Source organism: Streptomyces sp. NPDC001406, assembly GCF_042895285.1.
In the GTDB taxonomy this organism is placed as follows: Bacteria; Actinomycetota; Actinomycetes; order Streptomycetales; family Streptomycetaceae; genus Streptomyces.
On record NZ_JBIAWG010000012.1, the window covers coordinates 56,274 to 112,395 of the forward strand.

At 70.2% G+C, this 56,122-nt stretch carries 52 protein-coding genes, 1 tRNA gene and 1 pseudogene (2 of these 54 only partly in view); 22 read left to right on the forward strand and 32 right to left on the reverse strand.

What is annotated here, in order from left to right; genetic code table 11:
* Window positions 1-549: the 5' end (the start) of an NADH-quinone oxidoreductase subunit D gene (locus ACFY1J_RS28020; RefSeq protein WP_390732189.1), read on the reverse strand. Its footprint begins 603 nt before the window's first position; only the first 549 of its 1,152 coding nucleotides appear in the window; its start codon is at window positions 547-549; the stop codon falls past the left edge of the window.
* 31 nt (window positions 550-580) lie between these two features.
* Between ACFY1J_RS28020 and ACFY1J_RS28025 the strand changes: the two genes are divergently transcribed.
* Window positions 581-1,084 carry a PH domain-containing protein gene (locus ACFY1J_RS28025; RefSeq protein ID WP_390732190.1) on the forward strand — a complete coding sequence of 168 codons (504 nt, stop codon included), beginning with the start codon at window positions 581-583 and terminating at the stop codon, window positions 1,082-1,084.
* Window positions 1,081-2,412: a PH domain-containing protein gene (locus ACFY1J_RS28030; RefSeq protein ID WP_390732191.1), complete on the forward strand. Its 1,332-nt coding sequence runs from the start codon at window positions 1,081-1,083 to the stop codon at window positions 2,410-2,412. Before ACFY1J_RS28025 ends, ACFY1J_RS28030 begins: the two co-directional genes overlap by 4 nt.
* Before the next feature lie 313 nt (window positions 2,413-2,725).
* Here the strand turns inward: ACFY1J_RS28030 and ACFY1J_RS28035 are convergent, their stop codons facing one another.
* On the reverse strand, window positions 2,726-3,976 hold the full coding sequence (locus tag ACFY1J_RS28035) for a hypothetical protein (protein WP_390732192.1): 1,251 nt from the start codon (window positions 3,974-3,976) through the stop codon (window positions 2,726-2,728).
* A gap of 132 nt (window positions 3,977-4,108) precedes the next feature.
* The gene (locus tag ACFY1J_RS28040; RefSeq protein WP_390711652.1) at window positions 4,109-5,236 is read right to left on the reverse strand and encodes an alpha/beta hydrolase; all 1,128 of its coding nucleotides are present in this window, start codon (window positions 5,234-5,236) and stop codon (window positions 4,109-4,111) included.
* Window positions 5,237-5,464: 228 nt separating this feature from the next.
* On the opposite strand from ACFY1J_RS28040, the gene ACFY1J_RS28045 reads away from it, so the two are divergent.
* From ACFY1J_RS28045 to ACFY1J_RS28070, 6 genes are all read left to right on the forward strand, one after another.
* Window positions 5,465-7,276 (forward strand): phosphatidylglycerol lysyltransferase domain-containing protein, encoded by a 1,812-nt coding sequence (locus ACFY1J_RS28045; protein WP_390711653.1) that lies wholly within the window; start codon window positions 5,465-5,467, stop codon window positions 7,274-7,276.
* 98 nt (window positions 7,277-7,374) lie between these two features.
* A complete protein-coding gene (folP, locus tag ACFY1J_RS28050; protein ID WP_390732193.1) occupies window positions 7,375-8,286 on the forward strand; it encodes a dihydropteroate synthase in 912 nt (303 codons plus the stop codon).
* Entirely contained in the window at window positions 8,283-8,786 is a 504-nt protein-coding gene (locus ACFY1J_RS28055; protein WP_390732194.1) for a nuclear transport factor 2 family protein, read from the forward strand. Before folP ends, ACFY1J_RS28055 begins: the two co-directional genes overlap by 4 nt.
* 247 nt (window positions 8,787-9,033) lie before the next feature.
* Window positions 9,034-9,393, forward strand: a complete 360-nt coding sequence (gene folB / locus ACFY1J_RS28060) for a dihydroneopterin aldolase (RefSeq protein ID WP_390711655.1) — start codon at window positions 9,034-9,036, stop codon at window positions 9,391-9,393.
* Complete coding sequence (gene folK, locus ACFY1J_RS28065; protein WP_390711656.1) at window positions 9,390-10,001, forward strand: 2-amino-4-hydroxy-6-hydroxymethyldihydropteridine diphosphokinase; 612 nt, start codon at window positions 9,390-9,392, stop codon at window positions 9,999-10,001. The genes folB and folK overlap by 4 nt, the downstream gene beginning before the upstream one ends.
* A 71-nt stretch (window positions 10,002-10,072) precedes the next feature.
* The gene (locus ACFY1J_RS28070; RefSeq protein WP_390732195.1) at window positions 10,073-10,558 is read left to right on the forward strand and encodes a DUF3180 domain-containing protein; all 486 of its coding nucleotides are present in this window, start codon (window positions 10,073-10,075) and stop codon (window positions 10,556-10,558) included.
* A 185-nt stretch (window positions 10,559-10,743) separates the two neighbouring features.
* On the opposite strand, the gene folE is transcribed toward ACFY1J_RS28070, so the two are convergent.
* The 6 genes from folE to dacB form a co-directional block, all read right to left on the reverse strand.
* Window positions 10,744-11,349 carry a GTP cyclohydrolase I FolE gene (gene folE, locus ACFY1J_RS28075; RefSeq protein WP_390711658.1) on the reverse strand — a complete coding sequence of 202 codons (606 nt, stop codon included), beginning with the start codon at window positions 11,347-11,349 and terminating at the stop codon, window positions 10,744-10,746.
* A 128-nt stretch (window positions 11,350-11,477) separates the two neighbouring features.
* Window positions 11,478-13,517 carry an ATP-dependent zinc metalloprotease FtsH gene (gene ftsH, locus ACFY1J_RS28080; RefSeq protein WP_390711659.1) on the reverse strand — a complete coding sequence of 680 codons (2,040 nt, stop codon included), beginning with the start codon at window positions 13,515-13,517 and terminating at the stop codon, window positions 11,478-11,480.
* Window positions 13,518-13,704: 187 nt separating this feature from the next.
* Window positions 13,705-14,265 (reverse strand): hypoxanthine phosphoribosyltransferase, encoded by a 561-nt coding sequence (gene hpt, locus ACFY1J_RS28085; RefSeq protein ID WP_390711756.1) that lies wholly within the window; start codon window positions 14,263-14,265, stop codon window positions 13,705-13,707.
* A gap of 77 nt (window positions 14,266-14,342) precedes the next feature.
* Window positions 14,343-15,383 carry a tRNA lysidine(34) synthetase TilS gene (tilS, locus tag ACFY1J_RS28090; protein ID WP_390711660.1) on the reverse strand — a complete coding sequence of 347 codons (1,041 nt, stop codon included), beginning with the start codon at window positions 15,381-15,383 and terminating at the stop codon, window positions 14,343-14,345.
* A gap of 193 nt (window positions 15,384-15,576) precedes the next feature.
* Window positions 15,577-16,701, reverse strand: a complete 1,125-nt coding sequence (locus ACFY1J_RS28095) for a zinc-dependent metalloprotease (RefSeq protein WP_390711661.1) — start codon at window positions 16,699-16,701, stop codon at window positions 15,577-15,579.
* A 549-nt stretch (window positions 16,702-17,250) separates the two neighbouring features.
* Window positions 17,251-18,732: a D-alanyl-D-alanine carboxypeptidase/D-alanyl-D-alanine-endopeptidase gene (gene dacB, locus ACFY1J_RS28100; protein ID WP_390732196.1), complete on the reverse strand. Its 1,482-nt coding sequence runs from the start codon at window positions 18,730-18,732 to the stop codon at window positions 17,251-17,253.
* A 187-nt stretch (window positions 18,733-18,919) separates the two neighbouring features.
* Here dacB and ACFY1J_RS28105 point away from each other — a divergent pair, with 187 nt between their 5' ends.
* Together ACFY1J_RS28105 and ACFY1J_RS28110 are read left to right on the forward strand one after the other, a co-directional pair.
* A complete protein-coding gene (locus tag ACFY1J_RS28105; protein ID WP_363296450.1) occupies window positions 18,920-19,411 on the forward strand; it encodes an inorganic diphosphatase in 492 nt (163 codons plus the stop codon).
* 103 nt (window positions 19,412-19,514) lie between these two features.
* Window positions 19,515-21,176, forward strand: coding sequence for a threonine/serine exporter ThrE family protein (locus ACFY1J_RS28110; RefSeq protein WP_390711663.1), 1,662 nt, complete (start codon window positions 19,515-19,517; stop codon window positions 21,174-21,176).
* 22 nt (window positions 21,177-21,198) lie between these two features.
* Here the strand turns inward: ACFY1J_RS28110 and ACFY1J_RS28115 are convergent, their stop codons facing one another.
* A complete protein-coding gene (locus ACFY1J_RS28115; protein WP_390711664.1) occupies window positions 21,199-22,134 on the reverse strand; it encodes a DedA family protein in 936 nt (311 codons plus the stop codon).
* A gap of 135 nt (window positions 22,135-22,269) precedes the next feature.
* On the opposite strand from ACFY1J_RS28115, the gene ACFY1J_RS28120 reads away from it, so the two are divergent.
* Window positions 22,270-22,635, forward strand: a complete 366-nt coding sequence (locus ACFY1J_RS28120; RefSeq protein ID WP_390711665.1) for a YbjQ family protein — start codon at window positions 22,270-22,272, stop codon at window positions 22,633-22,635.
* Window positions 22,636-22,663: 28 nt separating this feature from the next.
* Here ACFY1J_RS28120 and ACFY1J_RS28125 read toward each other — a convergent pair whose 3' ends face one another.
* On the reverse strand, window positions 22,664-23,425 hold the full coding sequence (locus ACFY1J_RS28125; protein WP_390711666.1) for a MerR family transcriptional regulator: 762 nt from the start codon (window positions 23,423-23,425) through the stop codon (window positions 22,664-22,666).
* Window positions 23,426-23,559: 134 nt separating this feature from the next.
* On the opposite strand from ACFY1J_RS28125, the gene ACFY1J_RS28130 reads away from it, so the two are divergent.
* The gene (locus ACFY1J_RS28130; protein ID WP_390711667.1) at window positions 23,560-24,846 is read left to right on the forward strand and encodes an ion channel protein; all 1,287 of its coding nucleotides are present in this window, start codon (window positions 23,560-23,562) and stop codon (window positions 24,844-24,846) included.
* Between the two features lie 72 nt (window positions 24,847-24,918).
* Window positions 24,919-26,331 (forward strand): glutamate decarboxylase, encoded by a 1,413-nt coding sequence (locus ACFY1J_RS28135; protein WP_390711668.1) that lies wholly within the window; start codon window positions 24,919-24,921, stop codon window positions 26,329-26,331.
* A 73-nt stretch (window positions 26,332-26,404) separates the two neighbouring features.
* On the opposite strand, the gene ACFY1J_RS28140 is transcribed toward ACFY1J_RS28135, so the two are convergent.
* The 4 genes from ACFY1J_RS28140 to ACFY1J_RS28155 form a co-directional block, all read right to left on the reverse strand.
* A complete protein-coding gene (locus ACFY1J_RS28140) occupies window positions 26,405-27,046 on the reverse strand; it encodes a PadR family transcriptional regulator (RefSeq protein WP_390711669.1) in 642 nt (213 codons plus the stop codon).
* A gap of 24 nt (window positions 27,047-27,070) precedes the next feature.
* Window positions 27,071-27,619: a DinB family protein gene (locus ACFY1J_RS28145; RefSeq protein WP_390711670.1), complete on the reverse strand. Its 549-nt coding sequence runs from the start codon at window positions 27,617-27,619 to the stop codon at window positions 27,071-27,073.
* 292 nt (window positions 27,620-27,911) lie between these two features.
* Window positions 27,912-29,372: an aldehyde dehydrogenase family protein gene (locus ACFY1J_RS28150; RefSeq protein ID WP_390711671.1), complete on the reverse strand. Its 1,461-nt coding sequence runs from the start codon at window positions 29,370-29,372 to the stop codon at window positions 27,912-27,914.
* Between the two features lie 165 nt (window positions 29,373-29,537).
* The gene (locus ACFY1J_RS28155) at window positions 29,538-30,362 is read right to left on the reverse strand and encodes a helix-turn-helix domain-containing protein (RefSeq protein ID WP_390711757.1); all 825 of its coding nucleotides are present in this window, start codon (window positions 30,360-30,362) and stop codon (window positions 29,538-29,540) included.
* Window positions 30,363-30,715: 353 nt separating this feature from the next.
* On the opposite strand from ACFY1J_RS28155, the gene ACFY1J_RS28160 reads away from it, so the two are divergent.
* Window positions 30,716-31,192: an ATP-binding protein gene (locus ACFY1J_RS28160; protein WP_390711672.1), complete on the forward strand. Its 477-nt coding sequence runs from the start codon at window positions 30,716-30,718 to the stop codon at window positions 31,190-31,192.
* A 95-nt stretch (window positions 31,193-31,287) separates the two neighbouring features.
* Here the strand turns inward: ACFY1J_RS28160 and ACFY1J_RS28165 are convergent, their stop codons facing one another.
* The 4 genes from ACFY1J_RS28165 to ACFY1J_RS28180 all read right to left on the reverse strand — a co-directional run bounded on the left by ACFY1J_RS28165 (window position 31,288) and on the right by ACFY1J_RS28180 (window position 32,896).
* Window positions 31,288-31,557 carry a DUF397 domain-containing protein gene (locus tag ACFY1J_RS28165; protein WP_390711673.1) on the reverse strand — a complete coding sequence of 90 codons (270 nt, stop codon included), beginning with the start codon at window positions 31,555-31,557 and terminating at the stop codon, window positions 31,288-31,290.
* Between the two features lie 145 nt (window positions 31,558-31,702).
* Entirely contained in the window at window positions 31,703-32,170 is a 468-nt protein-coding gene (locus tag ACFY1J_RS28170) for an SRPBCC domain-containing protein (RefSeq protein ID WP_390711674.1), read from the reverse strand.
* Window positions 32,167-32,511, reverse strand: a complete 345-nt coding sequence (locus ACFY1J_RS28175) for an ArsR/SmtB family transcription factor (RefSeq protein WP_390711675.1) — start codon at window positions 32,509-32,511, stop codon at window positions 32,167-32,169. The genes ACFY1J_RS28170 and ACFY1J_RS28175 overlap by 4 nt, the downstream gene beginning before the upstream one ends.
* A 13-nt stretch (window positions 32,512-32,524) precedes the next feature.
* Window positions 32,525-32,896 carry a VOC family protein gene (locus ACFY1J_RS28180; protein ID WP_390711676.1) on the reverse strand — a complete coding sequence of 124 codons (372 nt, stop codon included), beginning with the start codon at window positions 32,894-32,896 and terminating at the stop codon, window positions 32,525-32,527.
* 228 nt (window positions 32,897-33,124) lie between these two features.
* Between ACFY1J_RS28180 and ACFY1J_RS28185 the strand changes: the two genes are divergently transcribed.
* Both ACFY1J_RS28185 and ACFY1J_RS28190 read left to right on the forward strand, forming a co-directional pair.
* Window positions 33,125-33,577, forward strand: coding sequence for a hypothetical protein (locus tag ACFY1J_RS28185; protein WP_390711758.1), 453 nt, complete (start codon window positions 33,125-33,127; stop codon window positions 33,575-33,577).
* Between the two features lie 37 nt (window positions 33,578-33,614).
* Window positions 33,615-34,130: a DUF4232 domain-containing protein gene (locus tag ACFY1J_RS28190; RefSeq protein WP_390732197.1), complete on the forward strand. Its 516-nt coding sequence runs from the start codon at window positions 33,615-33,617 to the stop codon at window positions 34,128-34,130.
* 37 nt (window positions 34,131-34,167) lie between these two features.
* On the opposite strand, the gene ACFY1J_RS28195 is transcribed toward ACFY1J_RS28190, so the two are convergent.
* Window positions 34,168-35,283, reverse strand: a complete 1,116-nt coding sequence (locus tag ACFY1J_RS28195) for a DUF2786 domain-containing protein (RefSeq protein ID WP_390732198.1) — start codon at window positions 35,281-35,283, stop codon at window positions 34,168-34,170.
* Window positions 35,284-35,356: 73 nt separating this feature from the next.
* Entirely contained in the window at window positions 35,357-36,322 is a 966-nt protein-coding gene (locus tag ACFY1J_RS28200) for a S41 family peptidase (protein ID WP_390732199.1), read from the reverse strand.
* Window positions 36,323-36,379: 57 nt separating this feature from the next.
* Here ACFY1J_RS28200 and ACFY1J_RS28205 point away from each other — a divergent pair, with 57 nt between their 5' ends.
* From ACFY1J_RS28205 to ACFY1J_RS28220, 4 genes are all read left to right on the forward strand, one after another.
* Complete coding sequence (locus ACFY1J_RS28205) at window positions 36,380-36,907, forward strand: ArsR/SmtB family transcription factor (protein ID WP_390711680.1); 528 nt, start codon at window positions 36,380-36,382, stop codon at window positions 36,905-36,907.
* Between the two features lie 78 nt (window positions 36,908-36,985).
* Window positions 36,986-37,612 carry a LysE family translocator gene (locus ACFY1J_RS28210; protein WP_390732200.1) on the forward strand — a complete coding sequence of 209 codons (627 nt, stop codon included), beginning with the start codon at window positions 36,986-36,988 and terminating at the stop codon, window positions 37,610-37,612.
* A gap of 61 nt (window positions 37,613-37,673) precedes the next feature.
* Window positions 37,674-38,417 (forward strand): Clp protease N-terminal domain-containing protein, encoded by a 744-nt coding sequence (locus tag ACFY1J_RS28215; RefSeq protein WP_390732201.1) that lies wholly within the window; start codon window positions 37,674-37,676, stop codon window positions 38,415-38,417.
* A gap of 80 nt (window positions 38,418-38,497) precedes the next feature.
* Window positions 38,498-40,186, forward strand: a complete 1,689-nt coding sequence (locus tag ACFY1J_RS28220; protein ID WP_390732202.1) for a bifunctional 3'-5' exonuclease/DNA polymerase — start codon at window positions 38,498-38,500, stop codon at window positions 40,184-40,186.
* Window positions 40,187-40,246: 60 nt separating this feature from the next.
* On the opposite strand, the gene ACFY1J_RS28225 is transcribed toward ACFY1J_RS28220, so the two are convergent.
* The 8 genes from ACFY1J_RS28225 to ACFY1J_RS28260 all read right to left on the reverse strand — a co-directional run bounded on the left by ACFY1J_RS28225 (window position 40,247) and on the right by ACFY1J_RS28260 (window position 49,289).
* Window positions 40,247-43,663 (reverse strand): BTAD domain-containing putative transcriptional regulator, encoded by a 3,417-nt coding sequence (locus ACFY1J_RS28225; protein WP_390732203.1) that lies wholly within the window; start codon window positions 43,661-43,663, stop codon window positions 40,247-40,249.
* Window positions 43,664-44,087: 424 nt separating this feature from the next.
* Window positions 44,088-44,981 carry a glycosyltransferase family 2 protein gene (locus ACFY1J_RS28230; RefSeq protein WP_390711684.1) on the reverse strand — a complete coding sequence of 298 codons (894 nt, stop codon included), beginning with the start codon at window positions 44,979-44,981 and terminating at the stop codon, window positions 44,088-44,090.
* A 105-nt stretch (window positions 44,982-45,086) separates the two neighbouring features.
* Window positions 45,087-45,524: a DUF3052 domain-containing protein gene (locus tag ACFY1J_RS28235; RefSeq protein WP_390732204.1), complete on the reverse strand. Its 438-nt coding sequence runs from the start codon at window positions 45,522-45,524 to the stop codon at window positions 45,087-45,089.
* Between the two features lie 38 nt (window positions 45,525-45,562).
* Window positions 45,563-46,006: a hypothetical protein gene (locus tag ACFY1J_RS28240; protein ID WP_390711686.1), complete on the reverse strand. Its 444-nt coding sequence runs from the start codon at window positions 46,004-46,006 to the stop codon at window positions 45,563-45,565.
* 434 nt (window positions 46,007-46,440) lie between these two features.
* On the reverse strand, window positions 46,441-47,241 hold the full coding sequence (locus ACFY1J_RS28245; protein ID WP_390732205.1) for a serine hydrolase domain-containing protein: 801 nt from the start codon (window positions 47,239-47,241) through the stop codon (window positions 46,441-46,443).
* Between the two features lie 61 nt (window positions 47,242-47,302).
* Window positions 47,303-48,211 carry an HTTM domain-containing protein gene (locus ACFY1J_RS28250; protein WP_390711688.1) on the reverse strand — a complete coding sequence of 303 codons (909 nt, stop codon included), beginning with the start codon at window positions 48,209-48,211 and terminating at the stop codon, window positions 47,303-47,305.
* Between the two features lie 92 nt (window positions 48,212-48,303).
* The gene (locus ACFY1J_RS28255; protein ID WP_390711689.1) at window positions 48,304-48,963 is read right to left on the reverse strand and encodes a DUF5819 family protein; all 660 of its coding nucleotides are present in this window, start codon (window positions 48,961-48,963) and stop codon (window positions 48,304-48,306) included.
* Entirely contained in the window at window positions 48,960-49,289 is a 330-nt protein-coding gene (locus ACFY1J_RS28260; protein ID WP_390711690.1) for a hypothetical protein, read from the reverse strand. Before ACFY1J_RS28260 ends, ACFY1J_RS28255 begins: the two co-directional genes overlap by 4 nt.
* Window positions 49,290-49,727: 438 nt before the next feature.
* Between ACFY1J_RS28260 and ACFY1J_RS28265 the strand changes: the two genes are divergently transcribed.
* Both ACFY1J_RS28265 and ACFY1J_RS28270 read left to right on the forward strand, forming a co-directional pair.
* A complete protein-coding gene (locus ACFY1J_RS28265) occupies window positions 49,728-51,176 on the forward strand; it encodes a phytoene desaturase family protein (protein ID WP_390732279.1) in 1,449 nt (482 codons plus the stop codon).
* Window positions 51,177-51,676: 500 nt separating this feature from the next.
* A pseudogene (locus tag ACFY1J_RS28270) lies at window positions 51,677-52,904 on the forward strand (tyrosine-type recombinase/integrase); the annotation flags it as partial.
* A 116-nt stretch (window positions 52,905-53,020) separates the two neighbouring features.
* Here the strand turns inward: ACFY1J_RS28270 and ACFY1J_RS28275 are convergent.
* The 3 genes from ACFY1J_RS28275 to ACFY1J_RS28285 all read right to left on the reverse strand — a co-directional run.
* Window positions 53,021-53,094 (reverse strand) — tRNA-Thr (locus tag ACFY1J_RS28275).
* Between the two features lie 108 nt (window positions 53,095-53,202).
* Window positions 53,203-54,831, reverse strand: a complete 1,629-nt coding sequence (locus tag ACFY1J_RS28280) for an alpha/beta hydrolase (protein ID WP_390732206.1) — start codon at window positions 54,829-54,831, stop codon at window positions 53,203-53,205.
* Window positions 54,832-55,006: 175 nt separating this feature from the next.
* Window positions 55,007-56,122: the 3' portion of a DNA polymerase III subunit delta' gene (locus tag ACFY1J_RS28285; protein ID WP_390711715.1), read on the reverse strand. Its footprint extends 90 nt past the window's final position; only the last 1,116 of its 1,206 coding nucleotides appear in the window; the start codon falls outside the window, past its right edge; it ends in the stop codon at window positions 55,007-55,009.

A 56,122-nucleotide genomic window follows, 5' to 3' on the forward strand; every position in this document is an offset into this window, starting at 1 on the left:
GCGTGAAGCCCATCCGGCCGGCAGGTCCTCCTTCAGACCGCCGACGCGGTTGAACATGTAGTGCATACGCCCGCCGGAGACCTCCTCCATGACGTTCTGGAGGACCTCGCGCTCCCGGAACGCGTAGAAGACCGGGGTGATGCCGCCCAGCTCCAGCGGATAGGACCCGAGGAACATCAGGTGGTTCAGCACCCGGTTCAGCTCGGCCAGCAGCGTGCGCGTCCAGACCGCGCGCTCGGGCACCTCCATGCCGAGCATCCGCTCCACGGCGAGCACCACGCCCAGCTCGTTCGAGAACGCCGACAGCCAGTCGTGGCGGTTGGCGAGCATCACGATCTGCCGGTAGTCGCGGGCCTCGAAGAGCTTCTCCGCGCCCCGGTGCATATAGCCGATGACCGGCTCCGCGTGCACGATGCGCTCGCCGTCCAGCACGAGCCGCAGCCGCAGCACTCCGTGCGTGGAGGGGTGCTGCGGGCCGATGTTCAGCACCATGTCGGTGCTCTCCGCGGCGCCGCCGATCCCGACCGTGGTCTCCGTCGTAGGAGTCATGGACACAGTCTCCCCTACGTAGGCTTGCCGCATGGAGACGGGGAGCCCGGAAAATGCCGAGGCGACGGGGGCGGAGCCGGTCTGGACCGGGCTGCCGCCCGGCCTGCTGCGCATGCGGCGGCTGCTGCTCGCGGTGTGGCTGGGGACGACGGCCCTGGTCGTCGGGCTGCTGCTCGGTCTGCTCGCCGGGCCGGGGTGGGCCGGCTTCGCGCTGCTGCCGCTGGCCCTGCTGGCGTGGGGCTGGGCGCTCCTCGGCCGCAACTGGCGCTCGTGGCGGTACGCCGAGCGCGCCGACGACCTGCTGATCAGCCGCGGGGTGCTGTGGCGCGAGGAGACCGTCGTGCCGTACGGGCGGATGCAGCTCGTGGAGGTGAGATCCGGTCCCGTCGAACGGCACTTCGGGCTGGCCTCCGTGCAACTGCACACCGCGGCCGCGGCCACCGACGCGACGATCCCCGGCCTCGACCCGGCCGAGGCGGAGCGGCTGCGCGACCGGCTCACCGAGCTGGGCGAGGCCCGATCGGCGGGCCTGTGACGACACCGGGCCCCGACGACGTACGACAGGGGCCGGCCGTGCCCGAGCGGCGGCTGCACCCCGTGACGCCGTTCCGGCGCGCGTGGGCGCCGGTCGCCGTGATAGCCGGGTGGGCGGTGCACGACCCGAACCAGGCCCAGGAGCAGCTGACGAGGCTGACCACGACCATGCTGCTGGCCGGGCTCGCCGTGCTGGTCCCGGTGGCCGCCCTCTACGGCTTCATGTCCTGGTGGTTCACCCACTTCTCGGTGACCGACAGCGAACTGCGCATCCGTACCGGCCTGTTGTTCCGGCGCACCGCGCACATCCGGCTGGAGCGGATCCAGGCCGTCGACGTGACGCAGCCGCTCCTCGCGCGCGTGGCGGGTGTCGCGAAGCTCAGGATCGACGTCGTGGGGGCGGACAAGAAGGACGAACTGGCCTTTCTGGGCGAGGACGAGGCCCGCGCGCTGCGCGCGGAGCTGCTCGCGCGCGCGGCCGGTTTCGCGCCCGAGACGGCACGCGAGGTCGGTGAGGCGCCGGCGCGCGAGCTGATGCGGCTGCCCGCGCGCGAGCTCGCGATCTCCCTGGTGCTGACGGGCGCGACCTGGGGGTCCCTGGTCGCGGCGCTCGTCGTACCGCCGGTGCTGTGGCTGGCCACGCACAGCGTGGTGACGGTCCTCGCCACCGGCCTGCCGCTGCTCGGCGCGGCGGGCGCGAGCAGCGTGGGACGGTTCGTCGCCGAGTACGACTGGACGGTGGGCGAGTCCCCGGACGGCCTGCGCATCGACCACGGGCTGCTCGACCGCACGCACGAGACGGTGCCGCCGGGGCGGGTGCAGACCGTACGGATCGTGGAGCCGCTGCTGTGGCGGCGGCGCGGCTGGGTACGGGTGGAACTGGACGTGGCCGGGTCCTCGAACTCCGTCCTGGTGCCGGTCGCCCCGCGCGCGGTGGCGGAGTCGGTCGTCGCGCGCGTGCTGCCCGGAGTGACGGTGCCACCGCTGCGGTCGCTCACCCGGCCGCCGCGACGGGCCGGACGGTGCGTGCCGCTGTGGTGGCGCGGTTACGGCATCACGGTCACGGACACCGTCTTCGCCGCGCGGCACGGCCTGCTCCGCCGACGCCTGTCCCTGGTCCCGCACGCCAAGGTCCAGAGCGTACGGCGCTCCCAGGGCCCCTGGGAGCGCCTCTGGCGGCTTGCCGACGTCCACGTGGACACGGGAGCCAACAAGACGGTGACAGCCCGCCTGAGAGACGCCCAGCAAGCCGCAGCACTGCTCCAGAACCAGGCAGAAAGATCCCGAACGAGCCGCCGTGACGCCCGCCCGGACAGATGGATGACCTGAGCCGGCGACTGACCGCTCCGGCGAGATGGCTGCAACCGGGCCAAGGCGCAAGCCCCCAACCGGTCGCCCGACTCTGCGCACCCGCCCCAGGAACCCGGGCCGGGCAGGCACACACACCCTGAACCGGTCGTCCGACACCCGACCCTGCGCACCCGCCCCAGGACTCCGAGCCCGGCGGAAGGCCAGACCCGTCTCCCGGCACTGGCCGCCCTTCACCGCAGCAGCGCGAAACGACCCGAGACCGGCCGAGGCTCGCGGCCGGCAAAGCGAACGGCCGACGCCGGTTCCCCGGTGTCGGCCGTGTGCGGTGGGCTCAGGAAGCCGCGGTGCGCAGGTTCTGCATGTCGATCTGTTCCGTCTCGTCGTGGGCCGTCAGGTCGATGACCTGGCCGACGACGCGCGACCCCTCGTCGGCGGGCTTGAACGCGGCCTCGGACTCGGCCTTGTGGAGGGCGAGCGCCTCCTGGCCCACCACGTCGGCGAGGTCCTCGTTCTGCACGGCAGCCAGTTCGGTGGACTCCTTCTGCGTGCCGAAGAAGTCGAAACCGCCCGTGACCAGCGGACGCGGCATGGGCGCGGCCGGCAGTACGGCCACCGCGGTCGGCACCGTGAAGTGTCCCGCGGGCTGCTGCACGTTCTTGCCGGTCTCGGCCGGCACCGTCGTGGTGGCGGCGGCCGCGTGCTCGTGCCCGTCGGCCGCCTCGGGCTGCCCCTGTGCCTCGTCCTCCTGGGCGGCCTCCCGGACCGTCTCCCGGACGGATTCCGCCCCGGCGCCGTCACCGGCCGTCGCCTCGGCCGAGGGCGCTTCGGCGGCGGGCCGCTTCACCTCGTCCGCGACGCCGTCCCCTTTGGCGGCGGGCCCCACCTCGGAAGTCTCCTCGCCCTCGTCGAACCGGGACAGCGCCGCCTGGGCCCGCAGGAACAGCCGGGAACCCTCGGGCGAGAACACCCCGGGAACCGCCTGCTCCGCGTCCTCGGCCGTCTCCGCGCCCTCGGCGGCCTGTGCGGCCTCGGTCTCCCGCTCGGCCTCGGTCTCCCGCTCGGCCTTGGTCTCCCGCTCGGCCTCCGGCGCCGGCGAAGGCGCGGGCAGCAGCGCGCGCGAGGGCGCGGCCGTCTCTATCTCCAGCAGCCGGCGCCCCTCCAGGGCACTCGCCCGCTCGGTCTCCGCCGTCGCGTACCGCCGCAGCAGCGCGGCGTGCTCGTTGCGCAGCCCGGCCAGCTCGGTCCGCTTCGCGCGCAGTCGCTGCTCCAGCTTGGTGCGCAGCTCGCGCGACTCCTCCAGGTCGGTCTCCAGCTCGGCGACCCGTTCCTCGAAGCGCCACTCGTCACTCGCCCGCGCGCGCGTGAGGTCGGCCACCTGCTTGCCCGCGAGGCCGTCCCAGCGGCGCATCACGGCCGCACCGACGACCGCCGTCGCCGCGGCGATGGCGGCGACGACGCGCAGCACGCCCGTATCGGAGAACAACCAGGGACCAAACGCGCAGACGAGAGAGACGCCTGCGATCGCCGACGGCGGCAACAGCCGGTGCAAAGGCGGGGAATGGCGGTGACGTCCACGTGGCATGGCCAGAAACTTACCGCGCGTAGGCGAATCGTGGTGCCCCGCCCCGTAAAAACACAGCCATAACGATGCCTACACCCGACACCAGGAACGACACGACCGATCAGCGGGCCGCCGAATTCGGCAAGATCGCTTTCAGCGGTCGCTCAGCCGCCCGCTCAGCCACTGCAACGTCGCCGGAATCTCGCGCCGCCAGGTGTTGAAGTTGTGCCCACCGCTGGGAAGGATGATCGACGAGATCCCGGTCAGATTCGTGGCCTGCACCTGGTCGATGAACCTGAGCGTGTCCTTGTAGTTGTGCTCACCGATCCTGCTGCTGGTGACCAGCAGCGAAGTGGCCGGGGCGGGCAGGTGCTTGAGACACCACCACAGATCGGCACGATTGCGCAGATTCCGGTCGCCGCGGAAGAGATCACCGGTCGTGGGGTCGATCGGCGCCTTGTAGTAGGGCGACAGACCCGCGGCCGCCGCGTACGACGCCGGGTGGTGCATGGCGAGCTTCAGCGCGCAGTATCCGCCGGTGGAGTCCCCGACGATTCCCCAGCTGCCCGGTTTTCTGCCCACCCGGTAGTGGTCCGTCACGGCCTCGGGCAGATCCTTGGCGAAGAACGTCTCCGTCTGCGGGCCGCCCGGAATGTCGACGCATTCCGTGTCCCGCGGCGGCGCCACCGTTGGCCGCAGCATCACCAGGATCATCGGCTGCATCCGCCCGTTCTTGGCCAGTTCCTGTGCCGTACGCGGGTAGTGCAGCTTGTCCACCAGCGCCTGCGCCGTACCGGGGTAGCCGGTGAGTATGACGGCGGCGGGGAACGTGCGCGTGCGGTACCGGGGCTGGAAGTACTCCGGCGGCAGATAGACGTACGCAGGTGTGGCGATATGAGTCGTACGCCCCACGATGTCGACCTTCTGGATCTGTCCGGTCGACCGCGGCCCCGATCCGCTCACCCCTTGCAGCTGTTGCGTGCTCAGCACCTGGAGCGGGCCACCGGGCGCGCCGTTGGCCGTGTGGTCGACCACGACACCCTGGGCCGTCTCCCTGCCGAACAGGTCCGCCCAGCTCGCGTAGAAGCCGAAGGCCTGGTTGGCGGCGATCCCCAGGGACGAGAAGAGCGCCAGCTGGACCGCCAGCAGCAGGCCGACCCGCCCGGTGACGGACCGCCAGTTCTGCCGCGCCAGCCGTGGCCACAGCCACACCGTGCCGATGAACAGAAGTACGGCGAGCACGACCGTCAGCAGCAGCACCTTGTTGCTCGTGAGACCCATGGGCTGAACCTGCCTGCGCTTTCCGCCGGCGGCTCACCCACTCGTTCGTAGCGAGGGCTTGCCCCGGGCTTTCCTTTGCCTTTTGACGGGCTTTCCGGTGGGGAGTGAACCTCTCTCCCCAAGACACCGTCCTAGAGGGCGCAATGTCGCCGGATGCCCCGATCGGCACCGGATTCAAGGTCTCTCGCAGAACTACGGGATGCGATGTCTGTCAGGATAGATGGGGAAATGTCGGGCGAGGTTCCGAGCCGATCAAGCGCGATGCGGCGCATAGTCCGCGGCCCGCGCCCCGAGGCCGTCCCAGCACTGGTCGGCAGGGCGTGCGCTCTCGTGGGCGTCCTGGACATTGCCGCGGGCGTGTTCCCGCGCTTCCGTCACAGCCGTATGCACGCCATAGCCGAGGTACTGCCCGGCGCGCTCGGCCCGTTCGCCGCGGCGCTCTCGCTCAGCACCGGCGTGCTGTTGCTGCTGCTCGCGCACGGGCTCAAGCGGCGCAAACGCCGGGCGTGGCGGGCCGCGGTCGCGCTCCTGCCGGCCGGTGCGGTCGCGCAGTTCGTGTACCGGCACTCCATCGTCGGGGCGCTGATCTCGGTGGCCCTGCTGCTGCCCCTCCTGCGCCACCGGGACGAGTTCGCGGCCCTGCCGGACCCGCGCAGCAGGTGGCGCGCGCTCGCCAACTTCGTGCTCATGGGCGCCGGTTCCCTCGTCCTCGGACTGGTCATCGTCAGCGTCCACCCCGATCGCACCATCGGCGACCCGAGCGTGGCCGATCGCCTGACGCACGTCATGTACGGCCTGTTCGGCTTCGAGGGACCGGTCGACTACCAGGGCAACACCTCCTGGACGGTCGCCTTCTCACTGGGCGCCCTCGGCTGGATCACCGCGATCACCACCATCTACCTGGCCTTCCGGCCCGAACACCCGGCCGCACAGCTGACCGAGGAGGACGAGTCCAGGCTGCGCGCCCTGCTGGACAAGCACGGCAGCCGCGACTCCCTCGGCCACTTCGCCCTGCGCCGCGACAAGGCCGTCGTGTTCTCGCCCAGCGGCAAGGCGGCGGTGACGTACCGCGTCGTCTCCGGCGTGATGCTCGCCAGCGGTGACCCCATCGGCGACGTCGAGGCCTGGCCGGGCGCCATCGAGCGCTTCATGGACGAGGCCAAGGCCCACTCCTGGACGCCCGCCGTCATGGGCTGCTCCGAGACCGGCGGCGAGGTGTGGACCCGGGAGACCGGCCTGGACGCCCTGGAACTGGGCGACGAGGCGGTGGTGGACGTCGCGGATTTCTCCCTCGCCGGACGCGCGATGCGCAACGTGCGACAGATGGTCAAGCGCATCGAGCGAGCCGGCTACGAAACCCGGGTACGGCGCATCCGTGACCTGGGCGAAGCCGAACTGGAGCGCATCCGGCGCGCCGCGGAGGACTGGCGCGGCACGGACACCGAGCGCGGCTTCTCCATGGCGCTCGGCCGGATCGGCGACCCGGGCGACGGGGACTGCCTGATCGCCACCGCCCACAAAGCGGACGACGAGCCCGGCGAGTACGGCGACCTGAAGGCGATCCTGCACTTCGTGCCCTGGGGCACCGACGGCGCCTCCCTGGACCTCATGCGCCGCGACCGCTCCGCCGACCCCGGCATGAACGAGCTGCTCATCGTGGCCGCGCTCCAGGCGGCCCCGAAGTTCGGCATCACCCGCGTCTCGCTGAACTTCGCGATGTTCCGCTCGGCGCTGGCGCGCGGCGAGAAGATCGGCGCGGGCCCGGTGCTGCGTGCCTGGCGCGGGCTGCTGGTGTTCCTGTCCCGCTGGTTCCAGATCGAGTCGCTGTACAAGTTCAACGCCAAGTTCCAGCCGCGCTGGGAGCCGCGCTTCGTCGTCTACCGGGCCTCCGGCGACCTGCCCCGCATAGGCTTCGCGGCCATGCAGGCGGAGGGCTTCGTCGACCTCGCCCTGCCGCTGCCGCGCTTCCTGCGCCGCCGCACCCCCACCCGGCGCCCGTGCTCGCACGGGCTGGCGGAACGGGACGTCAAAGCGGCCTGACCCGAGCCGGCCCGAGCGGAACCCCCGACCTCCAGCCCCGGGGGCTTCCGCTCGGGCCACGGGGCCTGCCGCCCCGGCCCGGGGCCTACGCTGAACATATGAGCAACCAGAGCGGGCGCGGCCGAGTGACGGGCCTTCCGGCATGGGACCGCTGCGCGGTCATGGGGGTCGTGAACGTCACCCCCGACTCCTTCTCCGACGGCGGCCGCTTCTTCGACACGACCGCCGCCGTCAAACACGGGCTCGAACTGGTCGCCGAGGGCGCCGACCTGGTCGACGTCGGCGGCGAGTCCACCCGCCCCGGCGCCACCCGTGTCGACGAGGCCGAGGAGCTCCGACGTGTCATCCCCGTCGTCCGCGGCCTCGCCTCCGAAGGCGCCGTCGTCTCCGTCGACACCATGCGCGCCTCGGTCGCCGAACAGGCCCTCGCGGCCGGCGCCGCCCTGGTCAACGACGTCAGCGGCGGCCTCGCCGACCCCGCGATGATCCCGGTCGTCGCAGCCTCCGGCGCCCCGTTCGTGGTCATGCACTGGCGCGGCTTCCTGGCGGGCGGCAACGTCCAGGGCGTGTACGACGACGTCGTCACCGAGGTCGTCGACGAACTCCACGCGCGCGTGGAGGCCGTCCTGGCCGGCGGCATCGCCCCGGACCGCATCGTCGTCGACCCCGGCCTCGGCTTCTCCAAGGAGGCCGAGCACGACCTCGCCCTGCTCGCCCGCCTCGACCACCTGGGCGCGCTGGGGTATCCCGTCCTGGTCGCCGCCTCCCGCAAACGGTTCCTCGGCCGCGTCCTGGCCGGGCCCGAGGGGGCGCCCCCGCCGGCCCGGGAGCGGGACGCCGCCACTGCCGCCGTCTCCGCGCTCGCGGCACAGGCCGGGGCATGGGCGGTGCGTGTCCACGAGGTGCGCGCCACGGCGGACGCGGTACGGGTCGCACGGGCCGTGGAAGGCGCGCGCGCAGTGGGCACGCGCGCCGTGGGCGGTACACAGGGCGCGGAAGGAGCCCGGTGAGCGCCCCCCACACCGACGTCGAACAGGTCGAGCTCGCCAACACTGCCTTCTACGAGTCCATGGAGCGGGGCGACTTCGACGAACTGTCCTCGCTCTGGCTCACCCCGTCCGACCTCGGCGTCGACGAGGAGTACCACGACCCGGCGGACGCGGGCGTGATCTCCTGCGTGCACCCGGGCTGGCCCGTGCTCACGGGCCGCGGCGAGGTCCTCAGGTCGTACGCGCTGATCATGGCGAACACCGACTACATCCAGTTCTTCCTCACCGACGTCCATGTCTCCGTCACCGGTGACACCGCCCTGGTGACGTGCACCGAGAACATCCTCAGCGGCGGCCCCGCCCCCGAGCCCGGCGCGGAGCTCGGCCCGCTCGTGGGCCAGTTGGTCGTCGCCACGAATGTGTTCCGGCGCACATCCCTCGGCTGGAAGCTCTGGTCCCACCACGCCTCCCCGGTACTGGCCGAGAACGACGAGGAAGAGGACGACGACACACCTGCCTGAGCGAGTGGGTGGCCCGCAGGGACCAAGAAGTGGTTGGAATCACGAACTCGCGGGTAAGTGGGGCTACCAACCCATGAGGCACCGGGTTCCCCAGGGGAAACGTGCGATGAACCCTCTCGGCTCCTGCGGGGCCCACACCCCTGAGGCCCGGTTCTGTCAGTGCCCGCAGGTAGATTCGTCTGTGGTCGGTGTGCCGTCCGCACACGGCACGGACCGGCCGATACCGACGATTGCAGGAGTGATTCGCGTGGATCGTGTCGCGCTGCGCGGCCTGAAGGCCCGCGGGCACCACGGTGTGTTCCCCAAGGAGCGCGAGGAGGGCCAGCCCTTCATCGTGGACCTCGTCCTTGGTCTGGACACCCGGCCGGCGGCGGCCGGCGACGACCTCGCGAGGACCGTGCACTACGGCATCGTGGCCGAAGAGGTCGTGGCCGTGGTCGAGGGCGAGCCGGTGAACCTCATCGAGACGCTCGCCGAGCGCATCGCCCAGACCTGCCTGAAGCACGAAGGAGTCATGGAGGTCGAGGTCTGCGTCCACAAGCCGGACGCCCCGATCACGGTCCCCTTCGACGACGTGACCGTCACCATCACCCGGAGCCGAGTATGACCGCATCCTTCACGCACGGTCCCAGCGACCCGACCGTACAGCCGGTACCCGCCTCCGTCGTCGAACAGGTCGACGCCGCCGACACCACTCTGAGCAACCCCAAACGGGCCGTGATCTCCCTCGGCTCCAACCTGGGCAACCGCCTGGAGACCCTCCAGGGCGCCATCGACGCCCTGGAGGACACCCCGGGCGTCCGCATCAAGGCCGTCTCCCCCGTGTACGAGACGGAGCCGTGGGGTGTGGAGCCCGGCAGCCAGCCCTCGTACTACAACGCGGTCGTGGTCCTGAAGACCACGCTCCCCCCGTCCTCCCTCCTGGAGCGGGCGCACGCCGTCGAGGAGGCCTTCAACCGAGTACGGGACCAGCGCTGGGGCCCGCGCACCCTCGACGTCGACATCGTCGCGTACGCCGAAGTGGTCTCCGACGACCCGCACCTCACCCTTCCCCACCCGCGCGCCCATGAGCGCGCCTTCGTGCTGGCCCCCTGGTACGACGTGGACCCCGACGCCCTGCTGCCCGGCCGCGGCCCGGTCGCGGGCCTCCTCGGCACCGTCACCCGTGCCGGTGTCCAGGCCCGCATGGACCTGGAACTCCACCTGCCCGAGTAGTCGTTAAGGTCAAGGGCCGAGACGTCCGCACGGTCCGGCCACACCTACTCCGGGGGAGCTGAAGGAACACCGTGAGAGAGCTGCGCATCAGGGTGCTGGTCAGCGTGTTCGTCGTTGCCGGAGTGCTGTCCTGGGCGGGCGCCCGCCTGTGGAACTCGGTGGGGACGCTCCCGAGCGTCCCGCTGGCCGCCCCCATCGTCCTGGCCCTGATCGCCGCGGTTCTGCTCTCCACGGCGCTCTCCCTGCGCGCCCGCCTCAAGGCCCAGCGCGAGCGCCGCCCCGGCGCCAAGGGAGTCGACCCCCTGATGGCCGCCCGCGCGGTCGTCTTCGGCCAGGCCAGCGCCCTGGTCGCCGCGCTCGTCGCCGGGATGTACGGCGGTACGGGCGCCTTCCTCCTGGAACTCCTCGACATCCCCGCCCGCCGCGACCAGGCCATCTACGCCGCCCTCTCGGTCCTGGCCGGCATCGCCGTCATAGCGGCAGCCCTCTTCCTGGAACGCGTCTGCAAACTCCCGGAGGACGAGGACCACAACCACACCGGGGCCGAACCGGTGTGAACCCCTACAAACCCTGGCGTGCGAGATACCCGTTGACCAGAAAATCGGGGTAGGGGTGGAGGCGGTAGCTGTAAAGGGTGAACGGTCTCGGGCCCTCGGCTCTGCGCTGACGAACGTCGCACGAGGTGTGAAGCGCGCACCGACCACTCGCGCCAGTTCCGAATCGGGCACCACTGACAATCAGGTCAGCGCGCCAGTATCAGGCTCATTGCCTCGGCACGGGTCGTAGCATCCCGGAGCTGACCGCGCACCGCCGACGTCGTGGTCTTGGCACCTGGCTTGCGGATGCCACGTACCGACATGCACATGTGCTCGGCCTCGATGACGACGATCACGCCTCGTGCCTCAAGGATCCTCATGAGGGAGTCGGCGATCTGCGTGGTGAGTCGTTCCTGCACCTGCAGGCGACGGGCGAACACCTCAACCAGCCGCGCAAGCTTCGACAGACCTGTGATCTTGCCCGTCTCCGCCGGGATGTACCCGACATGGGCCACACCATGGAACGGCAACATGTGATGTTCGCACAAAGATACGATTTCAATGTCCTTGACCAGGACCATCTCGTCGTGACCAAGATCGAACGTGGTCGTCAGGACGTCCTCGGGCTCCTGCCTGTGTCCCGCCAAGAGCTCCCGATAAGCCCGCGCCACCCGCGCCGGTGTCTCCCTCAGGCCCTCGCGGTCCGGGTCCTCGCCGACCGCGATCAGCAGTTCGCGTACGGCGTTCTCGGCGCGCTTCTCGTCGAACTCGCCGATGGTGCCTTCGCCGTCCAGCGTCACGGGGTCGGTCATCTGGTGCCTCGTTCCTGTTTCTCGTGCGCGGGCACGCAGAAATGCCGCGCCCCCCAAGGCTAGAACCTTGGGGGGCGCGGCATCCATTCCGGGCCTGGTGCGGCGGATGGGGCCGCACCAGCGGGCGGTCAGCTCTCCGAGCGGTCCTCCGGGGCCTGCTCCGTCACCGGGGCGGGCTCCGACGCCGTGGACTTCGCGGTGCTGATCGCGGGCGTAGCGCCGTTCGCGCCGTTGGTCAGTGCCAGCTCCTTCGGGGAGAGCACCGGCGGGCGGGTGGACGGCGTACGGCGGGAGGAGCCGGTCCACGCGGGCCGCGGCGGGCGCTTGTGGATCGGGGCGAAGATCTCGGCGATCTCCTCCTTGCCGAGCGTCTCCTTCTCCAGGAGGGCCAGGACGAGGTTGTCGAGGACGTCGCGGTTCTCGACCAGGATCTCCCAGGCCTCGTTGTGCGCGTTCTCGATGAGCTTCTTGACTTCCTCGTCCACCAACGCGGCGACCTCTTCCGAGTAGTCGCGCTGGTGAGCCATCTCACGTCCGAGGAACGGCTCGGTGTTGTCGCCGCCGAACTTGATCGCACCCAGGCGCTCGGTCATGCCGTACTGGGTGACCATCGCGCGGGCGGTGGTGGTGGCCTTCTCGATGTCGTTCGCGGCACCCGTGGTCGGGTCGTGGAAGACGAGCTCCTCGGCCGCGCGGCCGCCCAGCATGTACGCCAGCTGGTCCAGCATCTCGTTGCGCGTCGTGGAGTACTTGTCCTCGTCCGGGAGCACCATCGTGTAGCCGAGGGCACGGCCGCGGGACAGGATCGTGATCTTGTGGACCGGGTCGGAGTTCGGGGAGGCCGCCGCGACCAGGGCGTGTCCGCCCTCGTGGTACGCGGTGATCTTCTTCTCCTTGTCCGACATGATCCGGGTCCGCTTCTGCGGGCCCGCCACCACGCGGTCGATCGCCTCGTCCAGCATGGAGTTGTCGATCAGCTTCTTGTCGCTGCGGGCGGTGAGCAGCGCGGCCTCGTTGAGGACGTTGCTCAGGTCCGCACCGGTGAAGCCCGGGGTGCGACGGGCGACCGCCGAGAGATCGACGTCGGGCGCGACCGGCTTGCCCTTCTGGTGGACCTTGAGGATCTCCAGACGGCCCTGCAGGTCCGGCGGGTCGACCGCGATCTGGCGGTCGAAGCGGCCGGGGCGCAGGAGGGCCGGGTCGAGGATGTCGGGGCGGTTCGTCGCGGCGATGAGGATCACACCGCCCTTGACGTCGAAGCCGTCCATCTCGACGAGCAGCTGGTTAAGGGTCTGCTCGCGCTCGTCGTGACCACCGCCGAGGCCGGCGCCGCGGTGGCGGCCGACCGCGTCGATCTCGTCGACGAAGACGATCGCCGGGGCGTTCGCCTTGGCCTGCTCGAACAGGTCACGGACCCGGGAGGCACCGACACCGACGAACATCTCGACGAAGTCGGAACCGGAGATCGAGTAGAAGGGGACCCCTGCCTCGCCGGCGACGGCACGCGCGAGCAGCGTCTTGCCGGTACCGGGGCGGCCGTAGAGGAGCACGCCCTTGGGGATCTTGGCGCCGACGGCCTGGAACTTCGCCGGCTCCTGCAGGAACTCCTTGATCTCCTGGAGCTCCTCGACGGCCTCGTCACAGCCCGCGACGTCCGAGAAGGTCGTCTTCGGGGTGTCCTTGGTGATGAGCTTCGCCTTGGACTTGCCGAAGTTCATGACCCGGGAGCCGCCGCCCTGCATCTGATTCATCAGGAACAGGAAGACGACCACGATCAGGACGAAGGGGAGCAGGGAGAGCAGCACGCCTACGAAGGCGTTCTGCTTCGTCGGGGAGACGGTGTACCCGTCGGGGATCTGCTTGTCCTGGTACTTGGTCTGCAGCGTGCCGGCGAGGGCCACGCCCTGGTCGCCGATGTAGCTCGCCTGGATCTTCGAGCTGCCATCGACCTTCACGCCGTCCTTGAGCGTGACCTTGATGCTCTGCTCGTCACCGGTGGTGAGCTTGGCCGACTGGACCTTGTTGTCGTTGATCGCCGCCACGACCTGGCCGGTGTCCACCGTCTTGTAGCCGCCGGACGAGCCGACGACCTGCATCAACACGACCACGGCAAGGACGGCCAGCACGATCCACATGACCGGCCCACGGAAGTATCGCTTCACGTCCATCCATACGGAGCGGTGTCGCCCCGTCCCTCCTGCCATAGTGAGTTTGATAAGACAGTTCTTCTGACGGTACCCCAGCATTGTTGCGCGAAGCCGCACAGGACTGCTGCCAATCCCGTCTCTGCATGCTCCAACGGCGCGAAACCCGCTGGGGTTCCCGATCGTCTTACGAGACTGGGCCGTGTGAGGCTCAGCCGCCGTAGACGTGAGGCGCGAGCGTACCGACGAACGGGAGGTTCCGGTACTTCTCGGCGTAGTCGAGGCCGTAGCCCACGACGAACTCGTTGGGGATGTCGAAGCCGACCCACTCGACGTCGATGGCCACCTTGGCGGCGTCCGGCTTGCGCAGCAGCGTGCACACCTTGAGCGACTCCGGCTCGCGCGAGCCGAGGTTGGACAGCAGCCAGGACAGGGTCAGGCCGGAGTCGATGATGTCCTCGACGATCAGGACGTGCTTGCCCTTGATGTCGGTGTCGAGGTCCTTGAGGATCCTGACGACACCGGAGGACTGGGTGCCCGCGCCGTACGAGGACACAGCCATCCAGTCCATGGTGACGGGGGTGGACAGCGCCCGGGCGAGGTCAGCCATGACCATCACCGCGCCCTTGAGCACACCGACGATGAGCAGGTCCTTGCCCGCGTACTCCGCGTCGATCTTCGCGGCCAGCTCGGCCAGCTTCGCGTCGATCTCTTCCTTGGTGATGAGTACCTGCTGAAGGTCGGCACCCATGTCGTTCGCGTCCACCCACATCACTTTCGGTCGTCCCGGTTCACGGCCGGCCGGCCCCTCCCGAAGGGGAGACCGGGCGTCTCCCCCAGCAGGGAGATTCAGCCTTGCCGAATCACCAGTCTGCCACCCTGGCGCTGGGCGACGACTTTGCCCGGGAGATTGATGGCTCCCTGGCCGCGCCAGCCGGTGATCAGCCGGTCGACTTCTTCGATGTGCCGGGCGAACAGCGAACCGGCCGGGGCGCCCGCGCGGATGGCGGCGCGGCGCAGAATGCGGCGGCGCACGGCGGGCGGCAGGGCGTAGAGCTTGGCGCACTCGAGGAGGCCGGTGGCGTCGAGGACGGCGGACTCGGCCTGGCTGGCCCAGGCGTCCAGGGCGTCGGCGTCGTCGCGGGAGAGCTGGGCCGTGCGGGCGAGGGCCTCGACGACGCCCTTGCCGAGGGCCTTCTCCAGGGCGGGCAGGCCCTCGTGGCGGAGCCGGGAGCGCGTGTAGGCCGGGTCGGCGTTGTGCGGGTCGTCCCACACCGGGAGCGACTGGACCATGCAGGCCTTGCGGGCGGTCTGCCGGTCGAGCTGGAGGAAGGGGCGGCGGTAACGGCCGTCGGCCCCCGAGACCGCGGCCATTCCGGACAGGGAGCGGATGCCGGAGCCGCGAGCGAGGCCGAGGAGGACGGTTTCGGCCTGGTCGTCGCGGGTGTGGCCGAGCAGAATCGCGGTGGCGCCGTGGCGTTCGGCCGCGGCGTCGAGGGCGGCGTAGCGGGCGTCGCGGGCCGCGGCTTCGGGGCCGCCTTCGCGGCCCACGGTCACGGCGATGGACTCGACCGGGTCGAGGGCGAGTTCACGCAGCCTCAGGGCGACCTCGTCGGCGCGCAGGTCTGAGCCGGGCTGGAGGCCGTGGTCGACGGTGATGCCGCCGGCGCGGATGCCGAGCTTGGGTGCTTCGAACGCGAGGGCGGAGGCGAGTGCCATGGAGTCGGCGCCGCCGGAGCACGCCACGAGCACGAGCGGGGACGGGGGACGCTCGTACGCGCCGCCCGGGGAGTCGGCGGCGGGGATATGCGCGCTGTGGTCGGTGAGGATGTCGTGAAGGACGCGGCGGACCGCCAGGCGTATCGCCGCGACCGCAGGATGGGGACCCATGTCCGGTTCCCTTCATGAAGTTTTCGGGGGATGAGCCCGAGGCCGGTCACTCAGAGTGTGTAGATGGTGACAGAAACGGGCGGTTCCCCGAGCATTGCACGCCTACCCATCCCTCACGGTCCCTCGGACGGGTGATTGAAGGGGCGTTCGCCTGCCGTCGGCCGGATTCCGTTCACGACGTGCTCCATGCGCCTCACGACTCCGGCCTGCGGTGCACCCGTGCGACCCAGTCCGCCGGTTTGGCGATCTCCGCCTTGGTCGGCAGGGTGTTCGGGGAGGTCCACACGCGGTTGAAGCCGTCCATGCCGACCTGTTCGACGACGGCCCGTACGAAGCGTTCGCCGTCCCGGTACTGCCTGAGTTTGGCATCCAGACCCAGCAGCTTGCGCAGGGTCATGTCCAGGCGGGAGGCGCCCTTGGCGCGGCGCTGCTGGAACTTCTCGCGGATCTCCGAGACGCTCGGTACGACTTGCGGGCCGACCCCGTCCATCACGAAGTCGGCGTGGCCCTCCAAAAGGGACATCACGGCGGTGAGGCGGCCGAGGATCTCGCGCTGGGCCGGGGTCTGCACGAGCTCCACGAACGACCGGCCGCCGTCGTCCTCCTCGCCCTCGGGGCGGCCGCCGGCGAGCGACTGGGCGGCCTCTCGGATGCGTTCGAGGACCGTCATCGGGTCGACGTCGGTCTCCGCCAAGAACGACTGGATTTCACCCTCCAGGTGATCGCGCAGCCACGGCACCGCGGTGAACTGCGTGCGGTGCGTCTCCTCGTGCAGGCACACCCACAGGCGGAAGTCGTGCGGCTGTACGTCGAGTTCGCGCTCCACGTGGACGATGTTCGGCGCGACCAGCAGCAGCCGGCCGCCGCCGTTCTCGCCTGCCGGAAGCTCACGGCTGGCCGGGGCGAAGGTCTCGTACTGGCCGAGGACGCGGGAGGACAGGAAGGAGAGCAGCATGCCGAGTTCGACGCCGGTCACCTTGCCGCCGACGGCGCCGAGGACCGCGCCGCCGGGTGTGCCGCCGCGCCGCTCCTGCATCTTGTCGAGCAGCGGCTTGAGGATCTCCCGGAACCCGGCGACGTTCGCCCGCACCCAGCCGGGGCGGTCGACGACGAGTACGGGGGTGTCGTGGGTGACTTCGGTGCCCATGCGCGTGAAGCCCCGCACGTGCTCCTCCGAGGCCTTGGCATGCCGACGCAGCTCCGCGACGACGGCCCGGGCCTCGTCACGGCTCACGTCGGGCCCCGGCCGCACGAGCCGGGTCGCGGTCGCCACCGCGAGATTCCAGTCGACCATCTCCGTGCCACCGATGCTCGTCATGCGTCAACCGTACGTGAGCGTTCCCACTTGGGGCAGGCTGTGACGGGGTCGGCGACGTACGGGTTGATCGCAAGGCACTGACGCGGGCACGGTCGGACCACTCCCGGCCCCACCCCGGAACGGCCGGCCGCGGGTGCCCACGACGGTGAGCGACAGGAGGCACGGCTGCGCGCCGGCGACGGCCAGCGGCCGGAGGCGGCGGGGCAGGCAGTGCTGCGGCGCCACCGCAGCAAACGGCTGACAGTGGGTAATGCCCGCCGCGCCGCGGCGACAGGCGGTGGGCTGCAGGCGATGGACCTGCGCCACCCCGGCAAGCGGCGAGCGGTAGGCGGCGCGATCAGGCCGCCAGTGTGAGCGGCGGAGGGCAGGTGGGGTGATCGTGCCGCGGCGGTAGGCAATGGCGGTTGAGGGTGGGCTCCAACCGGTGCGGGCACGCAACGGCGGCAGCGGCAGGTGGCGGCACCGCAGCAAGCGGGAGCCGGCGCGCGGCGGACGGCAGCCGGTGGTGCCGTGGCCGGCCTCGTCGTAGGGAATCCGCCCCGCATCCCCCTAACTGCAGCCGCACCCCGCCAGTGCCGTAGCCGTTCTGTCCAGTGCTGCCTGGGCGTCCAGGGGGCTTGTCGTGTTTGTGGCCAGGAAGGCGAACGCCAGGAGGTGGCCGTCCTGGTCGACCACCGTGCCTGCCAGGGTGTTGACGCCGGTCAGGGTGCCCGTCTTGGCTCGGACGACGCCCGCCGCGCCGTCCGTGTAGCGGGCGCTGAGGGTGCCGGTGAAGCCCGCCACCGGGAGGCCCGTGAGGACCGGGCGGAGGTCGGGGTGGGCCGGTGAGCCCGCCTGGACGAGGAGGCCCGTCAGCAGGTCCGCCGTCAGTCTGTCGTTGCGGTTCAGTCCGCTCCCGTCGTGGAACGAGGCGCCGGACATGGGCAGCCCCAGCTTGTTCAGCCGGGAGGCGATCGCGGCCGCCCCGCCCTCGAAGCTCGCCCGCTTTCCGCTCGCGAGGGCCGTCTGGCGGGCCAGGGCCTCGGCGATGTCGTTGTCGCTGTTGGTCAGCATGCGTTCGACCAGGGCGGAGAGCGGGGGTGAGGAGACGGTGGCGAGGGTGGTGGAGCGCCCGGTGGCCTTGGAGGGGCCCGGTGCCGTCGTCCGGAGGCCGGCGTCCTTGAGGAAGCCGGCGAACTTGCGGGCCGCGTCCGCCGCCGGGTCGGCGACCCGGGTCGCCGGACCACTGGCCGAGTCGTCGGTGCGGCCCTCGTCGGCCATCAGGGCGCTGACGGGAGCGAGGTTGTCGTTGACGCCGATGGGGTGGACCGAGGGGCCCGTGTAGAGGGTGGTGTCGTAGGAGAGCGTGATCTTCCGGACCCCGCGCTTCTTCAGAGCGGCAGCGGTGTCGACGGCCAGCGTGCGCAGGCTCGCCCAGCCGTCCGCCTTCTCGTGCGCGGTGAGCGTCGGGTCGCCGCCGCCGACCAGGACGAGCTCCTTGGTGTCCGGCTCCAGGGCGGCCCGGGTGGTGAGGCGATGGTCGGCGCCCAGCGCGGAGAGGGCGGCGACGGCCGTGGCGATCTTCGTGGTGGAGGCAGGCGTGAGGGCCGTGTCGGCGCCAAAGCCGTACAGCCGCTTGCCGCTGGCCACGTCGACCACCGCCGCGGTGTGGGCGCTGCCGAGCTCCGGGACGTCCAGAAGCGGCGCCAGGACGTCCGCGAGGGGCTTTCCGGACGCCGGGGCCTTCTTGGTGTTCACGGTGCCCGTGGCGCCGCCCAGGCCGGTCAGGACGGATGCGGCACTGGGGGCGGGCCGGGGTGCGGTGGCCGTCGTATCGGAGTTACGACCGTGATCTGTGCCACCTGCCCGCTCCTGGGCGGCCGCCCGCTCCCGCTCGGCCGTACGCTGACCGTTGGCGTCCCAGGGGCCGGCGGTGGTCACGACGCCGGCGGCCAGTGCCAGCCCGGCGGTGGCGGCGCCCGCGGTGTACTGCCAGGTCTTGAGGGTCCGCGGACGCGCAGGCCGGACGAACGCCGCAAGGCGTGGTCCCATGGCCCGGGTGCTCCGCGCGACCCGTGCCAGACGCGGTCGTACGGCACCCGCGATCCGCACCACATGCGGTCTCGCGGCGCGCCAAGGCCTCAGTTCTGGCACAAGGACCAGCCCCTTTCGCGATCACACACCTGCGTGAGGGACACTTAACCACCAGAACTATGTGCTGATCATGGAGGAGCCACCGGTGGAGTTCGACGTCACGATCGAGATCCCGAAGGGTTCGCGGAACAAGTACGAGGTGGACCACGAGACCGGTCGGATCCGCCTGGACCGTCGCCTCTTCACCTCGACCGCCTACCCGACCGACTACGGCTTCGTCGAGAACACCCTCGGCGAGGACGGCGACCCGCTGGACGCGCTGGTCATCCTGGACGAGCCGACCTTCCCGGGCTGCCTGATCAAGTGCCGCGCGATCGGCATGTTCCGTATGACGGACGAGGCGGGCGGCGACGACAAGCTGCTGTGCGTTCCGGCCACCGACCCGCGTGTCGAGCACCTGCGCGACATCCACCACGTGTCGGAGTTCGACCGTCTGGAGATCCAGCACTTCTTCGAGGTCTACAAGGACCTGGAGCCCGGCAAGTCGGTAGAGGGCGCCAACTGGGTGGGCCGCACCGACGCCGAGACGGAGATCGAGCGGTCTTACAAGCGCTTCGAGGAGCAGGGCGGTCACTGAGACCCCGCCCCTGTGAACGGGCCGCACGCGCACGCGTGCGGCCCGTCGGCATCTCTGTGCGCATACTGAGCCTGTCGGAGTGTCGTACAGGGAGTGCTCTTCAGTGACGGACGCGGAGGACCGCAAGCCGCAGTCGGACGAGGCGAGGAGTGCGTACGACCCCGAGATCACGTCCGAGTTCGCCGTTCCGGAGGGGCTGGAGGTCCCCAAGGCCACCGGTGAGTCCGAGACGACCTCGGAGTTCGTCCTGCCCGAGGGCCTGGATGCCCCGCAGCCGCCGGGCGCCGAGCCGGAGGGCTCGGCGTTCAGTCCGCCGAGCACCTACGACGCCCGGCAGGCCCCGGCCGTCTTCACCCCGGCGACGGGCATACCCGCCGTCAGCCTGACCAAGGACGCGCCCTGGCAGGACCGGATGCGCACGATGCTGCGCATGCCGGTGGCGGAGCGCCCGGCGCCGGAGCCGGTGCAGAAGGCGGAGGAGGGCGGTCCGGCCGTCCCGCGCGTGCTCGACCTGACCCTGCGTATCGGCGAGCTGCTGCTGGCGGGCGGCGAGAACGCCGAGGACGTGGAGGCGGCGATGTTCGCCGTCTGCCGGGCGTACGCGCTGGACCGCTGCGAGCCGACCGTCACCTTCACGCTGCTGTCGATCTCGTACCAGCCGTCCCTGGTGGACGACCCGGTGACGGCGTCCCGGACGGTGCGCCGCCGGGGCACCGACTACACGCGTCTGGCTGCCGTCTTCCGGCTCGTGGACGACCTCACCGACCCGGAGACCCATGTCTCCCTCGAAGAGGCCTACCGGCGGCTCGCCGAGATCCGCCGCAACCGCCACCCGTACCCCGGCTGGGCGCTGACCGTGGCGAGCGGGCTGCTGGCCGGCGCGGCCTCGGTGCTGGTCGGCGGTGACCTGATCGTGTTCGTCGCGGCCATGCTGGGCGCGATGCTCGGCGACCGGCTGGCGTGGCTGTGCGCGGGGCGCGGGCTGCCGGAGTTCTACCAGTTCACCGTGGCGGCGATGCCGCCCGCGATGATCGGTGTGGCCTTCGCGCTGGCGCACGTCGATGTGAAGGCGTCCGCCGTCGTCACCGGTGGACTGTTCGCACTGCTGCCCGGGCGGGCGCTGGTGGCGGGCGTGCAGGACGGTCTGACCGGCTTCTACATCACCGCGGCGGCCCGGCTGCTGGAGGTCATGTACTTCTTCGTCGGCATCGTCATCGGGGTGCTGGTCATCCTGTACTTCGGCGTGAAGCTGGGCGGCACGCTCAACCCGGACGCGGGGCTGAACATCGCCGAGCGGCCGCTGCTGCAGATCGCCGCGTCCATGCTGCTGTCGCTGACCTTCGCGGTGCTGCTCCAGCAGGAACGGTCCACCGTGCTGCCGGTGACCCTCAACGGGGGCGTCGCCTGGTCGGTCTACGGCGCGATGCACTACGTCGGCGGTATCTCGCCGGTGGCCTCCACGGCCGTGGCCGCGGGCCTGGTCGGCCTGTTCGGGCAGTTGCTGTCGAGGTACCGGTTCGCGTCCGCGCTGCCGTACACGACCGCGGCGATCGGGCCGTTGCTGCCGGGTTCGGCGACCTATTTCGGGCTGCTGTCGATGGCGCAGAACGAGGTCGACAAGGGTCTTGTGTCGCTGGCCAAGGCCGCGTCACTGGCCATGGCCATCGCCATCGGGGTGAACCTGGGGGCGGAGATCTCGCGGCTGTTCCTGCGGGTCGGCTCCGCCGGGAAGCGCCGGGCCGCCAAGCGGACCAGGGGCTTCTGAGCCGGCCGCCTGCCGGCGCCGCTCACTGGGCGCTGTGGTTGCCCTGCCCCTGGTTGTAGTCGTACGGATACTGCTGCTGGTCGTAGTACTGGTTGTCGTAGCCCTGGTACTGCTGGCCGTAGCCCTGGTTGTCGTACGCCTCGTTGCCATAGCCCTGGTTGCCGTAGGCCTGGTTCCCGTAGGCCTGGTTCGAGCCGTACGGCTGCTGCTGCGGCTGCTGCTGGTCGTACGTCGGCTCGATGCGGCGCAGCCGGGTCGTGGCGTCGTCCATGACCGGGGCCTGGGACTGCTGCTGGAAGGGCTGCTGCCCGGCCGGGGTCTCGGCGGGCGGGTTCTTCCGGTTCTTGGAGCGGGCCCGCAGGAACTCGATGGCGATCGGGATCACCGAGATCAGGACGATCAGGATGAGGATCGCTTCGATGTTCTTGTTGACGAAGTCGATGTTGCCGAGCCACGAGCCGAGCAGGGTGACGCCCGCACCCCACAGGACGCCACCGATCACGTTGAAGACCAGGAACGAGCGGTACTTCATGCCGCTGACGCCGGCGATGATCGGCGTGAACGTACGCACGACGGGCACGAAGCGGGCCAGGATCAGGGACTTCGGGCCGTACTTCTCGAAGAACTCGTGCGCCTTGGTGACGTTCTCCTGCTTGAAGAGGCGGGAGTCCGGACGGTTGAAGAGCGACGGGCCGACCTTCTTGCCGAACATGTAGCCCGCCTGGTCACCGAGGACCGCGGCGGCGCAGATGAGGGCGATCGCGGCCCACAGCGGGAAGTCCAGCTGGTGGGAGGTGATCAGCAGACCGCAGGTGAACAGCAGCGAGTCACCCGGCAGGAAGAACCCGATGAGCAGGCCCGACTCGGCGAACACGATGAGCAGCAGGCCCCAGATGCTGTATGTCTCGAGCAGGTAGTTGGGGTCCAGCCAGCTCGGCCCGAGGGCGAGAGTCGTCACGGTTCCGGGCTCCTGAGGGTGAAGGCGGTACGGCTTCGTGCCGCCGTACAAAGCTATCAACGCAATGTGTCCGCCCCAGGTTCCACCGGGGTCTCCGGGATGCAATGTGCGGGCGCTCGGACAAAGCTGTGAGCCATGGGAATCGACGAGTACGGCGGCGGCCAGGGGCCCCAGCCCGATGTGCTGGTGGTGACCACCAACGACGTGCCCGGTCACCGGGTGCAGGACGTCATCGGCGAGGTCTTCGGGCTGACCGTGCGGTCCCGGCACCTCGGCAGCCAGATCGGCGCGGGCCTGAAGTCGATGATCGGCGGTGAGCTGAAGGGACTGACGAAGACCCTGGTGCAGACCCGCAACCAGGCCATGGAGCGGCTGGTGGAGCAGGCACGCGCGCGTGGCGCCAACGCGGTGCTGGCGTTCCGCTTCGACGTGACCGACGCGGCCGACGTGGGCACGGAGGTGTGCGCCTACGGGACCGCGGTGGTCCTGACCCGGGAGTAGGCCACCCGGGCCAGGGGCAGGGGCAGGGTCACGCCGCGTGCCGCGCCGCGTTCGCCGTGATCGCCTCCTTGAGGTGCTCGGCGAGACCCGGCCGCATGGAGTCGTAGTACGCCTTGAAGCGCTCGTCGGACACGTACATCCCGCCGAGGCACTGGTGGAGCTCGTACGAGCACTCGTAGAACCACCGGCAGACGTGCCGGCGGTGTTCCTCGGCCATGTCCATGGCAGCCTCGCCGGTCGGCGGCTCGCCGGTGGCCATCAGGGCGTCGTAGCGCTCGCCCCAGGAGGCCACCTCGGCCTGCATGCGCTTCCAGTCGTCCTTGGTGTAGCGGGCGGCGCGGCGCTGTGACTCGGCGTACTCCGCGGTGCCGCCCCAGCGCTGTTCCGCCTCCTCGGCGTACTGCTCGGGATCCTTGTCGCCGAAGACCTCGAACTTCTCCTCGGGCGTGAGGTTGATGCCCATCTTGCGTGCCTCCATGGCGTGCTCCACGGCCGCGGCCATCTTCTGCAGCTTCTCGATCCGGGCGGTCAGCAGTTCGTGCTGGCGGCGCAGGTGCGCGCGCGGGTCCGCGTCGGGGTCGTCGAGCAGGACCGCGACCTCGTCGAGCGGGAAGCCGAGCTCCCGGTAGAACAGGATCTGCTGCAGCCGGTCGAGGTCGGCGTCGCTGTAGCGCCGGTGGCCCGCGTGGCTGCGCTCGCTCGGGGCGAGCAGGCCGATCTCGTCGTAGTGGTGCAGGGTGCGCACCGTGACCCCGGCGAATCCGGCGACCTGTCCTACGGAGTAGCTCACATCCGCTCCTTCTTCTCGGTACACGCTCCACGGTGGGGCCTCACGTGACGTGAGGTGCAAGCCCGTTGCGGTGGGCGTGCCCCGGCTGCACCCCTCCGAGTGTTACGCCCGTTTCATCCGCTTATGGTGACCCCGTGGCCCAGGACTCCGCGCAACAGGCGCCCAGCACCGTCCCCGCGACGCCCGCGCGCGCCCTGCTGCCGTTGATCCTGCCCGCTCTCGCCGTGGGCGTGATCTCCAGCCTGCTCTTCGTCGGGGTGAGCGTGGCGGCCGAGAAGCTCCAGGGCGTGCTGTGGCAGAACCTGCCGAATGCCCTGGGGATCGGCGGCTACTCCACGTTGTGGATCTTCGTCATGCTCACCGCGACCGGGATCGCGGTCGGGCTGGTGGTGTGGAAGGCGCCCGGGCACGCGGGACCCGACCCGGCCACCGTGGGGCTGAACGCGCCCACGCTGCCCCTCTCCGTACTGCCGGGCCTGCTGCTGGCGGCCGCCCTGATGCTCGCGGGCGGCCCGAGCCTCGGCCCGGAGAACCCGATCATCGCGGTGAACGTGGGCCTCGCGGTGTGGCTGGGCCACCGGTTCCTCCCCCGGCTGCCGGGCGGGCTGTGGGGGGCGCTGGCGGAGGCGGCGACGATCGGCGCGCTGTTCGGCACGCCGGTGGCGGCGGCCCTGGTCATCTCGGAGGCGCTGGCCGGACAGCAGACCAGGGGGCTGTTGTGGGACAACCTCTTCGCTCCCCTGGCCGCCGGCGCGGCCGGTTCCATCACGACCGACCTGCTCCACCACGCGTCCTTCGACCTCCATCTGCCCCCGATCGACCGGCCGGACGCGGTCGACGTGCTGTCGGCGATCGTCGTCGCGTCGGTCGGGGCGCTGCTCGGCATGTGCGCCGTCCATGCCTTCCCCTACCTCCACGCGGCCTTCCAGCGGCTGCGCCACCCGATGCTGATGCTTCCGGTGGGCGGGCTCGTGCTGGGGGCGCTGGGGGCCCTGGGCGGCCCTTTGACGCTCTTCAAGGGCCTGGACCAGCTGGCGGAGCTGGCGCACGACCCCGAGGGCTGGTCGGCCGGGCAGTTCGCCACGATGACGGTGGTGAAGCTGGCCGCCCTGACGGTCGCCGCGACCTGTGGCTTCCGCGGCGGCCGGATCTTCCCCTCCGTGTTCGTGGGCACCGCCCTGGGGCTCTGCGCCCACGCCCTGGTGCCCGCGGTCTCGCCCGCCGTGGGCGTGGCGGCGGGTGTGCTGGGCATGCTCCTGGCCATCACCCGGCAGGGCTGGGTGAGCCTGTTCACCGCCGCGGTTCTGGTCGCCTCGCCGACGATCATCGCGCTGCTGTGCGTCGCCTCGCTGCCGGCCTGGCTGCTGGTGACGGGGCGGCCGCAGATGCAACTGCGGCCGGACGGGACGCCGGTGCGGTGACCGGCCGGACGCTCCACCCGCCTTCTCTCCTCACTTCCCCTCCTGTCACTCCCCCTCCTAGGAGACACGACCATGGCACTGCACAAGGGTCCGGAGAAGCACGAACAGCGGACCGTGTCCATCAACCCGTTCTTCGGCGAGGCCAATCCGGTCGTCGGCATGACCGAGGCCCCGCCGACGCACCGGCTCCCGGACACCCCGCTGGCGCCGAACACGGCGTATCAGCTGGTGCACGACGAGCTGATGCTGGACGGCAACTCCCGGCTCAACCTGGCCACGTTCGTCACCACCTGGATGGAGCCGCAGGCCGGGGTCCTGATGGCGGAGTGCCGGGACAAGAACATGATCGACAAGGACGAGTACCCGCGCACGGCCGAACTGGAGCGGCGCTGTGTGGCGATGCTCGCCGACCTGTGGAACGCGCCCGATCCGGCGGCCGCGGTGGGCTGTTCGACGACCGGTTCCAGCGAGGCGTGCATGCTCGCCGGAATGGCGCTCAAGCGGCGCTGGGCGCAGCGCAACGCCGACCGCTACCCGGCGCACGACGTGCGGCCGAACCTCGTCATGGGGGTCAACGTCCAGGTCTGCTGGGACAAGTTCTGCAACTTCTGGGAGGTGGAGGCCCGCCTGGTCCCCATGGAGGGCGACCGCTACCACCTCGACCCGCAGGCCGCGGCCGAGCTGTGCGACGAGAACACCATTGGGGTCGTCGGCATCCTCGGCTCGACGTTCGACGGGTCGTACGAGCCGATCGCCGACCTGTGTTCCGCCCTGGACGCCCTCCAGGAGCGCACCGGCCTCGACGTCCCGGTGCATGTGGACGGCGCGTCCGGCGGCATGATCGCGCCCTTCCTCGACGAGGACCTGGTGTGGGACTTCCGCCTCCCGCGCGTGGCCTCGATCAACACCTCGGGGCACAAGTACGGGCTGGTCTACCCGGGCGTCGGCTGGGCGCTGTGGCGGGACCAGACAGCGCTGCCCGAGGAGCTCGTCTTCCGGGTCAACTACCTGGGCGGCGACATGCCGACCTTCGCGCTGAACTTCTCGCGTCCCGGCGCCCAGGTGGTCGCGCAGTACTACACGTTCCTGCGGCTGGGCCGGGACGGCTACCGGGCCGTGCAGCAGACCACCCGGGACGTGGCGGGCGGGCTCGCCGAGCGGATCGAGGCGCTCGGCGACTTCCGGCTGCTGACCCGGGGCGACCAGCTGCCGGTGTTCGCCTTCACCACCGCCCCCGACGTGACGTCGTACGACGTCTTCGACGTCTCCCGGCGGCTGCGTGAGAGCGGCTGGCTGGTGCCCGCGTACACCTTCCCGCCCAACCGGGAGGACCTGTCCGTCCTGCGGGTGGTGTGCCGCAACGGCTTCTCCCTCGACCTGGCCGACCTGTTCCTGGACGACCTGGACCGACTCCTGCCGGAACTGCGCCGCCAGCCGCATCCCCTGACCCGGGACAAGGCGGCAGCCACCGGCTTCCACCACTGAGTCCGGCCGGCGACTCAGTCACACTTGACTGCTCACCCGAAGGTAACGCGGCCCCTCGATTGGTCAAACTTGATTAGCGATGGTCCCCGGGATGCCGCTCCCCCGTCGCGTACGGGTTCTCCTGCCCCTCGGCGAGGACGCCCACGAACGGCTCGCCCTCGCCGGCGAAGGTGTAGGCGCCGCGCTCGAGGCGCGCGATCAGCCCATGGGTCCACGCGGCGTCGGAGTCGGCCGTGTGGACCCACAGGTTCATGATCTCGCCGATGTGGCCCAGCTGTTCGGGGCCGTCCTCGGGGATGTAGTGCTCGGTGACGGCGGACCGCCACTGCTCGATCCGCCGGATCCGCTCCTTCAGCAGGGCCACCGCCTCGTCCCGCGGCAGCTCGACGAGGAAGCCGATGGCCGCCGACTGGATGTCCATCTTCTGGTCGTAGGCGACCAGGGACTCCCGCAGCAGCCGGAAGAACTCCTCGCTCCCCCGGTCCGTGATCTCGTACTCGGTGCGCGGCGGGCCACCGGCCGTGGACGGCGCGATCTCGTGCGCGTGCAGCAGTCCCTGCTTGGCCATCTGCTTCAGGGCGTGGTAGATCGAGCCGGGCTTGGCGTTGGACCACTCGTGCGCGCCCCAGTACTCCAGGTCGTTGCGCACCTGGTAGCCATGGGCCCGCCCGTGCTGGCGCACGGCGCCCAGCACGAGGAGACGGATCGCTGACATGCGCTCAGCGTATGACCCACGGGGTCAGCCCCAGGACGTGCCCTGCTCCTGGGCCACCAGCTCGAACGCCGTCTTCCCGTCCAGCGACTCGCGGATGATGTCGGCGTGGCCGGCGTGCCGTGCCGTCTCGCGGATCAGATGGAGCACGAGCCAGCGCATGGAGACGGCCTCGTCCGGCGGGAACCAGGGGTCGTTCGGCAGCGGGAAGGTGTCGTCCAGGCTGGGGAGCGAGCGGACGAACCGCTCCGTCTCCGCGGCGACCTCCTGCCAGTACGCCAGCTGCTGGGCCGTCGTCTCGCCCTCGGCGAGCGCGAAACACTCATGCCAGTTCGACTCGTCCCGCTTGACCGCCGGCGGCTCGCCCTTGGCCCGCGCGATCCAGCCCTGCTCGACCTCGGCGACATGCTTGACCAGCCCGGCCAGGGACAGCTCACTGGCGCTGGGCCTGCTGGTGGCCTGCTCGTCCGTCAGCCCCAGCACCGCGCGCCGGATGCCCCCGCGCTGCTCCGCGAGGAAGGCGAGCAGCGCCCCCCGCTCGTCGCCCTGCGCCTCGGCTCGCACATGAGTGACCATGACCGGCCCCTTTCATCGGGTCCAACGGCTTTCCCTTGCCTGACACCGATGACGTTACGGACCCTTGCGGTCAGCTTCTGTCCTCAAGGGCGGGGCTCGGTCGGACGGAATGCTCGACCTACTCGAACACGACCCCGCCCGGGTGGCGCACCGTGGCATTGCGGCCGGCGGGGACCTCGTTCGGGCCGGAGACGAGTCCCCCCGACGACCAGAAAGCCGCCGATGCTCGCGATCTCCACCCGCCGTGGGGGAACCGCGACCGGACGTCCTCGCCGGTCGGCTCCGGTCGGCGTCAGAACGGGAACTCGCTGCGTCCGTGCTGCACCGAGATCCACTTCAGGGTGGTGAAGGCGTCCAGGGTCGTCTCGCCGTTGAGCCGGCCGATGCCGGAGTGCTTCTCGCCGCCGAAGGGGACCAGCGGCTCGTCGTGGATGGTGCCGTCGTTCACATGGAACATGCCGGTGTCGACCCGCTTGGCGAACGCCACGCCCCGCTCGATGTCGGCGGTGTGGACGGCGCCGCTCAGGCCGTACGGGGTGTCGTTGACGATGCGGACCGCTTCCTCCTCACCGTCGAACGGGACCAGCAGGGCGACGGGGCCGAAAATCTCCTTGTGCAGCAGGGAGGAGTCGGTCGGCACGTCCGTCAGGACGGAGGGCTCCACCAGGTTGTCCGTCGTCGTGCCGCGCACCAGGACCGTGGCACCCTCGGCGACGGCCTGCTCGATCGCGGCCGAGATGGCGTTCGCCTGGAGGGAGTTGATGACCGGCCCGATGACGGTCTGCGGATCGCTCGGATCGCCCGTCTTCAGCGTCTTGACCTTGGCGACGAACTTCTCGGTGAACTCGTCCGTGACCGAGCGGTCCACCAGGACGCGGTTCGCCGCCATACAGACCTGGCCCTGGTCGACGTACCGGCTGAAGACGGCCGCGTCGACCGCGTAGTCGATGTCCGCGTCGTCGAGGACCACCAGCGCGCTGTTGCCGCCCAGTTCCAGGACCGAGCGCTTGAGCTGCGAGGCGCAGACGGTGGCGATGTGCCGGCCGACCTTGTCGGAGCCGGTGAAGGAGATCAGCTTGGGGACCGGGTGCTCTATGAAGGCGTCGCCTATCTCCGCTATGTCGGTGAGCACCACGTTCAGCAGGCCCGGCGGCAGCCCCGCGTCCTCGAAGAGCTTGGCGATCAGCGTGCCGCCGCAGATCGGGGTGTCCTGGTGGGGCTTGAGGACGACGGCGTTGCCGAGCGCGAGGGCCGAGGCAACGGGCTTGATCGACAGCAGAAAGGGGAAGTTGAAGGGGCTGATGACGCCCACCACGCCGAGTGGGACGCGGTAGAGGCGGTTCTCCTTGCCGTCGATCGGCGAGGGCAGGAATCTCCCCTCGCAGCGCAGCGCCAGCTGGGCCGCCTCGCGCAGGAACTCCTTGGCGAGGTGCAGCTCGAACCCGGCCTTCATATGGGTGCCGCCGAGCTCGGCGATGATCATCTCGGTGATCTCGCGCTCCCGCTCCTCGACGAGGCGCAGGACCTTCTCGAAGAAGACACGGCGGCGGTAGGGATTGGTCTCGGCCCATTCCTGCTGGGCGCGCGCGGCCGCCCGGTAGGCCTCGTCGACCTCGTCGATGGTGGCTATCGTGATCGAGGCCAGCTTCTCGCCGTCGTACGGGTTGAAGTCGATGATGTCCCAGGAACCGGTGCCCGGACGCCACTCACCGTCGATGTACTGCACGGCCAGGTCGGTGAAGCAGGACGACATGTGATCCCTCGATCCCCTTACTGCCGAAGCAGTCGAGACGGACACCCGATCGACTTCACGATCCGATCGGTCTGATGAGACTGATCACATGTCATCGTACTTGTGTTTGCCGTGAGTTGAGATGACACCCGAGCAAACGAACGCGTGAAGTCAAGAGGGCGTGAATCAGGACAACTGAAGGAGCCCGCGCAACAGGTCCCGGCTCTCGTCCGGCCCCGGGCTGTCCTGCTGAAGCTCCTTGAGCGCCTGCTCGTACTGGGTCACGTCCTCGCGTTTGTCCAAATACAGCGCACTGGTGAGCTGCTCCAGATACACGACATCGGACAGATCCGACTCCGGGAAACTGAGGATGGTGAACGCCCCGCTCTCACCGGAGTGCCCGCCGAAGCTGAACGGCATGATCTGAAGCCGTACGTTGGGCCGTTCGGAGAACTCGATCAGATGCTGGAGCTGGCCGCGCATCACCTCGCGGTCGCCGTACGGCCGGCGCAGGGCCGCCTCGTCGAGGACGATGTGGAAGTCCGGGGCGTTCTCGGAGACGAGGTACTTCTGCCGCTCCAGGCGCAGCGCCACACGTCGCTCTACGTCGGCGACGCTCGCGCCCTTCATGCCGCGCCGGACGACCGCGCGCGCGTAGTCCTCGGTCTGCAGCAGGCCGTGCACGAACTGCACCTCGTACGCCCGGATCAAGGAGGCGGCGCCCTCCAGGCCCACATAGGTGGGGAACCAGCTCGGCAGTACGTCGGAATAACTGTGCCACCAGCCCGCGACGTTGGCCTCCCGGGCGAGGGACAGCAGCGACTCGCGCTCCGCCTCGTCGGAGATGCCGTACAGCGTCAGCAGGTCTTCGACGTCCCGTGTTTTGAAGCTCACCCGGCCCAACTCCATCCGGCTGATCTTCGATTCGGAGGCGCGGATCGAGTAACCCGCCGCCTCGCGCGTGATCCCCCGCGCCTCACGCAGTCGCCTGAGTTGTGATCCGAGCAGCATGCGCCGCACCACCGATCCCGGCTCTCCCGCGCTCACGTTCGCCAGCCTCCCCAACGTCTTCAGGGGCCGAAGTCTGCCACTAAAACACTTCGAGCAGTACTCGTCCGGTTACGGAAACGGAAAGACGCCAAAGTTTCCGCACAGGAAGAAGCAAGCAACAGGTGAGCCAAGTGCATGAGGTTGGCGGAAAAAATGGCCAACAAGCGGTACGGGACTGCTCAATTCGGTCTCGTGCACGTGCATCTGCCCTTGCATCTGCTGTGCGCATCCGAAACCATGGTCCCGCGCCACCGCTGCATCGCAACGACCGCGAATTCCCGGGAGTGCCTCGCATGGGGACGAATGGATCGACCATGCTCGAGCCGTTACGGCAGGGCCTTCCGCCGCTGGATCCCGCGGCCGTGTCCAACGCTGCCTCCTGTGCCCTTCCCGCCCGCTACGAAGCGGTGCGCGAAGCCCGGCTCTTCACGCGCAGAACCCTCGACCAATGGGACGTGGGCGACCGCTTCGACGACATCTGCCTGGTCGTCTCGGAGCTGGTCACCAACGCCCTGCGGCATGCGCTGCCGGGCGACGCCGCGCGTTGCGCCGAGCAACCCCCGGCCGTGCGGCTGCACCTGATGCGCTGGACCGACCGGCTGGTGTGCGCGGTGCGCGACCCCAGCCACGAGACCCCGGTGGCCCGTCCCTCGGACGACTTCTCGGCCGAGTCGGGGCGCGGGCTGTTCCTGGTCGACTCCTTCAGCGACAGCTGGGGCTGGCACCCGCTCGCCGGCACGCTCAACGGCAAGGTCGTCTGGGCGCTGTTCCGGCTCCAGTCGGCCGAATGACGAAGCGCGGCGTCACCTGACGTCGCGCTTCTACGCGCGTTACTGGGCGTGATGCCGCGATTACCCCGACACGTCCCTGTAGTGAACGGCCGGTGTCAGCTTGCTATCAGATGGTCGAACTCACCGTCCTTGACGCCGAGGAGCATCGCCTCGATCTCCGCGCGCGTGTAGACAAGGGCGGGGCCGTCCGGAAATCGCGAGTTGCGCACGGCCACGTCTCCGCCCGGCAGGCGGGCGAACTCCACGCAGGAACCCTGCGAGTTGCTGTGCCTGCTCTTCTGCCAGGCCACTCCGTCCAGCTGCGCGGCAGCCATGCCGTTGTACACGTCGTACCCCCCGTACACGCTGTCAACGTCGCGGTCCACAGGTCGCTCCCCGGTGGTGCACTGGCTGATGTGGCCATGGATGCTGTAGTCAACTGACCCGGATCATAACCCCTTCACGTGCAGATGCATGGGCAGATGCACGTGCACGGGGGGTGGTCCTACGGTTACAGCTTTGACGTCCGCTTTACCGAAGCTGTTCCAGCGTCTGCCCCAGAGCCCGCAGGACATGCGAACGCCAGCCCCCGTCCATGATCTTCCGCGCCATCAACTGTGCCGGGTCGTCCGGATCGAATCCCTCATGTACTAGGAAGAGACGCGTACCACGCCCTTCGTGTTCCAGCGTCCACGTGATGGTCCAGTCCGCGGGATTGGCCGGATCGGCATCGGCCCACCGGACGGACAGCATCCGCTCGCTGTCGTAGGCGAGAACCTGCACGTCGACGACGCCGGAGAAGCGGGTGTTGGGACGCGGGACCGAGGTGAGCCGGTATCGGTGCCCGACCTCGAGGCGGAAGTTCTCCGACCCGGGCATCTGCCACTGAACGAGCAATTCCGGCTCAGTGAGGGCGCGCCAGACCTTCGCCGGCGGGTGCGGGAGGTACTGGTCGACGCGGATCGTGGTGAGGTCGTCCGCGGGCGGGGTGTCGGTCATGACCGGTCATCGTCGGGCATACGGTCGAGCAGGTCGCCGAGCCCCTTCAGTTGCCCGCGCCAGAACCGCTCGTACGGGTGGAGCCAGTCCTGCAGGTCGGCGAGCGGGGCGGCCTCCAGGCGGTAGATGCGCTGCCGGCCGGAACGCTGCTCGGAGACGAGGCCGGCCTCCCGGAGCACCTTCAGGTGTTCCGAGAGGCTGGGGCGGCGCATGTCGAAGTGGTCGGCCAGGGCCTGGACGGCCTGGGGCCCCCGCTCGCGCAGCAGTCGCAGCACCTCGCGGCGGGTGGCGTTGGCCAGCGCCGCGAAAATCCGGTCCTCGACGGCCCCAGTCGTCGTCATGCCCCGTCCTTTCCTAGCGCCGAGCCTCCGTGAGCAGCATCAGACCGTTGCCGTCCGAATCCTGGAAGGAGGCCATACGGCCCCAGGGGAACTCGTCCGGCCCCTGCACGTCGACGCCCGCTGCGGCGAGCCGGGCGCAGTCGGCGTCCACGTCGGTCGTCACCAACATGATCCCCCGGCTGGAACCTGGCTCGAAATCCCCCATCCCCGGCCCCGAGAGCGTGAACACGGTCTGCGCCCCGCGCGGGGCGACCTGAAGCCATCGACCCTGCGGCATGTCCAGGTCAGCGGTGACCTCAAACCCGAGGACGTCCCGGTAGAAGCGCAGGGCACGGTCCTGATCGGTGACGGGGAGGGTGACGAAGGAGGCATGAGTGATGTTCATGGGGAGGACGATAGGTAGGCGATTCCCTACGAGTCAAGCGTAGGGAATCTCCTACCTGTCCGGGAGGTGCTCAGCGAATACCCACCCGGCGGCCACAAGCCCCCTTGGCAAGTCCTGGTAGCTTGCAGCGGGCGTTCCGGCCAACCGGGCGGCCGACCGGCTACAGCTTGGGAGCTTCCAGTGACTTCGGCTACGACGAGGGTGCGGATCGCGGCCACGGCCGCGGGCATGGCGGGTGCGCTCGCGCTGGCCGCGTGCAGCGGTGGCGGCGGCTCCGACGACAGTTCCTCCCCCACCCCGAGCGCGACCGCGGCCCCGACGTCCACGGCGGACACCGGCGGCACGGGCGGCAAGACCTCCTCGTCCGGCAAGCTGCAGGGCAGCTGGCTCGCCACGACCGACGGCAAGGCCGTGGCCCTGGTCGTCACCGACAAGCAGGCCGGGCTCTTCGCGACCGGCGGGACCGTGTGCACCGGCACCGCCGGCGAGGAGGCGGGCATGCAGATGATCCACCTGACCTGCACCGACGGCAGCAAGGACCGCGGCACCGGGATGGTCGACTCGGTGTCGAAGAACTCCATGCAGGTGACCTGGTCGGGCAAGGTCGGCAAGGAGACCTACACCAAGGCCGAGGGCGGAAAGCTGCCGTCCGGGCTGCCGACCGGCAACCTCGGCTCTTGACCGACGGCACCGTCACAACCTCGACAGGGAACCACTCATGCGCGCCATTCCGCTCACCGTCACCGCCCTCGCCGCCGCCCTCCTCCTGACCGCCTGTAACGACGGCGCAAGCGGCGCCAAGGGCAAGAGCGGCTCGGCCTGCGAGCTCGGCAAGGTCTCGGTGCAGATCGGCACGGCGAGCGTGGCCCCGGCGGCCGGTGACACGGGCGAGGTGCCGGTCAGCATCACCAACCAGAGCGCCCCGTGCACCCTGGACGGCTTCGCCGACGTGGAGCTGAAAGCGGGCGGCACCTCGGCCAAGGTCCCCGCGCTCCAGGGCGCGAAGGCGCAGAAGCTGAAGCTCGCCAAGGGCGACTTCGCCTCCTTCACGATCAGCTATGTGCGCGGCAAGGCGGGTGACGCGACGAGCCTGGAGGCCAAGAACGTGAAGATCAGCCTGCCCGGCTCCGGCACCGCCATGAGCTTCCCCTGGTCGTACGGCCCCGTAGCCCAGAAGGGTGGCGCGGGCACCCCGAACGCCTCGGTGAGCGCCTTCCAGCAGGCCGGCGACTGAAGCACCCAAGTACGGCCGAGCGGCGGACGGACCTGGGTCAGTCCAGCCGCGGACGGGCCCTGACCTGGGCCCGGTCCGCCGCCTGCGCCCCTTCCGTCCAGCCTGCCTCGTCGCTCACCCCGCGCAGCCGGGTGGTGGTGGTCTGCGGGAACATGCGCTCCATGCGGTCGGTGACGGCTGTCTCCCGGGTGGCCAGGACCGGAAGGAGGTCCTGGGCGACCTGGGTGACCTGGGTGTCGGCGGCGGCCGCGAGGCGGTCGCCGACGCGCTGGGCATAGGCCGCGAGGAACGACTGTCTGAAGGTCTTGGTCCGCTTGCGCCCGCCCGCTCTCTGGGCCGCCTCCGCCTTCGTCATCGCGTGCGTGGCCTGCACGAGGAGCGAGGTGTAGAGGAGTTCGACCGCCTCCAGATCGGGTTCGAAACCGACGACCGTGGAGAAGCCGAGCGGCTCGTTCCACACGGCACGGCAGTGGTTGGCGTCGGCGACGGCGTGCAGCAGCACCGCCTTGGCCTGCTCGTACGGCGGCTCGACACCGATCCGGCAGGCGCCGGGCGCATCCTTCGCGGGAGCGTCCGCCGCCAGCAGCGCCTCGTCGATGCTGTGCCGGGCCATCAGCTCCTGCGCCTTGGCGCTCAGCGCCTCCGCCTCCTCCGGGAAGCCGGTCGCCTCGGCCTTGGCGAGCAGCGCACGGATGCGGGTGAGCATGCGGGAGGCCGGCCGGTGCTCACGGCGCGGCTCCTCCAGGGGTTCCAGGGCGGGCAGGCGCAGCAGCAGGCGGTACAGCTCCAGGACGGTGGTCGCGTGCGAGAAGCGGTCGGCCGCACGCGCAGGGGCGTCCGGCAGGGTGTCGAGCTGGGCGGTCCAGCGGGGGCCGCGTGGTCGGTCGTGCGGCGTCTGCGCTCTGATCAGCGCCGCCGCCAGGTGTACGTGCTCGTCGTCCAGCTCGCGCCGTACGAGCCGTACGACGTCGGCGGGCTGCCAGCCGCGCCGCCACGCGGTCGCCACGAACTCCTCGCCCCGCCGTGCGAGTTCACTGTCCGCGGCGGGGTCGGCGGCGAGAAGGGACGCACCGGTGTCGAGGCCGGAGTCGTTGTCGTCGTAGAGGGCGGCTCGGAAGGCCCGCTCGACGGTGCTGGTCGTGCTGCTGCTCACCCGTCGATCGTGCCATGCGCCACGGGCAGCACGTCCGGGCCGTCCACAGCCTGTGGACAACGACCTTGGACTGTCAGGCGCGCGCCGACTCCCGCTGGGCCAGTTCGAGGGCGTCGGCGGCCGCGCACGGGATGTCCGGGCGGACACCCGTCCCCTCCCAGTTGGTGCCGGACACCGGGTTGATCGACCGGCCGACCGGGACGGTGGCCTCCAGGTGCGGGTGGACCGTCCAGCCCTCGCGCGGGTGCGCCCCGCCCCCGGTCGTCTCCCCCACGATCACCGCACGGCCCAACTGCTGCAGGTTGTAGGCCAGTTCCTCGGCACCGGAGAAGGTGTGACCGCTGGTGAGCGCATACACCGGCTTGGTCCCGCCGAACCGGGCGCCCGGGACGTACGGCAGGCTCCAGGACTGGTCGTAGCGCTCCCCCACGCGCGCGTACTGGGTGTTCAGATGCGTGCGCTCGTCGAGCAGATAGCTGCAGACGAAGGCCACCGCCTCCGGGTCGCCGCCGCGGTTCCCCCTGAGGTCGAGGATCAGCGCGTCGGCGCGCGCGACCAGGGTGAGCGCGGCCGACAGCGGTTCGGCGGACCAGGCGAGCGGGAAGAGCGCGGGGGCCAGTTCGAGGAGCGCGGTCCCGTCGGTCAGCAGTTCCACGCGCGGGACGCCGCCCAGCGAGGTGTCGAACTGGCGGCGCATCGCGGCCAGCGTGGCCTCGCCCTGGCCCTGCGGGACCCGCTCGCGGTGGTACTTGAGGCGTAGATGCAGATCGCCGTTGTCGGACTGGAGGTCCGCGGTGACCCGGGCGCCGAGTTCCTCGGCACTGTCGACGTCGTACGCGCCCTCCCCCAGCCGGCGGCGCAGCAGCGCGGCCAGCCGCGCGGCGACTTCCGGGAAGACGTAGTGCTCGGCAACGAGCCGGGCGGTCTCCTCGACGACGGCGGCGACGTCGGCCACGGGGACGGGAGCGGGTGCGGGAGCGGGGATCTTGATGTCGGGCGGGCTGGGCGTGCTGAAGGCGCTGGGGGGCAGGGTGGTCATGGCCGGGAGTACAGCACTGGGCTTGCAAAAGCGTCAAGAGAATTGGACGCTTGAGGTATGACCGAGCACGAGCCGGAGAACGACGCCGGCGTCGAGGACGTACTGGAGATCTCCGCACCCGACCAGTTCGCCGCACTCGCCCACCCCCTGCGGCAGCGGCTGCTCTTCGCGCTGACCCATCGGTCCGCCACGATCAGCCAGTTGGCGGTGCGGCTGGGGGTGGCCAAGGGCAGCATCGGGCACCACCTCAAGGTGCTGCGCGAGGCAGGGCTCGTACGGATCGTGGAGACGCGGCGGGTGCGGGGCGGGACCGAGCACTACTACCGGCGGGTCGGCCGGCGTCTGCGGGTCGCCGAGCCGCAGGCGGCGGGCACGGCGGCACTGCTCAACGCAGTCGCCCAGGAACTGGACCGCGCCCCCGGGGACCCGCTGCTCTCGCTCCGGCATCTGCGCCTCACCCCCGAGCGGGCACAGCGGTTGCGGGACACCTTGGCCGAACTGGTCGACACGGCCGAGGAGGACGGGGACGAGGAGACCGTGCACTCGGTGCTGGTGGTGATGTACGAGCACACGAAGTCGCCGTAGCCCCGGGCCGGGACGGCGCGCGTCCCGCTCCCCGAAATCGGGTCGCCCCTGCGGGGGGTGACGCCGAGCATGGCCACCATGGTGGACACATCTCTCTACGCGGCCTTCCTGATCGCCGCCTTCGCGCTCTGCATCACGCCCGGCCCCGACATGATGTTCATCGTGGCGATGGGCGGCCGGGGCGGACCCCTGACCGGGGTGACCGCCGCCTTCGGGGTGGCCTGCGCGATGTTCGTGCACTCGGTCGCCGCGGCCCTCGGGCTGTCGGCCCTGTTCCTGACCCTGCCGGCGCTCTATCACGTGCTGCGCTGGGCGGGCGCCGCCTATCTGCTGTACCTCGCGGTCAAGGCGTTCCGCAGCGGCGCGGCACCCGTCGCGGCGGACGGGACGGCGGACGCGGGGCGGCGCCGGGCCTTCTGGCGGGGCGCCGTCACCAATCTGCTCAACCCCAAGGTGATCCTCTTCAACGTCTCCTTCCTGCCGCAGTTCGTGAACCCGGAACTCGGACACGTGCGCGAGCAGTTCCTCGTGCTCGGCGTCACGATCACGCTCATGGGCCTCCTGGTGGACGGTTCGGTCGGACTGCTCTCCGGGAAGCTCTCCGCGCTGCTGCGGAGCAGCCGGCGAGTGGCCCGCGGGCTCGACATCTTCAGCGGGACGGTGTTCGCGGGGCTGGCGGTCCGGCTGGCGGCGGCCCCGAAGTAGAGCGACCCTTGAGTGTCAACTTCAGGTTGACAGCTCCAGGGTGTCAACTTATGGTTGACATATGACGACGAACTCTCCCGGAACGGCATCCGTACGGCTCGACGACCTCATCGAGGCCATCAAGAAGGTCCACGCCGAACCGCTCGACCAGCTCCAGGACGCGGTGATCGCCGCCGACCACCTGGGCGACGTGGCCGACCACCTGATCGGTCACTTCGTCGACCAGGCACGGCGCTCGGGCGCGTCCTGGACGGACATCGGCAAGAGCATGGGCGTCACCCGGCAGGCGGCGCAGAAGCGCTTCGTGCCCAAGGAGTCGGCCGACCTCGACCCGAGCCAGGGCTTCAGCCGCTACACCCCGCGCGCGCAGAACGTGGTCATGGCCGCCCACAACGAGGCCAAGGCCGCGCGGAACGCCGAGGTCCTGCCCGAGCACCTCGTCCTGGGCCTGCTCGCCGAGCCCGAGGGTCTGGCCGGCAGGGCACTCGCCGAGCAGGGCGTCTCCCCCGACGCGATCCGCGAGGCGGCGTCGGCCGCGCTGCCGCCGGCGGCCGAGGAGGTGCCCGAGCTGGTCCCCTACAGCGCCGCGGCCAAGAAGCCGCTGGAGCTCACCTTCCGCGAGGCGCTGCGCCTCGGCCACAACTACATCGGCACCGAGCACCTCCTGCTGGCGCTGCTGGAGTACGAGAACGGCGAAGGCGTCCTCAGCGGCCTCGGCGTCAGCAAGCAGAAGACCGAGCAGTACGTCGCCAAGGTGCTCTCGCAGCTGGTGCAGACGCGGACGGCGGACCCGTCGGAGGACTGAAGCACGGAACGCGGACCACTCGGAGGACAGAAACCGCAGGTCACGACGGACTGTCAGTGGTGCCTGCCACACTCGCGACCATGACCGACCGCTGGGCGCTCGCTCCGGCCGAGGACGGTGGCGTGGAGCTCGCCCCCCTCGGTCCGGACGGGCTGCCCGTCGGTCCGGTGCGGCGGGAGGACGATCTCGCCGAGGCGGTGCGGGGCCGACCGGAGGTGACGCGCTGGGTGTGGCGGTCGACCCCCGAGGTCTATCCGCGTCTGCTCGCCACGGGGGTGCGAGTGGAGCGGTGCTACGACATCGAGGACGCCGAGACACTCCTGCTGGGCCACGAGGGGCGGTCCGGCGAGCCGCGCTCGGCCGCCGCCGCCCTGGCCCGGCTGCGCGGCGGCCCCGTACCGCCCGATCCACCACTGCGCGCCGCCGAACCGGGCGCGCAGTCCCCGCTGTTCGAGCCGCAGGGCGCCCGCCTGCCGCTCGACGGCCTCCTCACCGTCTACGCCGACCAGCAGCGACGGCACGACCGGGCCGAGCACCCCGACCGGATGCGGCTGCTGACGGCCGCCGAGTCGGCGGGCATGCTGGTGGCCGCCGAGATGAACCGCGCGGGCCTGCCCTGGAGCGCGGACGTCCACCGCGAGCTGCTGCGCGAACTGCTCGGCGAGCGGTACGCGGGCGGCGGTGAGCCCCGTCGGCTGGCCGAGCTCGCGGAGGAGGTGTCGGCCGCGTTCGGCCGCCGGGTGCGGCCCGATCTGCCCGCCGATGTGATCAAGGCCTTCGCGCAGGCCGGGATCAAGGTGAAGTCCACGCGCCGCTGGGAGATCGAGTCCATCGACCACCCGGCCGTGAAGCCGCTGCTGGAGTACAAGAAGCTGTACCGCATCTGGGTGGCGCACGGCTGGTCCTGGCTGCAGGACTGGGTGCGGGAGGGGCGGTTCAGGCCGGAGTTCCTCGCGGGCGGGACGGTCACCGGACGCTGGGTGACCAACGGTGGGGGCGCGCTGCAGATCCCCAAGGTGATCCGGCGGGCCGTGGTCGCCGACCCGGGCTGGCGGCTGGTCGTGGCGGACGCCGACCAGATGGAGCCGCGGGTGCTGGCGGCGATCTCCCGCGACCCCGGTCTGATGGAGGTGGCGGGGCGTGAGACCGACCTGTACCAGTCCGTCTCCGACCGGGCCTTCTCCGGCGACCGCGCCCAGGCCAAGCTCGCCGTGCTCGGCGCGGTCTACGGCCAGACCTCCGGCGACGGCCTGAAGAACCTCGCCGCGCTCAGACGCCGCTTCCCCAAGGCGGTGGCCTACGTCGACGAGGCGGCGCGGGCCGGCGAGGAGGGGCGGCTCGTGCGGACCTGGCTGGGCCGGACCTGCCCACCCGCGGCGGGGGCGGACGAGGACGCGGCGGAGGAGGAGGCGGGCATCCCGGCCGGGGAGGACGGGCCCGACGGGAAGCAATGGGTGCCCGGCTATGCCTCCACCAACGCCCGCGCCCGCGGTCGCTTCGCCCGCAACTTCGTCGTCCAGGGCAGTGCCGCCGACTGGGCGCTGCTGCTGCTCGCCGCGCTGCGCCGGACCTGCGCCGGCCTGGCGGCCGAGCTGGTGTTCTTCCAGCACGACGAGGTCATCGTGCACTGCCCGAAGGAAGAGGCGGACACGGTGGTGGCGGCGATCCGCGAGGCGGCCGACCTGGCGGGCCGGCTGACCTTCGGGGAGACGCCGGTGCGCTTTCCGTTCACCACGGCGGTGGTGGAGTGCTATGCGGACGCCAAGTGAATCCGCGGCCGACGCAAGCGAATCGGCGGCCGACGGGAGGGCCGGGGAGATGACCGGGGGTCAGCAGGTTCCGCCGAGCAGCTCCCGCAGCTCCGCCACGACCGCCTTCGCGTCCGTTCCGTCCAGTGCGGAAAGCGCGGCACGCCACTCGTCGTTCGCCTCTTCGACGCACCCCCGGCCGCGCAGCAGGAGCCCGTACTGGTGGCGGGCGAGACCGCCCATATAGCGATCGGCGCGGTCCTCCGCCCGGCGCAGCAGTTCCGCGCACTCGTGCCAGGCGCGTTCGGCATGGCCCAGCCGCCGCAGTGCGCGGACCAGGCCGAGCCGGGTCTGGGACTCGCCGTGCCAGTCGCCGTGGCCGCCGAGGATGCGCAGGCTCTCCTCGAAGTTCGCGGCGGCCGCGGCCGGTTCGCCGAGGGTGAGATGGGCGTAGCCCATGTTGCAGTGCGCCGAGTGCTGCACGATGACGGCACCGATCTCGTTCCCGATCGCCAGCGAGCGCCGGTGCTGTTCGATGGCGGCCCGCGGGTCGGTGTGCTCGTACAGGTTGCCCAGATGGCTGAGGGTGACGGCCTCGCCGTAGGGGTCCTTCAGCCGGCGTGAGTACTCCAGGCTCTGCCGCAGCGCGTCCTCGGACTCGGCGTACCGTCCGAGCCCCTCCAGCAGCAGCCCCCGGTTGTTGAGGCAGCGGCGGATCCAGGACCTCGTGCCGAGGTGCCGCCAGATCACCAGGGCCTGGTCGTTGAGACGGAGGGCGTCGTTCTGCCGGCCGGTCAGGAAGTGCAGCCCCGCGAGATCGCCCAGCGCATACGCCTCGGCGGCCTCGTCCCCGAGCCTGCGGGCGGTACCGAGGGCGGCCCGGCCGAGCACCTCCATCTCGGCGACACGGCCGCGGCGCTGGACGTACGGGAAGACGAGGCGGATGAGGGTGGACAGGTGGGCGGCCGTGCGGTCGTCGGGCGCACCGGCTGCCGTGGGGTCGGCGGGCTGCACGTCCGGACGCGCGTACGGCGATACGTCTGGCGATGAGCCCGGGGATGCGTCCGAGGCTTCGTCTGGGGCTTCGTCTGCGGCTTCGTCCGGCGATGCGTCTGGCAATGCGTCCGCGTGCCGCTCCACCAGCGCGACGATGTTCTCCAGCTCCACATCGCCCCAGGCGAAGGCCTGTTCGGCGGAGTCGAAGGGCGGTACGGCCGCCACGTCCGCCGCGTGCCCGGGCGGCTGCGCGGCGGTCGGGCGGCGGCGGTCGTCCTGGTCGAGGCCGGGTTCGACGATCGCGGTCAGGGCGCGCTCGGCGACGGCGGCGTACCAGCGCAGGGCCGCGACGGCGGCGTCGGTGCCGTCACCGGTGGCGGCGTCGGCCCCAGCCAGTTCGCGGGCGAAGTCGCGGACCAGGTCGTGCGGTGCGTAGCGGCCGTACGCCGTCTCCTCCAGGAGGGCCACGTCGAGCAGGCGGTCCAGGGCGGCCTCGGCCCGGCGCTCATCGGTGCCGGTGAGGCGGGCGAGCAGGGGGGCGCCGTACGCCGGGAGGTCGAGCGCGCCGAGGCGGCGCAGGGCGAGGGCCGCGTCCCGGTCGGCCTCGCGCTCGGAGGCGGCGAGCGCGTCGTGGGCGACGGCCAGGGAGCGGCGGACGCTCAGATCGTCGTACTCGAGGTGGTGCAACCGCCCCTCGGTGGCGGCCAGTTGAACGGCCAGGACGTCCGGGGTGAGCGCGCTGCGGGCGGCGAGCCGGGCGGCGACCACCCGCAGGGCCAGCGGCAGGCGCCCGGTGAGGCCAACGAGCGGGTGCCCGGCGTGGAGCCCGTCGCGGCCGCTCACCGCACGCAGCAGCGCGGCGCTGTCCTCGCCCGTCAGCGGCCCGAGCGGAAAGCGGCGGGCGCCGTCGAGCGTGGTCAGGGGCGAGCGGCTGGTGACGATCACGGCACAACCGGGGCCGGCCGGGAGCAGGGGGCGTACCTGAGCGGCGTTCGCGGCGTCGTCCAGGACCATCAGGGTGCGGGTCGGCGCGAGGATGGAGCGGAGCAACGCGGCCGCCGCGTCCGGGTGTTCGGGGATGCTCCGGGACTCCGCACCGAGGTCGCGGAGCAGCGCGGCGAGCGCCTGGGAGGGGGCGAGCGGGGGCACTCCGGGGGTGGCGCCGTGCAGGTTGACGTACAGCTGGCCGTCAGGGAATCGTTCCCTCAGCCGATGCGCCGCGTGCAGCGCCAGGGCGCTCTTGCCCACGCCGGCCATGCCGGTGATGACGGCGACGGCAGGGGCCTTCGGGTCGACGAGCAGGCTGCGCAGTTCGTGCAGTTCAGGGGTGCGGCCGGTGAAGTGCGCGGGCGGCGGAGGCAGTTGAGCCGGCGCGGGCTGTCTGTCGCCGGGCACCCGACCTTCCGCCGTATCCGGGCCCCCGCCCTCGCCACCCGTCCGGTTCTCGTCGCCCCTCCGGGCCTCGCCACCGGTCCGGCTCTGGTCGTCGGATCCGGACGGCTGTCTCTGCGGGGTCTCCTCGGGCGCGGGCGACACCTGGGCGGCGCGGGCCTCGACGGCCACGGCGCCCGGACGGCCGTCGTACGACGGCTCCGCGCTGCCCGCTCCCCCGACGACCGGTGCCGAGAACCCCCGGAGCACCTCGACATGGGCGGCACGGATCGCGGGGCCGGGCTCGATGCCGAGTTCCTCGACCAGACGGGTGCGCAGGTCGCGGTGGACGGCGAGGGCCTCGGCCTGGCGGTCGGTGCGGTGCAGGGCGAGCATCAGCTGACGGTGGTACGCCTCGCGCAACGGATGCTCGGCGACCAGGGCCGCCAACTCCGGTACCAGGCCGGACAGTCGCGTACCGCCGACGGCGAGCTCGGCGTCGTACCGCCACTCGATCAGGAGCAGCCGCGCCTCCTCCAGACGCTGCACGAAGGCATATCCGCCGAGTTCGGCGGAGACCCCGCTCAGCGGCGTACCGCGCCACAGCGCCAGCGCCGCCGCGCAGGCCCGCAGCACCTCGGCCCAGTCCCGGCGGGCGTGTGCGGCCCGTGCCTCGGCCACCCGCGCGTCGAAGACATGGACGTCCAGCTCGCCCTCGTCGACCCGCAGCAGATAGCCCGGCGCCACGGCCCGCAGCCGCTCGGGTTCGTCGAGGAGCCGGCGCAGGCGGGCGACGTGGTTGTGCAGCGAGGCCTGCGCCGACGCCGGGGGCGCGCCGCCCCACAGCGCGTCCTTGAGCGACTCGACCGAGACGACACGGCCGGCCTCCAGCAGCAGCGCGGCGAGCAGGGCGCGCACCTTGGGACTGCCGATCGCCCGGACCGCGGGCCCGGAGCCGCTGCGGTCGCCGGTGTCGTGGGTGAGGGCGGTGTCGTACACGACCCGGTCGTTCTCGGCGCCGTCGCCGGGGCCGTCGGCGCCGTACCCACCGCTGTACGAAATCCCGTACAGCGCTCGGTCATACAGAACGGGTGGTCCCAGCAGCCCGAACCGCAGCCCGCACCGCCGCATCACGCCGCTCCACTGCCTTCCCGCCCGGATCTGTCCGACCGTGCTCCGCGGCGGGCACGCCCGCCGTCCATGGCGGATTTCCGCCCCGTCCAAGGCGGTTTCCCGCCACCCTCTCCCTGTCGGTCCGGGCCGGAATCCGCTACGGTTCCGGCTTACTCCCGTCGCTCTGCGTCGACTTCGCGCCAACTGCCTCGCGACCTGCGGGAGAACCGTTGGCCACATGTTAGCGATCCGTTGGTGCGCCCTGATGTGATCACTGCATCGGATCTGGCCCGCCGGCGCGCGCGTGCGACGCGTAACTCGGGGGAGTGTCGCCGTAGGCCAGATCCGGGGACACAAGAGGGCCCCGGTCGGCGGAGGTGAACGACCGGGGCCCTCGTCCCCACTAACTCTTCTCTTCTTCTCTTCTTCTCTTCTTCCGGCGTCAGACGACGGGCGGGCGCCCCAGCCGGGTCAGCCGCCACACCGTCCGCCAGCGCATGGGCCGTCGCTCACCGGCCGGTTCCCGCAGCCCTTCCACGAACCCGCCGAACCAGGCCCGCAGCCCGCCCGCCGAGCGGGTGCGCAGCAGGGTGAGCAGCGCCCAGACCCCGAGATGGACCGGGATCAGCGGCAGGGGCAGCCGGCGCCGGACCAGCCAGACGCGGTTGCGTGCGGTCACCCGGTAGTAGATGGCGTGCCGGGCGGGCGAGGTCTTCGGGTGCTGGAGGAGCAGTTCGGGCGCGTAGAGGATCTTCCAACCGGCGTCGGCGGCGCGCCAGGCCAGGTCCGTCTCTTCGTGCGCGAAGAAGAACTCGGCGGGCCAGTCCCCGGTCTCCGCCAGCATCGCCATGCGCAGGGCATGTCCGCCGCCGAGGAAGCCGGTGACATAACCGCCCCGCATGGGGTCGGAGTTGCCGACGCGGGGCACGTGCCGCTGCTGGGTCTCGCCGTGCTCGTCGGCGATACGGAAGCCGACGATGCCCAGGCGCGGATCGGCGGCGTACAGATCCCGTACGCGGCGCAGCACATCGGCGTCGACCAGCAGCCCGTCGTCGTCCAGCTCGACGACGGCATCGACGTCACCGAACTCCCGGAGCCGGGCCAGGGCGACATTGCGCCCGCCGGGGCAGCCGAGGTTCTCCTCCACGTCGATGGTGGTGACCTCGCCGGGAAGCGACAGCCGCCGGGCGAACTCGGGCAGCCGGCACCCGTTGCCGACGATCACGATCCGGGCCGGCGCCACGTCCTGCTTGGCCACGGACTCCAGCAGGGCATCGACTTCGGCGGGCCGGTTCCCCATGGTCACCACGGCGACGGCGATCCTCGGCTCCACCACGTCTCTCACCCCATCCGGCCCTGGGCGGCGCCCGCGTCCTGACCGCGTGGCGCTCGCCGTTCACCAAGATGTTGCCTCAAGGGCGGTAGTTGTCCTGGGGCCGGTTTAGTTTGCGCCCTTTTTACGGCGGTTTTCCTTGCGCCGCACGAACTTCAGCCCCGACCAGTCCTCCCCGAGCGCGGCGACCTTCACATCCACGACGCCGAGCGGCAGGAGCATGTCGCGGAGATCGTTCTCAGTGATGTCGCTGACATGTCCGGCGGCCTTGCGTGGCCAGGCGATCCAGAGCATGGCGTCGTCGGCGAGACCGGCGACGAGCCCGTCCGCCTCGGCCCGCAGGGCCGCCCGTTCCCGGTAGAAGGCCACGGTGACGTCCGCTCCGGCCGGACTCCCCTCAGCGACCTCGGCGCCGTCCGGCAGCCCCGGGATGTCCCACCGCGCCGGGGCATGCCACAGCCGCACCTGCTGTGCCGGCTTGATGCCGATCTTCCGGGCGAGGGGTGTGCCCGAGAAGCCGCCTCCCGCTGCGGGGGATCCGCCCATGTGCCGCCTCCGGTGCTCGCGTGTCCCGTGACAACGATCTACGCACCCCGGCTGCCCGGCGCCGTACGCCGCCCCAGCCGAGCGCGCCCGAAGGCCCACGCGCCCAGACCCGTCAGCAGGGCCGCCCCGACTCCGTAGACCGGCAGCCACAGGGTGGTCGTGGATGCCAGGCAGTCGGCAATGGCGTCATGGCCGTGGACGACCTGCGCATAGGCCAGGGCGGTACGGTCGCGGCCGGCGAGGTTCGCCAACGAGGCCTCCGTGCGGAGGCTTTCGAAGGCGCCCAGCCGATCGCACTGCTTGCGGGTCCCCGCCATCGGAAAGAGCCACGCCCAGCGCTGCATCATCGGAGCCAGCGCGACCGCGACACACAGGCCCACCACCAGCGAATACGCCGTCAGGTCCTGCACATACGAAAAGCGGAGGTCCGGCATGACCGTCGGCGGTCGGTAGGAGGAGAGGACCACCACGAGAAGCGTCACACCGATGTAGGTGGCGAACCACTGCCAGGACCCCTGCGCGAGGGCGAAGGTGAGTACGCCACACGCCCGACACCATGCCGAGCGCGGGCACCGGAGCCCCCTGATCTGCTCGTATGCCCGGACGCGACACAGCCGGGGACGACGCCACCTCCACCGAACGAAAAAGCCCAGCTCAGACCTGGTCTGAGCTGGGCTTCGATGGAGCCGCCTTCGGGATTCGAACCCGAGACCTACGAATTACGAGGACTGCCGGGATCGGGGTGGGTGGTGCCGACTCGTGCCGCGCGGTGCTGTTTCCGCAGATCAGCGCCGCGCGGCACGTTGCCGCGTCCGGCCCGGGATGGCTTGTGCCGCGCCATCCGCTCACGCATCGCTCGCGCAGACTGACCCGCGCACCGCAGCCGTTCGGTCGCAGCATGGTGGAAGCCGCTACTTCATCCGCTTTCCTCGGCCGATGCGCGAAGTTCGTCGATTCCCGCCGCATCCGTGTCCTTGATGGATCCGGAGAGGCGATGAACGACCACCCAGCGGCCGTCGGGCAACGCTCCGGCGAAGACCCTGGATTTTCGGGTGGCACCGTTGTGGTAGGTCAGCGGCAGATCTCCGACCCGGCGCCAGGTGAGCGCCGGCTCACCGAGGGCCTTGTCGACGACGAGTCCGGTGAGCAGGCGGGCGGTTGTACGCGTGCTGGCCCACATACCGCCGGCGGGCAGGATGGCTCCGGTCAAGTCCCATGGCTTCGAGGGGCGGCCGAACCAGCTCGATGCCAGCAGACGCTGGTCCGCGGGTGGTCTGGCGGTCACCGCCCCCACAGGCAAGCCGAGAGACACGAGCACGTGATCGCCGACCAGTTCCTCGTAGTCCTGGCCGGCAGCCGACATGAGTGCAGCGCCAAGCACGGCGTACCCGAAGTTGGAATATTCCTCGCGCTCGCCCGGGCTTGCGGTGACCAAACTGTCCAGACGACCCACCAACCGGTTGAGCCGAGTCTGCGTGAAGTCCCTGTACGGGTTGAACAGGCCCGTGTCAGGAGGCAGCCGCGGAAGGCCGGAGGTGTGGTCGGCGAGGTGTCGAAGAGTGACACCGGTACCTGCCGGCGCGCTCAGCCACCGTTCGACCGGGTCGTCGAGGGAAACAACGCGCTTCTCGGCAAGCACGGCAAGGACGGTTCCGGTCAGGACCTTGGTGAAAGAGCCCAGCTCCACATACGCGTCGGGATCATGCCCGCCGGTCACACGAGGAGCATCGAGGTGACTGCCGATGACGCAGGTGGGAGGGCGTCGCACAGAGAGCCTTTCAGTCGGCGGAAGCGGCCGCTACCGGTTCGCGGTCATGTGCCGCACTGCTTCCAGTCCCGTCCGCCGCTGCTTTCTCCTTGCGGCGTGCGCTCAGCTTTCGCGCTGCCTGCAGTGCGCGGGACATTTCCGGCGACAGGAAGACGAGGTCACACGCGATCATCGTCAATGCGAATCCGGTGAGCCCCATGAACAAGCCGATGGAGACGTGGAAGCCGATGGATGCGGCGGCCGCCCATGGGCGCAGGGACCGTACCAGGACTCCCATGGGAAAGTAGACGAGAAAGATGACAGTTGCGTAGGTGCCGAGGTACACCAGCAGGTCGTTGTTGTACACGAACTTCGAAATGCCGGGGAGTTCGAATTCTGGTACCCGCATGATGTAGAAGAGCGCGGTTCCGTCCTGCCACGCTTGCCCCTGCACTTTGTAAAGCCCGCTGACCATGTAAACCAGGCACATCTGCACCGCGATCGCGGTGACGCCCAGGTTGTGCAGTGGGACACCGGCAGCTCGAACGGCCTTGGGTATGCGCTGTGTTACCCGTTGCCCCAGAGGGGATCGCAAGGAGAAATGATCGTAGCAGCGCGTGAGAAGCAGCATCGGAACGACGAGCTGCATGAGGTTGTCGCCGCCGTCCATCAGCGCCGACTGCCGCTGGTAGAGCGACCACAGAAGTATGGCGTGCACCGCCAGGACGGGACGGCCCCCGATACCCAGCGTGACAGCCAAAGCAGCGATCAGTCCGAGGTGGAACAAAACTTCGAACGCGACCGGCGAGTTGCTCCACGCGTAGACACTAAAACTTCCCGAGTCCTTCAACTCGTCGAGGAAGAGATGGTAGGGCAGCAGTGTGTCGTTTCCGGGGCCGAAGAGGTAGCGCCGGTCCCCGTACTGGCTGACATAGAACATGAGGCCGACGAACCCCAGTAACGCACGGGTTCCCGACACACCCAGGACGGCGACAGGACGGCTGGCCCAGGTGTCGATCTTGTCTAATAGTCTCACTGCAGATCAGCAGCTTTCTTCCATGGAAAGTCGTAGGCGTCGACCTTGTCGCGTGCGTGGGGGCTGTCCCTCTGTGACCAAGGCGGGAGAGACCGGACGTACATCCGGACCTGCACTGCTTGGAGACTACGACCGTCCGTGCACGCCTGAGTCATCTGAGTCAGCGCATACCTTGAGAGGTAGTTCACCGCTTGATTGCGTGTGCGCTTCTCGTACGGCAGCAGCGGAATGGGATTCTTTCCCGACTTCTTCGCCTTCCCCTTTTCTTTCTGCTCGCGGAGGCGCCTCAGGAGGTCGTCGGTCGAGTTGTACTGTTGGATGCCGTTGCTGACCACCCGGGACATTCGCGAGGGAAAGAACCTGTCGTTCTGGACCCGCTGGATGGATGGGCCCGTCACGTCGTAGTACTTCGTGACCTCACCGTCGCTGCAGCGGCCCCGCGCGATGATCCCCTGGTCGACCATCACCGGATCCGGGGCGAAGAGCATCCAGTTCTGCGAGAAGTACGGCTGGAGATAGGCGTTCAGAAGTGGCGCCAATTGCACCTTGGCAGGACTCAGCGGCGTCTGGGAGAAGGCCGCAATGGAGAAGTGGGCGCCCAGGAGGGCGGCACCTGCAAGCAGTACCGCCCTCTGGACGCGACGAGTCGCCGTCACCTATCGAACGCGGTCGCGCTGGAGACACTGCCGGAGATCTTGGCCGGCTTGCGGAACACCCCGCCGAGGCTCAGGTTGTCCGTCAGCGCTCCCACGGCGTGGCCCACGGAAGGGCAGGCGGCCCTGGCGTGCACGGCTGCCCGGGCGGCCGCCCGGCCGACCGCGCTTGCGACAGCCTTGGGCGCAACGGCCTCACCCTTGCTGACGGCCACCTTCTCGGCCACCGGCGCCACAGGCGTGGCCTGGGCCGAGCCCTGCATGGTCAGTGCAAGACACGTACCCGCGACAGCGGCACCGATGACGGCACCGACAGTTCGCTTCTGCATTGTTCCCCATTTCGTTCTATCGGTCATCGCCCACAGCCCCCACGGTTCCCGGATCCCGTCCGCGCCTCTGGATGAGAGCGCCACTGATCACCGGGGATGTCCCCCGCGTCCAGGGCTGGAGTCAGCTGCATAGCAACCGTTCGGAGCGAACAAAGCCCAACATCTAGAAAGTCAGAGCCTTTGGTCGCGTTCGCTCCTGACAGCCAACTTAGCGTGCTCATGATCGCGAGACAAGTTATATTTATGAGGCCCCTGTGATTCACCAACCGTCAGCTTCCGGGCGACCAAGACAAGACGAACGAAGGCGTCCGGCACCACATCTTGCTGAGCTGTGGCGCTTCGTGTTTGATTATGTCGCCTATTGGGCGAGCCGTCGGGCAGGCCCCGCGTCGGTCGCCCCTGGAGGCGGCACTTGCCAACGAAAGGGAACAGCCGGTGATGAAGGCGGACGTCGCGATCGTGGGGACGGGTCCGAACGGGCTGGCGGCTGCAGTCGTCATGGCCCGCGCCGGATTGCAGGTGCAACTTTTCGAAGGTCACCACGAGATCGGTGGAGGCCTGCGCACCACGTCACTGTTCGACGCTGACATCACGCACGACGTATGCGCGGCCGTTCACCCCATGGCAGCCGCGTCGCGGTTCTTCCGGGAGTTCGATCTGGCCTCGCGTGGGGTGCGCTTACGTCTACCCGAGATCAGCTACGCCCACCCACTACCCGACGGCACGGCTGCCCTGGCTCACCACGACCTGGAGACAACCTGTGCTCGGCTGGGGGCGGACGGCGAACCCTGGCGACGCATGATGACTCCGCTGCTGGAGCGCAGCTCCGCCGTAATCGACCTCGCCCTTTCCCACCAGCGCGCCATTCCGCAGGACCTGCTCGTCGCAGTCAGGTTCGCTGCGCGGACTCTCACACTCGGCACTCGGCTGGAAAGGCGCACTCTGACAACCGAAGCCGGCAAGGCCCTGCTGACCGGTGTCGCGGCACACGCTGTGGGACGACTGCCAAGTCTTGCCTCCGGCGCGATCGCACTCCTGCTGGGGCACCTTGCCCACGGTAGCGGCTGGCCCCTTCCAGAAGGCGGCAGCAGCCGCATCGCCGAGGCCCTGGCCGCGGATATCACCGCGCACGGTGGCACGTTCCACACCGGATGCAAGATCGATGATCTGAGGCAACTACAGGGATCGAAGGTGGTGCTGTTCGACACCGCCCCGAAAGGTCTTCTCCAAGCCGCCGGCGACTTGCTCCCCGCCCGTTACGCCCGCCACCTCTCCCGCTTCCGCCACGGCCCCGGGGCCGCCAAGGTGGACTTCCTCGTCAACGCTCCCATCCCTTGGAAGGATCCTGACGTAGGCCTGGCGGGCACCGTACACCTCGGCGGGACGCAGGCGCAGATACGTCACCAAGAAGGCCTCACCGCCGCAGGTACCGCCACACCAGAGCCCTTCGTCCTGGTCGTCGACCCTGCCGTGACCGACCCCACTCGGGCCCGGGACGGAAAGCGGCCGGTGTGGGCCTACGCCCACGTACCGAACGGGAGCTCCCAGGACCCCGTGCCCATGGTGCAGGCACGTATCGAACAGTACGCGCCCGGCTTCACAGAAACCGTCGTCGCCAGCCGCGGTATCAGCGCCCGCGACTACGAGGCCTACAACCCCAACTACGTCGGCGGGGACATCAACGGCGGTGCTGTGACCCTGAAGCAGAGCGTGCTCCGCCCGGCCCCCCGGGTGAATCCCTACCGCACGCCGCTCCGCGGCGTGTACCTGTGCTCCGCATCCACACCGCCAGGACCTGGCGTGCACGGGATGTCCGGTTACCTGGCCGCCCGTTCCGCACTGAGACACGAATTCGGCATTCACACGACACCAAGCCTCGCCCCCTGACCAGATCGCCCGCACCCGTCCATGAGGTGGCGGGCACGACAGACCACCGAGGTCCCTCGTGCACAGCCTGTGCGGCCTGGGTACGTCGCTCACTTGCCCTGGCCCGGGCCCCACACGACCGCGGACCGGAAATGCGTTAATGTGCGAGCCATGACGGCTGATGAACGTGAAAACCCTGGCACCGAGCAGGAGTTAGCGGCGACTCCTTGGAGCTGGGGGAGCCTGGGCCCGGTCGGCGGGTTCGTCTTGATGCTCTCTGGAATCGGTCTGCTCCTGTGGGGATTCCTGGGCCGGACAAGCTCCAGCCCTTCACTGATCTACCAGGCCGCGAAGGTCGTGGCGATCGGCCTGGTGGTCACCGGTACCACTCTGGTGGCGCGCCGACGCGACTCGTCACGACGCCCCGACGCAGAGACAGAGTCTGCTCCACGGTCGTGATACGTACCGGTCCGAGCCGGAGATCTGGCTCGCGCCGGTAGCCGGAGACTGTTCCTGATGTCCTCAACGCTGGCCAAGACCTCATCGGCAGCCTGACCGTGGGTGAGTGGCTCGACCGGTGGCTGGCGGGCAAACGCATACACAAGTCCGGGCTGAATCGCTACGAGACCGATATCCGCGTGCACTTGAAGCCTCACGTCGGACACCGGCGCCTCGCCCGCCTCCGCGTCAGCCACCTCAGCGAGATGTTCACGGACATCCGCGACGCCGACGCCCAGATCTTGGAGGACAGCGCCCAACGGCGACCTGCGATCAACGAGTTGGCGACCGTACCGTGGAAGGGCACGGAGAACCGTGCCCGCCGCAAGGCCATGAAGGCAGCGATCGACGAGATGCCGCCCTTCTGCCGCATCACTGGCCCTGTCAGACGTCTACACGTCAAAGCCACACTCCGCGCGTCCCTGAACGACGCCATCGGGCAGCAGATCATCACGTTCAACCCAGCCGCCCACGTCGAGATCGACCCCGTGCGCAAGCCGAAAGCACTGGTGTGGACGGATGAGCGGGTTGCCAAGTGGGAGCAGACGGGCGAGAAGCCGTCGCCTGTGATGGTCTGGACGCCCCAACAGACCGGCGCCTTCCTCGACTTCGCCGCTGCAGACCGGTTGTACGCGATGTGGCACCTGATCGCATTCCTCGGCCTGCGTCGCGGTGAGTCGTGCGGGCAACCATGGTCGGAGACGAACCTCGACGCTCAATCCCTCACCGTCTCCTCCTAACTTGTGCAGGACGGATGAGAGGTGGAGGCATCGGATCCCAAGACCGACAGCGCTACCGGGTGGTCGCGCTCGATGACGACACCGTCAACGTTCTGAAGGGCACCGAGAACGGCAGGACGCGGACCGCGAGGAGTGGGGCTCGGCCTGGGTCGAGACCGGCCACGTCTTCACCCAGGAAGACGGCTCCTGGCTCCACCCAGGCAAGGTGGCCGACCTCTTCGAGCGGCTCGTCGCCGCCTCCGGCCTCCCGCCGATCCGGCTCCACGACCTGGGCCCCGGCGCAGCCACTCTCATGCTGGCCGCCGACGTTGACATCAAGGTCGTGTCGGACACCCTTGGGCACAGCGACACCCGCATCACGCGGGACATTTACCAGAGCGTCCTGCCTGAGGTCGGCAAGAGCGCCGCCGAGGCCACCGCCAAGCTGGTCCCCCTTCAGCGCAGGGCCGAGGAAGAGAAGGAAGCTCGCAAGGCCGCCAAGAAGGCCAAGCGCCGGAAGCCGGCCGAGTAGGCCCTGAGCGGCTCCGCTCACACAAGCCATCCCACGGCACCCCGGCTGTGTGGCACGCCATGCCCCGAGCAACAGAAATCCCCAAGTCAGAGGGTATCTGACCTGGGGTTTATCGGAGCCGCCTTCGGGATTCGAACCCGAGACCTACGCATTACGAGTGCGTTGCTCTGGCCATCTGAGCTAAGGCGGCGCGCTGCCCGCACTATGGTGCGATCAGCAACGTCGGTAAGTCTACACAGTTTCCGGGGGTGCTCCGACCACGCCCCGGGAGCGGGGCTTCCGGGGCCCGGCGGGGTGGCTACGAGCAGCGTTTTCCCTGCGTGGGAGGCGTTCCGTGGAGGAGGTAGGCGTTGATCGTGGAGTCGATGCAGCTGCTGCCGCGGCCGTAGGCGGTGTGGCCGTCGCCGACGTAGGTGAGGAGGCGGCCGGAGGAGAGCTGGCGGGCGAGGGACTGGGCCCAGCCGTACGGGGTCGCGGGGTCGCGGGTGGTGCCGACGACGACGATCGGCGCCGCGCCCCTGGCCTCGATGCGGTGGGGTGCGCCGCTGGGCCGCACCGGCCAGTAGGTGCAGTTCAGGGAGGCCCAGGCCAGGCCCTCGCCGAAGACGGGGGACGCCTTCTCGAAGGCAGGGAGGGACTTCCTCACCTGGTCGGGGCCGGTGAAGGCCGCCGGGAGGTCCAGGCAGTTCACTGCGGCGTTGGCGGACATCAGGTTCGTGTAGTGGCCGTTGCCGCTGCGCTCGTAGTAGCTGTCGGAGAGGGAGAGCAGTCCGGCGCCGTCGTTCTCGTTCATCGCCGAGTTGAGCGAGTCGCGCAGCTGCGGCCAGGCCCCCTCGTCGTACATCGCCGCGATCACCCCCGTGGTGGCGAGCGCTTCGCCGAGCTTGCGTCCGTCGGGGTCGCCCGTGGGGACGGGGTGGGCGTCGACCTTGCGGAAGAAGGCCTTGAGGTGGTCGCCGACCTGTGCGGGTGTCGTGCCCTTGCCGCCGAGCGGGCAGTCGGACTGCCGTACGCAGTCCTTCGCGAACGCCTGGAACGCGGTCTCGAAGCCCGCCGTCTGGTCGAGGTTCAGCCTGCGTGCGGTCAGGGACGGGTCCATCGCGCCGTCCAGGACCAGGCGGCCCACCCGCTCCGGGAACAGCCCGGCGTAGGTCGCGCCGAGGAACGTCCCGTACGACGCGCCCACGTAGTTCAGCTTCGGGTCCCCGAGCGCCGACCGCAGGACGTCCATGTCCCGGGCCCCCTCGACGGTGGAGACATGGCGGAGCAGACCGGCCGAGTGGGCCCCGCACCCCTCCGCGAACTTCTTGTACTCCCCGACCAGCGCGTTCGTCTCCTTCTGGTCGTCGGGGGTGACGTCCGTCTGCGTGTACGTGTCCATCTGGCGCCCGTCGAGACACTCGACGGGCTCGCTGCGGGCGACGCCGCGCGGGTCCATCGCCACCATGTCGTAGCGGGCGCGGACCGCCTCCGGGTAGCCCAGGCCGGCGTACTGCTGCAGGTACGCGACCGCCGAGCCCCCCGGCCCGCCCGGGTTGACCAGCAGCGAGCCGAGCGGTTTGCCCTTGTCGGTGGCCTTCTTGCGGGCGACGGCGAGTTTGATGTCTCCCGCGCCGGGCTTGGCGTAGTCCAGCGGGGCCTTCAGCGTCGCGCACTCGAAGTCGGGGACGCCGCAGTCGCGCCAGGCGAGCTTCTGTCCGTAGTACGGGTCCAGCGCGGCCGGCGTCGAGCGGGGCAGCGCGGCCAGCGCCGGCTCCGCCTCCGCCGGCGCCTCGCCGGTCGACGCGGGCGGGTTCCCGGAGGAGCACGCGGAGACGAGCAGGGCGGCTGCCGCGAGGAAAGCGGCCGCGGCCCGACCATGAGTCCGGGGTCGAGATCGGGGGCGAAGTCGGGGTCGAGGCCGGCGGGAGGTTCGCCTGGTGTGCATCATCTGAGCGTAACCCTGAGCGACGGTATAAGTGCTGTGCGTCCGCAATGCGGCCCGTACGGATGACGTCGTCAACCGCGGGTGATGAATTCAGCCTGCTCTCACTGCCATTGTCAGCCCGCTCTCAGTGCCATCAGGCCATCGTCAGCCCGCCCTCAGTGCCATCAGGCCATCGTCAGCCCGCCCTCAGGGCCATGGTCATCGCCTCCACCGCCAGCAGGGGCGCCACATTGCGGTCCAGGGCCTCACGGCAGGCCGAGATCGCCTCGATGCGGCGCAGGGTCGACTCCGGAGAGCCGCCGCGGGCCAGCCGCTCCAGGGCGTCCTCGGCGTCCGCGTTGGCGATGGCCACACGGGAGCCGAGCTGGAGGGCGAGGACATCGCGGTAGAAGGCCGTGAGGTCGGTCAGGGCCAAGTCCAGGCTGTCGCGCTGCGTGCGGGTTCTGCGGCGCTTCTGCATGTCCTCCAGGTCCTTCATCACGCCCGCCGTGCCGCGCGGCAGCCGTCCGCCCTGGGCCGCGCCCAGCGCCGCCTTCAGCTCCTCGGTCTCCTTGCCGTCCATCTCCTCGGCGAGCTGCTTGGCGTCCTCCGCGGCCGCGTCGACCAGCTCCTGGGCGGCCCTGAGGCAGGAGCCGACCTCGTCGAGGCGCAGCGGCAGCTTCAGCACGGCGGCGCGGCGCTCGCGGGCGGCCGGGTCAGTGGCCAGGCGGCGGGCCCGGTCGACATGGCCCTGCGTGGCACGGGCCGCTGCGGCGGCCACGTCGGGCTCGATGCCCTCGCGCCGTACGAGCATGTCGGCGACGGCGTCGACCGAGGGCGTGCGCAGGTTGAGGTGGCGGCAGCGGGAGCGGATGGTGGGCAGCACGTCCTCCAGCGACGGGGCGCACAGCAGCCAGACCGTGCGGGGGGCGGGCTCCTCCACGGCCTTGAGGACGGCGTTGGCGGACTTCTCGTTCAACCGTTCGGCGTCCTCGACGAGGATGATCTGCCAGCGGCCGTTCGCAGGTGACGTGAACGACTTGCGGACCGTGTCCCGCATGTCCTTGACCAGGATCTCGGCGCCGACCGCGGCGACCGTGGTGACGTCCGCGTGGGTGCCGATCAGCGCCGTGTGGCAGCCGTCGCAGAAGCCGCAGCCGGGGGCTCCGCCGAGGGCACGGTCGGGGCTCACGCACTGCAGGGCCGCGGCGAAGGCCCGCGCAGTCTGGTTGCGGCCCGCGCCGGGCGGGCCCGTGAACAGCCAGGCGTGCGTCATCTTCGACGCCTCCGGCGGCGGGGCGTCCGTGGCGGC

Coding starts and splice junctions, on each gene's coding strand:
- ACFY1J_RS28225 (WP_390732203.1), bottom strand. CDS start 43,663: ATGCGGCGGTGCGGGCTGCGGTTCGGGCTGCTGGGACCACCCGTTCTG.
- ACFY1J_RS28175 (WP_390711675.1), bottom strand. CDS start 32,511: ATGACGACGACTGGGGCCGTCGAGGACCGGATTTTCGCGGCGCTGGCC.
- ACFY1J_RS28280 (WP_390732206.1), bottom strand. CDS start 54,831: ATGCACACCAGGCGAACCTCCCGCCGGCCTCGACCCCGACTTCGCCCC.
- ACFY1J_RS28205 (WP_390711680.1), top strand. CDS start 36,380: ATGACCGAGCACGAGCCGGAGAACGACGCCGGCGTCGAGGACGTACTG.
- ACFY1J_RS28190 (WP_390732197.1), top strand. CDS start 33,615: ATGCGCGCCATTCCGCTCACCGTCACCGCCCTCGCCGCCGCCCTCCTC.
- ACFY1J_RS28095 (WP_390711661.1), bottom strand. CDS start 16,701: ATGACGAGCATCGGTGGCACGGAGATGGTCGACTGGAATCTCGCGGTG.
- folK (WP_390711656.1), top strand. CDS start 9,390: ATGACCGCATCCTTCACGCACGGTCCCAGCGACCCGACCGTACAGCCG.
- ACFY1J_RS28160 (WP_390711672.1), top strand. CDS start 30,716: ATGCTCGAGCCGTTACGGCAGGGCCTTCCGCCGCTGGATCCCGCGGCC.
- ACFY1J_RS28140 (WP_390711669.1), bottom strand. CDS start 27,046: ATGTCAGCGATCCGTCTCCTCGTGCTGGGCGCCGTGCGCCAGCACGGG.
- ACFY1J_RS28210 (WP_390732200.1), top strand. CDS start 36,986: ATGGTGGACACATCTCTCTACGCGGCCTTCCTGATCGCCGCCTTCGCG.
- ACFY1J_RS28135 (WP_390711668.1), top strand. CDS start 24,919: ATGGCACTGCACAAGGGTCCGGAGAAGCACGAACAGCGGACCGTGTCC.
- folE (WP_390711658.1), bottom strand. CDS start 11,349: ATGACCGACCCCGTGACGCTGGACGGCGAAGGCACCATCGGCGAGTTC.
- ACFY1J_RS28215 (WP_390732201.1), top strand. CDS start 37,674: ATGACGACGAACTCTCCCGGAACGGCATCCGTACGGCTCGACGACCTC.
- folP (WP_390732193.1), top strand. CDS start 7,375: ATGAGCAACCAGAGCGGGCGCGGCCGAGTGACGGGCCTTCCGGCATGG.
- tilS (WP_390711660.1), bottom strand. CDS start 15,383: ATGGGTCCCCATCCTGCGGTCGCGGCGATACGCCTGGCGGTCCGCCGC.
- ACFY1J_RS28260 (WP_390711690.1), bottom strand. CDS start 49,289: ATGCAGAAGCGAACTGTCGGTGCCGTCATCGGTGCCGCTGTCGCGGGT.
- ACFY1J_RS28150 (WP_390711671.1), bottom strand. CDS start 29,372: ATGTCGTCCTGCTTCACCGACCTGGCCGTGCAGTACATCGACGGTGAG.
- ACFY1J_RS28145 (WP_390711670.1), bottom strand. CDS start 27,619: ATGGTCACTCATGTGCGAGCCGAGGCGCAGGGCGACGAGCGGGGGGCG.
- ACFY1J_RS28235 (WP_390732204.1), bottom strand. CDS start 45,524: ATGGGCGGATCCCCCGCAGCGGGAGGCGGCTTCTCGGGCACACCCCTC.
- ACFY1J_RS28120 (WP_390711665.1), top strand. CDS start 22,270: ATGGGAATCGACGAGTACGGCGGCGGCCAGGGGCCCCAGCCCGATGTG.
- ACFY1J_RS28040 (WP_390711652.1), bottom strand. CDS start 5,236: ATGGGTCTCACGAGCAACAAGGTGCTGCTGCTGACGGTCGTGCTCGCC.
- ftsH (WP_390711659.1), bottom strand. CDS start 13,517: ATGGACGTGAAGCGATACTTCCGTGGGCCGGTCATGTGGATCGTGCTG.
- ACFY1J_RS28185 (WP_390711758.1), top strand. CDS start 33,125: ATGGCGGGTGCGCTCGCGCTGGCCGCGTGCAGCGGTGGCGGCGGCTCC.
- ACFY1J_RS28180 (WP_390711676.1), bottom strand. CDS start 32,896: ATGAACATCACTCATGCCTCCTTCGTCACCCTCCCCGTCACCGATCAG.
- ACFY1J_RS28265 (WP_390732279.1), top strand. CDS start 49,728: ATGAAGGCGGACGTCGCGATCGTGGGGACGGGTCCGAACGGGCTGGCG.
- ACFY1J_RS28220 (WP_390732202.1), top strand. CDS start 38,498: ATGACCGACCGCTGGGCGCTCGCTCCGGCCGAGGACGGTGGCGTGGAG.
- dacB (WP_390732196.1), bottom strand. CDS start 18,732: ATGGGACCACGCCTTGCGGCGTTCGTCCGGCCTGCGCGTCCGCGGACC.
- ACFY1J_RS28025 (WP_390732190.1), top strand. CDS start 581: ATGGAGACGGGGAGCCCGGAAAATGCCGAGGCGACGGGGGCGGAGCCG.
- ACFY1J_RS28045 (WP_390711653.1), top strand. CDS start 5,465: ATGTCGGGCGAGGTTCCGAGCCGATCAAGCGCGATGCGGCGCATAGTC.
- ACFY1J_RS28250 (WP_390711688.1), bottom strand. CDS start 48,211: ATGTTCTATGTCAGCCAGTACGGGGACCGGCGCTACCTCTTCGGCCCC.
- ACFY1J_RS28170 (WP_390711674.1), bottom strand. CDS start 32,170: ATGACCGACACCCCGCCCGCGGACGACCTCACCACGATCCGCGTCGAC.
- ACFY1J_RS28035 (WP_390732192.1), bottom strand. CDS start 3,976: ATGCCACGTGGACGTCACCGCCATTCCCCGCCTTTGCACCGGCTGTTG.
- ACFY1J_RS28155 (WP_390711757.1), bottom strand. CDS start 30,362: ATGCTGCTCGGATCACAACTCAGGCGACTGCGTGAGGCGCGGGGGATC.
- hpt (WP_390711756.1), bottom strand. CDS start 14,265: ATGTGGGTGGACGCGAACGACATGGGTGCCGACCTTCAGCAGGTACTC.
- ACFY1J_RS28200 (WP_390732199.1), bottom strand. CDS start 36,322: ATGACCACCCTGCCCCCCAGCGCCTTCAGCACGCCCAGCCCGCCCGAC.